Genomic DNA, 41,442 nt, shown 5'->3' with positions numbered 1-41,442 from the left:
CGAGGTGCGCCGCATCGAGCAGCAGGTGGCACACGAGGTGGTCGCCGAGGCCGACGTTCGGCCCCGCAACGTGGTCGTGCTCGAGCCGGGAATGATCCCTAAGACGCCATCAGGCAAGCTGCGGCGCGCCCATACGTTGACGCTCGTCGGCTGAATTCTCGAGAAGCGACGAAGAGTAGATTCGTAGTTCATCACGGTCCACGGGAGGAGGGCACGTTGACCGAGTTCGACGCCCAACCCGGTCGCAAAACGCCGCCACAGTCCGACCTCTCCCCCACCGAACGCGAGGCTGACGAGGCCGAGTTGTATGCCGGACTCAACCGCGTGGCCGGATTGGTGGCGGGCGCTCAAGGGGTGATGGACCTGCTGCAGGACGTCGCGGAGTTCGCCGCGCAGGCGATTCCCGGCGTCGACGGTGCGGGCGTCGCGTTGATCGATCCGCGCCTCGGGATTCCCAGCGCGCAGACCTGGGCGGCGACCCAGTTGCTCGTCCACGAGATCGACACCGTTCAGTACGAAGAGCTGAACGAGGGGCCGTGCATCACCTGCATGCAGTCGCGGCGACCCACAGTCAGCGGATCGCTGGGTAGCGACGGTCGTTGGCCGCATTTCGGCGGACGAGTCGCCCGGATGCGAGTCCACTCCGCCCTGGCGCTGCCGCTCATCGTCGGCGATCAGGTGATCGGCTCGATCAATGCCTACGCCGCCAGCCGCGACGCCTTCGCCGAGCACGCCGTCCGGTTGGGATCTCAGTTCGCCCGTCCAGCGGCGGTGGCGGTACACAACGCGCAGTTGTTGGCCAGCGCACATGAACGGTCGATGCGATTGCAGCGCGCGTTGAACAGCCGCGCAGTGATCGATCAGGCGATCGGCATCATCCGTAGCCGGTCGGGCAGCGACGCCGAAGAGGCCTTCGAACGCCTCTCCCGCATCAGCCAGGTTGAGAACATCAAGCTGCACGCCGTCGCCGAACGGTTGGTTGAGGACGCCGTGCGGCGAGCCCGCGCGCGGCACCGCTGAACCGGTTAATGCGGCCGCCCGACGGCGAGTTCGGCCAGGGCCGCCAGCAGGATCGGGCGAGAATCCCGATCGGTCATCAATCGGCTCGCAACGTCGGTCAGGCGTTGGCGTTGGGCCCGCGCATAGGTGCGCAACAGATGGAACGCCTCCTCGACCGGCACATCCAGCATTTCGTGAAGGAAGCCCTTGGCTTGCTCGATGATGACGCGGCTGGTCAGCGCGGATCGCAGCTGCGGCATGACGGCGGCGGGGGTCGGTGGGTGCTCCTGCAGAATTGCGACGCTCGCAATGTGGGTCAGCGTTTGGCCGACGAGCAGGTCGGCTTTGTTGAGCTCGCCGCTGCGGGTGCCGAATAACCCCAGCGCACCGAACACGATGCCGGCGGCCCGCATCGGCACCGCGTGCACCGAGGCGAAGCCCGCATCGAGCGCGGCCGGAACAAATCGCGGCCACAGCCCCATTGCCCGTTGAATGTCGGCAACCGAGACGGGTTCCCCGGTGGCGTAGCAGTCCACGCATGGGCCTTGGTCGGCCTGCAGCTCGAAGAGTTCGATCGCGCGGGCTTGCTGCGAAGTGGCGGCCAACAGACGGAGCTGACGGAGTGGATCGGCGAGCAGGAACCCAGCGGCCTCAATGTCGAGCAGCTCCGCGCAACGCTCCGTGAGCGCCGTCAGCAATTCGACCACGTCGAAGTCGTAGAGCAGGCTATCGACCATCGAGACGACGGCGTTCAGCACGCGGGTTTCCCGGGGGGTATCAGTCACGACGTGCCTCCTTTCAGAAATCTTGAGTCCGCCAGCCGCGCACTAGTCCGGCTCGAGCCTGATGCGACCGTCGAGGATGTCGCGGGCGACGTCGGTGGCGCTGCGATCGGTGGTATAGGCATGGGCCCTCAGCCGGACCAACGCCTCCGCAGGCTCAATCTCTAACTGGGCGACCAGCACGCCGGTGGCCTGGCTGACCTCCGCGTGGCTCAATACGTTGAGTTCGGCCCACGCATTGCTGTCGGGGTCGCTAACGGCGGCCTGCAAGTCCCCTTCCAACAAATCCAACAGCGGGATGGCGGCGAGCTCCGCGGCGGCGATCGCACCGACTAAGGCCTCGTCCGGCAGCGGGCCCGGCTGCCTCCGAAACAGGTCTAGTGCGCCGACGAATTCGCCGGCCACGACGACGGGTATCGCGTGGACGCCTCTGATTTCGTTCGTCACCATGGCGGTCCTATACGCGGACCAGCGAGTCTCTGCGGGATCGGCGAGGTCGACGACCAGAATCGGAATCCTCCGGTTGACAGCGTCCAGGCACGGTCCCTCCCCGAGGACGAACTGCAGTTCGTCGTACCCGCGTGCAACATTGCCGCTGGCGCCCAGGGTTCCCCCGCTAGCGCCGTCGAAAACGAGCGAAATCGCCGCCGCATCAACGTCGAGCAGAATCACGCAGGCCTCGCACAACCGGTCAGCCGCGTCTACCCCCCGCCGGCCATCGACGGCGGCGACGAGCTGCTCGTGGATCGCCACATTTAGCCGAACGGGGGCCAGCCGGCCGCAGAAGTGCCCGCGGATCTCGGCGAGGACGTCATTCGTCTACCCTTTCACCAATCGCGGCGCTTTACGAACACAACACCACCGTCATGGTCGGCGGCTAGCCTCGGTCCGGCAGTTATGAGATTCGCGTTGACCATCGGCGTCGGCAGGAGAATCGTCAACGTGATCGCCGGGACGATCTCCAATAGGTGGCCACAGCCCGCATACCACGACAGTTCGGGAGAGCAATGAGTTCGGAACATGCGATAGAGAAGGTGCCGCTGTCGGAGATCCGCGAAGGCGACATGCTCCAAGATCCCACGACGGGCAGGTGGATCAAAGTGACGCGCACAGCCGATGACACTGCAAGCGGGCCCCATCGCGTGTACTACGGCGACGGCGGTGAAGAGATCGACTCACGGTATGTTACGGGCCTCGTCAATCGCCAGGTTCGGGAGTGATCGAGAGCGCTCACGTGCCCGCTGGCAGGTGAATTCCAGCCGGGAGTAAAGGTGCTAACCACCTTGTGCTGCCACGAAATTCGGGTGGACAGCTCAGATGAACAAAGCGCTGTGCCGCGCCATGCGTTGGGGCATGACTCAGGCGTGCCCGAACCGTTGACGCGCCCCGGGCCTAGGCTGGTGTTTTGGACGCCTGCGCTTCTTCGGGAGGTAACAACATGCCCGCACCGTCAGCCGAGGTCTTCGACCGCCTGCGCCGGCTCGCCGCGATCAAAGACGCCGCCGCACGCCAGACCAAGACCATCGACGAGGTCTTCACCGGCAGGCCGCTGACCACGATCCCGGTCGGCACGGCCGAAGACGTCGAAGCGGCGTTCGCCGAGGCGCGGGCGGCTCAGGCCGACTGGGCGAACCGCCCGGTCTCCGAGCGCATCGATGTCATCAGCCGCTACCGCGACCTGGTCGTCGAGAACCGTGAGTTCCTGATGGACCTCCTGCAGGCCGAGGCCGGAAAGGCCCGCTGGGCGGCGCAGGAGGAGATCGTCGATCTGATGGCGAACGCGAACTACTACGTGCGCGTCGCCGCCGATCTACTGAAGCCGCGCAAGGTGCAGGCGCTGCTCCCGGCGATCGGCAAGACCACGGTGGTCTACCAGCCCAAGGGCGTGGTCGGGGTGATCTCGCCGTGGAACTACCCCATGACGCTGACGGCGTCCGACTCGGTGCCGGCGCTGCTGGCGGGTAACGCGGTGGTGTTCAAGCCGGACAGCCAGACCCCGTATTGCGCGCTGGCGTGTGCCGAGCTGTTGTACGAGGCCGGCCTGCCGCGAGCCCTCTACGCGATCGTGCCCGGGCCGGGCTCGGTGGTCGGCACCGCAATCATCGACAACTGTGACTACCTGATGTTCACCGGCTCGACCGCCACCGGCAGGCAGCTCGCCGAACACGCGGGCCGTCGGCTGATCGGCTTCTCGGCCGAACTCGGGGGCAAGAACGCGATGATCGTCGCGCGGGGCGCCAACCTCGACAAGGTCGCCAAGGCGGCCACCCGCGCGTGCTTCTCGAACGCCGGCCAGTTGTGCATTTCCATCGAGCGGATTTACGTCGAGAAGGACATCGCCGACGACTTCGTCGGCAAGTTCGGTGCCGCGGTGCGGAACATGAAGCTGGGTACCGCGTACGACTTCTCGGTCGACATGGGGAGCTTGATCTCCGCGGGTCAGCTGGACACGGTGACGGACCACGTAGACGATGCGAAAGCCAAGGGCGCCAAGGTGATTGCGGGCGGTAAGGCGCGACCCGACATCGGGCCGCTGTTCTACGAGCCCACGGTGCTGGCCGACGTCACGCCGGAGATGGAGTGTGCGGCCAACGAGACGTTCGGGCCGGTCGTGTCGATCTACCCCGTCGCCGACGTGGATGAAGCCGTCGAGAAGGCCAACGCCACCGAGTACGGGCTCAACGCCAGCGTGTGGGCGGCCTCCTCCGCGGAGGGCGAGCAAATCGCCGCCCGGTTGCGGTCGGGAACGGTCAATGTGAACGAGGGTTACGCATTCGCATGGGGCAGCCTCAGTGCGCCGATGGGCGGGATGGGTCAGTCCGGCGTCGGCCGCCGACACGGTGCCGAGGGTCTGCTCAAGTACACCGAGTCGCAGACGATCGCAACCGCGCGCGTGTTCAATCTCGATCCGCCGCTTGGCATTTCGGGGACGCTGTGGCAGAAGTCGCTGGTCCCCGTCGTGCGCGCGGTGATGAGGCTTCCCGGGCGGAACTGACCACAGCCGGTCTTTCACAACTACCGCATCCGGTTCTGTCGGCGGGCCGGCCTAAATTGCGTCGCAGTCTTCTGCCCTCTGTATCGCAAATCCGCGTTACGCTCCTCGATGTAGCGTCACATCGCACGTCAGGAGTCCGCCATGAAGGCCGACGCGAAGCAATATGAAGAAGACGCTCGTCGGTTACGCCAGTACGCCACGTTCGATAACTTCTCCGACGCCGACCTGCTGCGTCTCGCCCGAGTAGCTCATCGCACTTCGACGTCGGCCCCGTTGCCGCTGATTCATGAGCAGACGCCGTCGGACTCCTGCTACATCCTGCTCAGCGGGGAGGTCGGCGTGTACATGGGCCGGGACCGCGTCGCCGTGCTGGGTCCGGGCGAGGTGATCGGCGAATCGGCGCTCCACCGTGGGAAGCTGCGTTCTGCGACCGTTACGACGATCGGGCCGGCCGAGGTCTTGCGTATCGAACGTGCGGATCTCGCCACAATGCTCGACGAGATACCGGCACTTCGCGAAATCATTGACGCATCCGTGGCGCGACACGTGCCTGTAGAGCTGCCGCCGAAGCCAAAACCACCGCGCACGAAGTTGGGCGCCTCAGTCCGCACCGAATTGGTTGAGCGGTTTGAGCAGACCGCCGACAGCGCCGGTGTGGACGTCGCGACCGCGGTTGAGGACGCGCTCACTCAGTGGATCGAGCGGAACAGCACAGCGTAGTCATTGCGGTCCAGCCATTGCCTCTGGTCAATTTGGGACCACCTGCGTGTTCAATCTCGTTCCGCCCCTTAGTATTCCGGAGCCAATGGGGCGGAAGTCGCCGCTGGGCGATTGTGTGGACGGTGCTTAAGCGCCCCGGCCGGAACGGACGGCTCGTCCGCCCTCCCCCGTTGACCGCGATCTACTACCGCGCGTAGTATCCGGGTATCCCGCCGTGCACAAGGGGGTGCAACGTGAGGTGGAGTTTCGCCCAGATCGGGCTGCTGATCATCTGCGCCTTTCACGTCGTTCAGGCCGTGATTGGGCTCATTCTCAATCCCAGCTTCGCGACCGGCCCAACCGCGCGGACCGTCCAACTACTCGGGATGGACTACAACGGCTGGCATGCCGTCGCCGGTCTCGCGCTGTTCGCTCCGGGCCTGGTGTTCGCGCTGCGCAAGTCCTGGGCCGTGCTTTATCTACTGCTTGCCGCGATAGCCGGTGCGCTGCCGGGCATTTGGGCCTTCTTCTCACATCAGGTGGCCTTCATCTTCACCTTCCCCAACAACATCACCGACGCGGTGGTGCACCTGGTGACCGCGGGGGTGATGGTCGCCGTGGCGGCCGCGCAGATCCGGCTGGATGGTGGACTGAAAAACTCGCTCGCCGATCTCCGGAAAGCGCGGTAGCCCCCTCCGGCCCGGACACTATTCGGTGAACAGCGCATTCAGCTCGTCGAAGCTCGCGGCTCCGGTTAGTCCCTCGAAGGACCCGCCCTCAATCAGCTTCCGCGCGGCGGCCAGGAACGCACCCCACGCGACCCGACTGAAAGCAGAGCCGACGCTGATCCGTCGCACCCCTAGCTGCGCAAGGTCCGTCACCGTCAGTCCCGTGTCGGAAGACACCAGAACGTTGACCGGATACGGCGCCACAGCGTCAACGAGAGTGGCGATGTCCTCTTTGGTACGGATCCCCGGTGCGAACAGCACCTCGGCTCCCGCCTCGGCGTAAGCCTGCAGCCGCCTGATGGCCTCGGCGAGGGGGTCGGGGTGGCGGTAGAGGAAGCATTCCGCGCGGCCGGTCAGCATGACGTGGGCTCCCGAGGCGTCGATCGCCGAACGCGCAGCGCGGACCCGATCGGTCGCCTCGGCCAGCTCGAAGAGCGGTGTGCCGGCGATGCCGGTGCCGTCTTCGATAGAGAGGCCGGCCACGCCGGTGGCCACGCAGCGCGCCACATTGTGCGCAAGCTCGTTCGCATTTCGGGCATAACCGGCCTGGAAATCGGCATTGACGGGCACACTGACCGCAGCCACTATTTCGGCGATGTTGTTCAGTGCCTCGTCGACGGAGAGCGCGGTCACCGTGTCTGGCAGACCCCGCGCGAAGCACAGTCCGGCGCTCGTAGTGGCCAGTGCAGGGAAGCCGAGCTTTGCAAGCGCGATTGCCGAACCGGCGTCCCACGGATTCGGGATGAGAAAACAACCCTGTTGATGTAGCCGGCGAAAACGGTCTCCAACGGCGTCGCGTGACTCCACGACCCGATTATGCTCGCGCCCACGTGAACTCGCCACGCCGCCGTCCGGTCCAACCTAGACGCGAAATAACCTGTGCACCTTGGTATTCAAACGAGGCCGGGCCGCGATTAACCGGGAACGCCTGGGAACCCGGCGGCGGTCGTCGGCGCGCCGGGAGCGGCGCCCGCCGGCCCGCCGGAAGCCCCGCCGATACGACTGGCCGCAAACGCCGCACCCTGCTCGATCATTGCCGTGTTGGTCGAGTACGTGTCATGTGCGGCGAAATTCATTCCGTCGGAGCAGATCGGGTCCCCCTGGGCGCATACCTGGATGGTCTTGGCCTGATAGAGCGGACCGATGACGACCGGTGGCTCGCCGAAGAAGTTCATCGCCTTTTCGCTTGGCAGGGCGAAGAGCACGACCGACGAGACGTGGTTGGCCACCTCGGGGTCCAACGGTTTGGGCACGGCCGCCGGATCGATTCCAGCCGGTACGGCGGCCGAGGTGACGAAGCCCATCACGGCAGCGCCTTGGGAATAGCCGCCGAGCACCATCTTGGTATTGGGGCAGTCGTGCGCCATCGAAACGACATGCGCGCCCACGTCTCTGATCCCTTCCTCGCCAGCGTTCGTCCAGTCGTGGGTGGCGGGGTAGTTGACCGGATAGACGTCGAGCGATTTTGCGCCAACGCGCGGGCGCAGGGAGTCGATGAACGCCTGTCCGGTCGGGCCAAGACCCGGCGGGTCATCGGTACCGCGGGCGAACAGCACTTGCACGTCCGGACAGGGATCGGCGGAGACAACCGGGAGGGCAGAACCGAGGACCGGAGCGCTGACGCCCGCCACCGCGAGGACCGCGGAGGCAACGAAATGGGGTATGTGACGTGCGGTCATGGCGGTGTGTGCCCAACACGTGCGGTTTTTAAACCACAACTTTTCATGCGCTGACCCGCACTAACTGGGCAATTGCGAGTCAGCCGGCCCGGCTAGCCACCCGTGACAAGGTCCGCGAGGAACGCGGGTAACCGCCCGGCGCCAAAGTCATAGAACCGCGCCCAAAGCGGCTCGATCGAGATACGCACCATCTCCCTATACGTCGACCGCACGTTGCGTTCGAACTCGGCAAGTTGCGGTTCGTCCATTGAGCTCCTCGCCGCCGCGAGGTACTCCTCGGTGACGCCGTCGACGGTTTGCAGTGTGGCGAGCCCGCGTACCAGGAGGGCCTTCGCCTCTTCCGGCGTGGAGCCGGTGTCGATCGTCAGTGCCACTTGCGGACGTGCCGAAAGCGCTCGCGCTTTCGGGGCGGTCGGTGCGGTGGAGACAACGATGCGTTCGCCGGTCCAGTAAAACCCGACCGGGACGACTCGCGGGAAGCCATCGTGTCCGTTGTACGCGAGCCGGGCCATGGAGCCGGAGAGCAGCTTCTGGGCCCCGGGGAGGCCGAGCTCCCGGGCCAACTCCTGGGTATTCATCACACCCGCAGTCCTACCCGGTAGGCCCCGGGCGGGACACCTCAGTGCTACTCGGGCTCACCGATGGCGCCAAGGCGCTCGCCCACCCGAGCCAGTGCCTGGTCGAAGATCTCCACCTTCTCGCCGCGCTTTTCGTTGGCGGGCTGGGCGGAGCCGCGGGCGGCTTCGGCCTCCACCCGAGCCGCACCCCGACGCCGCAGAAGGCTGAAGTTCTTGTCGCGCGCTTGCCTGAGCCGGCTCTGCAAATCCTTCAGCGACTTCTCGTCCATGCGATTGAGAGCCTCGGGATGACTCTCGCCGATCAACGAGCTTTCCTGCTGGGTCAGGTTCACATGGTTGCTCACTCCTAGATTCATAACCGGGACCGGCCACACCGGCGCGTCGAATGTCGGACGTCTCGCCGAACTGTCACGCCTGGGCCATCTCGAGTTCATATCTGGCTTCGGGTCTTCAGATCGTGCCGCGGCGGGTAGTCCTTCCGTCGACGAAGGAGGTTGCATGGGCAGGCATTCGATGAAGGACGACGACGAGCCCAAGGGTGGCCGCCCCGGTCCCGCGGATCACGGGGGCGAGGGTGGAATGGCGACGCGTGAGAACGCGCCGGAGCTCACCGAGCCGGACCGCGAGGACTGAAGGACGAGCTCACCGGAATGGGTCCGTTTCGAGCGGCCGACACGGCGGGTAGCCGAGAGGTCTCACTCACGACGAAAATGGATAGATGCCATTCGAACAGGCGCCGCCCCCGCCCAAATCGGCGCCGGGTTGGTACCCCGATCCCGCGGGGGTAGGCCACGGGCTGCAGCGGTACTTCGACGGCACCAGCTGGACCAGCGAGTGGGCGTTCGCCGCGGAACCGCCGAAGAAAGACACTCCCGGGAAGGCGGCCCTGGCCCTGGCGGCTCTGGGCTTCCTCGTCCTCCTCATCGTCGTCGGCAAGACCTGGGTTTTCGATCCGAAGAAGGACGGCCAATCGACCCCGAGCAGTTCGGCCACGGCGGGACCGCCGACCGAGGCGGCGCCGTCGACGACGGCCGGACCCAAGAAGCCGGACGGCGTCACCTTCACGACCGCTCCGGGCCCGAGCGGCGACGTGGTCGACGCCCGATTCGCCATTCGTGACAACTACACCGAGCAGATGATCAAAGACGGTGCGCGGGCGGACACCATCGACATCCTCAAATACGCGAGGGCGACCTATCCCGACGCTTCCGCGGTGAACGTGCAGGGCACCTTCCCGATGACCGACCCGTACGGCAACACCTCGACTCAGGTCGCCATCGACCTCACGTATTCGCGAGCAACGTTGAACAAGATCAACTTCGACGGGATCACCAAAGCCAGCATCTGGGAGATACGCGATTCCGGCACTATTCTTCCGGCCTTTCAGCCGTAGACCGGTGGGCGGATAATCGCCTCGTGTCCACCGAAGCCCCAAACCGACCACCGGCCGAACCGAAGCCCCCGCGGGTGCGCACCACGCCGGAGGATTTGGAGAGGTACGGCGACGAGGAGCAGATGCGCGCGGCGTCGGACGAGGGCCGGCTCCGCGACGAGCGACCACCGCATCACGGCTGACTCACCGCTTTCCCGACGACGAGCAGTTCAGCCCGTGGCGACGCGGTCGATGTGGGCGAGGAAGTGCGTCAACACCGCATCGGGTGCCTCGAGTTGCGGCCAGTGTCCGATGTCGTCGGCGAGCATCACCACATTCGGTTCGGGTATCACCTCGGCATAGCGACGCGCCATGTGAGCACCGGAGTTGGGGTCGACCGGCCCATCGATCAACCGCATGGGGACCGCGGTCTGCCGCATGGCCCGCACCCACCGGTTTCGGTGCGTGTAGCGATCGTTGATGAAACGGCCGACTTTGTGCAGCACCCGACGGCCATCGTTGTAGTCCAAGATCTGGTTGAACACGTCCATCATGTGCCGGGTCGGCTTGGTGTTCGGGCCGAACATTTCGCGCAGCGTGGGCTCCAGAAGCCGGCGGGATACCGGACTGCCCTGCACGTGACTGAATACGTCACCCAACGGGGTGCCAGACATCAGCTTCTGCGCCGTTCTGGGCTTGTATGCCTCGATGAACATTCCTCCGTTGAGCCAGGTGATGGAGTCGATGCGCAGCGCGCCATAGGCTTGCTGACCGAACTCATGACGAGCCAACATCTCCTGGCCCACCGAATCGCCGATGTCGTGGGCCAGGATGTGCACGTTGCGGATGTTCAAGTGGGCCAACAACCCTTCGTGCATGTCGGCGTGGTCCCCCACCGAGTACTCGTAGGCCACCGGTTTCTCGGAGAACCCCATGCCGATCATGTCCGGTGCGATGACGGTGAACCGTTGCGACAGTGCCGGCCAGATCCGCGCCCAGTCAAAGGAATTGAACGGATAACCGTGGATCAGCAGCAGCGGAGGCCCGCTGCCCTCTACGCGGTAGAAAATGTCGAAGCCGAGGTAGTCGAAGTACTCCCCGGCCGCCAGCCAGCGTTGCAGTTCAGCGTCCATGGGGTCATCATCCCCTCGGCCTCAGCGCATCGCTTGGCTCGGGCTGTGATCTACGGGGGTTCAGGCGGTGCGCCGGCGCGTGCGGTTATGCGTGTCGGTCGACCAGAGATGACCGCAATCCGAGCACTGTAGGTGCACCAGCGTTCCCCTGTTGCTCAGCAGGTACTGCCAGTGCGTATCGCAGTTTCGCCGGTCCCGGCAATCACCACAGTTGGCGCGGTGATCGCAGCGCGGGCAAGGCAGCCATGCGCGGCGGCTACGGTCGGCGGTCGGATCAATCGGTAACACGATCAGCCGTCCGTGAGGGCAGGACGCCGGCGCGGACCAGCTCGTCGTAGACCCGCTGCTGCTCCGCGTCCAGATTCGAATACAGCATGTCGTAGGCCTGCTGTTCCTCGGCGAGCACGGCGACAGGATCCCAGTCCTCGCCTATCGCTTCGAGTACCGCGCTGCGTCGACGCGCCTCGTCGAGGGTCAGGTCATAGGCGAAGTCAAGGTTGGCCATCGCACTCCCAGCCGTTAGATACACAAACGAACGGCGGTTAGGATGCCCTAATTGACGCTGGTCAGGCTATGACGCGCATCACTTTCACCGGTAAGAGTTCGTCACATTGGGCCCCGAGTCAGTGTTGTCGCCCGTTTTGAGCACGGCTCAGGGAGAGTTCCTGAATGGACACGCGGCGGTAGCGAATACCGGAAACCGTCCCGGATGGTCGTTTGCTGAGATTTGCCCCCGATCGGCGAGTGCGGCGCCGAAGCGAGCCGGGCAGTTTAAAACTCCGGGTCAGGGTCAATGCTTGAGGTCTCATACTTCTTGATGGGAGGGCCTTCGATGAGAATTCGTGTTCGCCGCGTGGTGGGCGCCGTCGCGGTGGCGTTAGCGCCCATGACCTACATGGCAGCGGTCTCTCCGGGGATGAGCTCGGCTGAACCCCCGGATTGTGGTCCTGGCAACTGGTGGAACCCGGGAGCCAACGCCTGCCAACCCGTAACGCCGCCGCCACCGCCGGATTGCGGTCCTGGCAACTGGTGGAACCCGGGACCCAACGCGTGCGAACCGGTAGTGCCACCCCCACCGTCGTAAGCCCGGTCAGTCCAAGCGGCTTCGCTCAATTGCGTCGGGGGTAGCAACCACAGCCGCTCTGGGGGCTCGGAACCAAAATGCGCTCTGACCTTTGGTCGGGCTGACAGGATTTGAACCTGCGACCACTTGACCCCCAGTCAAGTGCGCTACCAAACTGCGCCACAGCCCGGATGCCGCCCGCATCGGCGGCAGCAGGTCGAAAGCCTACCGTAGACGACCCGCTACTCCCCTAATCGACCTTCCCCAACCGGGCGGCGACCTCGTCGACCCAGTTCAGCAGCGCCCCGGCGAGTTCGGCCTCGCGGCCGTAGAACCGCTGCGCGGCCGTGCGCACAGTACGATTCGGCGACCATGAGGCGAATCGCAAACGCGATTCGCGGCTGGTGTTATCAAGCTTGAAAGCCGCCGACTGACTCCGATGGAGACCAAAGATCCAAAGCTCAGCGCCGCTTGGTGCCCCGCTTTTCGCGCACCCGCACGTTGATCCGGATAGGGCTGCCCTCGAAACCGAAGGCCTCGCGCAGCCGCCGCTCCAGGAAGCGCCGGTAGCCGGCCTCCAAGAACCCCGTGGTGAACAGCACGAACGTCGGTGGGCGGGCGGTGGCCTGGGTGGCGAACAGGATGCGCGGCTGCTTGCCTCCGCGCACGGGAGGCGGCGTCGCCGCCACCAACTCTTTGAGCCACGCATTCAACGGACCCGTCGGAATACGCATATCCCACGACGCCAACGCGGTCTCCATCGCGGGCACCAGCTTCTGCACCGCGCGGCCCGTCCGGGCGGAGATGTTCACCCGCTGCGCCCAGCGCAGCTGCACCAGCTCGCGGTCGATCTCGCGCTCCAGCAATTCGCGCCGGTCCTCGTCCACCAGATCCCACTTGTTGAAGGCCAGCACCAGCGCCCGGCCGGCCTCGATGACCATCGACAGCACGCGCTGATCCTGTTCGGTCAGCGGCTGCGAGCCGTCGATCAGCACCACCACCACCTCGGCCGAGTCGATCGCCGAGTGGGTGCGCACCGAGGCGTAGAACTCGTGCCCGCTGGCCTGGCCGACCTTGCGTCGCAGGCCCGCGGTGTCGACGAATCGCCACACCTTGCCGCCCAATTCGATCAGCGAGTCCACCGGGTCCACGGTCGTCCCGGCGACATCGTGCACCACCGAACGCTCGTCCCCGGCCAGCTTGTTCAGCAGCGAGCTCTTCCCCACATTGGGTTTGCCGACCAGCGCGACGCGTCGCGGGCCGCCCGGTGCGGGCGCCGCCTCGGACACCTCCGGCAGCGCGGCCAGCACCTCGTCGAGCAGGTCGGCGACGCCACGACCGTGGATCGCGCTGACGGCGTGCGGCTCGCCGAGGCCCAGCGACCACAGCCCCGCCGCATCGGCTTCGCCCTTCTCGCTGTCAACCTTGTTGGCGGCCAAGAAGACTGGTTTGCCCGAGCGCAACAGGATGCGGGCGGCCGCCTCGTCGGCCGCCGTGGCGCCGACCGTGGCGTCGACCACCAGGATCACCGCATCGGCGGTGCGCATGGCCACCGACGCCTGTTCGGCCACCAACTGTTGCAGGCCCTTGGCGTCGGGTTCCCACCCGCCGGTGTCCTGCACGACGAACCGGCGGCCGGTCCAGAGCGCGTCGTAGGACACGCGGTCGCGGGTCACCCCGGGAATGTCCTGCACCACCGCCTCGCGCCGGCCAAGGATCCGGTTGACCAACGTCGACTTGCCGACGTTGGGCCGCCCGACCACCGCCACGACGGGCGCGGGACCGGCCTCGGCCAGCTCATCGAGCCCGGATTCGACCGATTCCCAATCGCTTTCATCGGTCCAGGTGCCATCGGAAGTCACCGCACCGCCCCGCTTCGCTGCTCGACCAGCTCCAGCAGGTGGTCGATCACCTGCGCCTCCGTCATCTCGCTGGTGTCCACCACCACCGCGTCCGCCGCGGCGCGCAGCGGCGACACCGCCCGGGTGGAATCCAGATGATCGCGCCGTCGGACATCGGCCAGCACCGCGTCGTAGTCGCCGGGCAGCCCGGCCGCGACGTTCTGGTCGTTGCGGCGCCGCGCGCGGGTTTCGGCCGACGCGGTCAGGAAGATCTTCACGGGAGCGTCGGGCAGGACAACGGTTCCGATGTCGCGTCCCTCGACGACGACGCTGCCGGACCCCCCGGCCATTTCGCGCTGCAGCCCAACGAGTCGGGCGCGCACGGCAGGGACCGACGACACCGCCGACACCGCGCGGGTGACCTCGTCGCCGCGGATCTCGACCGAAACATCTTCTCCCGCAAGGAAGTAGCGGCCACCCTCGGGGTGGTAGTCCACCGACAGCTGCGCCGTCGACCCGATGCGCCCGACGGCTTCGGCGTCAGTCGGGTCGACGCCCGCGCGCAGTACCGCCAGGGTCACCATCCGGTACATCGCACCGGTGTCCAGGTAGCGGGCTCCCAGCGCGCGCGCCAATCCCCTTGATACCGATGACTTTCCGGTCCCGGCGGGTCCGTCGATGGCAACGACCACATCAGCACTCACAGGCCGACCGCCTTGTAGAGCTGCCCGACCTCGCCCTGGTTCAGCGCACGGAAGCTGCCCGGCCGCTGCTTGCCCAGCGACACCGGTCCGATGTCGGTGCGCACCAGCGCCTCCACCGGAAAGCCGACCGCGGCCAGCAGCCGGCGCACGATGCGATTGCGCCCCTCGTGCAACACCACCCGCACCAGCGTCTTGCCCGGAATGGCGTCCACCACGGCGAATTCGTCGACGCGCGCGGGGCCGTCGTCCAATTCGATTCCCGCCTTGAGTCTTTTGCCCAGCCCGTGCGGCACCGACCCGGTCACCGTCGCCAGGTACGTCTTGGGCACCTCATGGGAGGGATGCATCAGCCGGTGCGCCAGCTCGCCGTCGTTGGTCAGCAGGATCAGGCCCTCGGTGTCGGCGTCCAACCGCCCGACGTGAAAGAGGTTCTTGTTGCCGCGCACCTTGCGTTCCACCAGGTCGCCGATGCATGGCCGGCCGCGATCGTCCGACATGGTCGAGTGCATGCCACGCGGCTTGTTCAGCGCCAGGTACACCAGCGACTCGTCGAGGATCACCCTGGCGCCGTCGACACGGATCACCGAGGCGTCGGGGTCGACCCGGGTGCCCAGCTCGGTCACCACCTGCCCGTCGACCTCGACGCGGCCGTCGATGATCAACTTCTCGGCGGCCCGGCGCGACGCAATTCCGGCTTGGGACAACACCTTTTGCAGGCGGATCCCCTCAGTCTCGACCATCAATCCTGGTCCACGTCGAACGTCAGCGCATGCTCGGGCGCCCGACCGCCCGACAGCTTGATGAAACGCGGCTCACTGTCCAGGGATTCGCTCAGATCCTCGATCGTGTCGACGTCGGGCAGCAGCGGGGCGATGTCGGGAAGGTCGGCGAGCGACGTCAACCCCAACCGCTCCAGGAACAGGTCGGTGGTCGCGAACGTGACCGCGCCCGTGTCGTCGTCGACCCCGGCCTCGGTGATCAAGCCGCGCGCCAACAGCGTGCGCATGACGGCATCCACGTTGACTCCGCGGACCGCGCTCACGCGCGCCCGCGTCACCGGCTGGCGGTAGGCCACCACGGCCAGGGTTTCCAGCGCCGCCCGGGTCAGCTTGGACCGCGCGCCATCCAGCAGCAGCTTCTCCACGTATGGCGCGAATCGCGAGCGGGTGTACATCCGCCAGCCCTCGCTGGTTTGGCGCAAATCGATGCCGCTGCCGCGTTCGGTGAGTTCATCGGCCATCTGCTGCAGCCGGGCGGCGACGCGGTAGACGGGTTGCTGCGTGGCCGAGCCCAGTGCCTCGGCGGTGACCGGGGTGTCGACCACCAGCAGCAGCGCCTCCAGCACGGAGCCGAGTTCCTCGGCGTCCATGGGTGCCGCCTCGGCGATCTCCGGGATACCCGCGTCGAGATCGACGTCGGGCTCGTACTCAGTCATCTATTCGTCCCGCACTTCTACCAAGGCTTCGCTGGCCGGACGTTCCCCGGTCCAAGAAATCTGGAGCACGCCAAGGGGCTCCGACTGGTCGAATGCTACCGCCCGGCTCCGATACAACTCGAGCAGCGCCAGGAAGCGCCCGACGACCTCCATCGGCGCCTCGCAGTCGGCGACCAGCTCGGAAAACGTCGCCCAGTGGCCGCTGCCGCGAGACTCCAGGATCGCCAGCAACTTCTTGGCCTGCTCAGGCACCGATACCTGCACCTCGTGCAGGTGCCCGATGGCCACCGTCGGCGGCGCGGGACGCGGGCTGAACGCGATCGCGGCGATCTGGGCGAACCGTTCGGCGTCGACGCCCAGCATCACCTCCGGCAGCAGCTCGGTGAACCGGTCCTCCAGCGCCACGGCGCGCGGGTAGCTGCGCAGGGCCGTGGCCTCCAGCTCGGCGAACATCTCCGCGACGTGCTTGAACGCGCGGTACTGCAGCAGCCGGGCGAACAGCAGGTCGCGCACCTCCAGCAGCGCCAGGTCCTCTTCGTCGTCGATCTGGCCGGCGGGCAACAACCGGGCGGCCTTGAGGTCGAGCAGAGTCGCGGCGACCACCAGGAACGCGGTCGTCTCCTCCAGGTCGAGCTGGGAGCCGATCGCGCGGGTGTAGGCGATGAAGTCGTCGGTGACCTGATGCAGCGCCACCTCGGTGACGTCGAGGCGGTGGGCGAAGATCAGCTGCAGCAGCAGATCGAACGGCCCCTCGAAGTTGGTCAGGCGGACTTGAAAACCGTTCTTGGGTGGCGCCTCACCGTTCGCGCTGGCCGTCACGCGCCGAATCGGTCGATGAACTCGCGGGCCAGGGCGCGGTAGGCGACGGCACCCGTAGAGCGCGGGGCCCAGGTGGTGATGGGCTCGCCGGCCACGCTGGTCTCCGGGAATCGGACGGTCCGGGTGATGACGGTGTCGAACACCAGGTCACCGAACCGCTCCACCACCCGGGCCATCACCTCACGCGAGTTCACGGTGCGCGGGTCATACCGGGTGAGCAGGATCCCGCTGATTTCCAGCTTGGGGTTGAGCCGGTCGCGCACCTTGTCGACGGTGTCCGTCAGCAGGGCCAGGCCGCGCAGTGAGAAGAACTCGCATTCGGTGGGGATCACCACGCCGTCCGAGCAGGCCAGACCGTTCACGGTGAGCAACCCCAGCGACGGCTGGCAATCGATCAGGACGTAGTCGTAGCGGTCCAGCACCGGATGCAAGGCCCGGCCCAGCGTCTGCTCGCGGCCCACCTCATTGACCAGCTGGATCTCGGCGGCGGACAGGTCGATGTTGCTGGGCACCAGGTCCAAATACTTGATCCGGGTTTGCATCAGCACATCGTCGATCGACACACGCGGCTCGACCAGCACGTTGTGGATGGTCTTCTCCAGCTCGTAGTGCGGGACGCCGAGCCCGGCGGACAGCGCACCCTGCGGGTCCATGTCCACCAGCAGCACCCGCCGGCCGTATTCGGCGAGCGCGGCGCCCAGGTTGATCGTCGACGTGGTCTTCCCGACGCCGCCCTTCTGGTTGCACATCGCGACGACCTTCGCCGGGCCGTGCGAGGTGCGCGGCTGCGGTTCCGGGATCGCCCGCGGCGGCCGCCCGGTCAGACCGAGCTCGACACCGCTGTCCGGCTGCTCGGTCATGGCGGGGGTGTGCGGAAGGTGAACATCGACCGAAAGTCTAACCGGTTGACGCGCCGAAGCCGGGCGACCCGCAGGGCGTTTCACCAGCGAATATGGCCGCTAACCTGCAACGAGTCACATGCGTCCCACCAGCACCAGCAGTTGCCCTCGATGCCGCCTATCGTGGTGCTTCATGGACCTCAAGCGACGAATCCCTCTGCTGCGATGGTCGGTCTGGCGGATGGCGACGGGGGCGCGCAACATCACCACGACGGGTCAGATCGGCGACGGACGCGAAGCCGCCGCGGTGGACTACGTCCTGCGGAACGCCAGGTCCGGCGACATCGACGACGTGCTGGCCACCATCGACAAGTTCGCGTACGAGAAGTCGATGCTGATCAACGTCGGCGACGAGAAGGGGCAACTCCTCGACGCCGCGGTGCGCCGCGCCGACCCGGCGGTGGCGCTGGAGTTGGGCACCTACGTCGGATACGGCGCGTTGCGCATCGCCCGCGCCGCCCCGAACGCCACGGTGTACTCCGTCGAACTCGCCGAGGCCAACGCCGCCAACGCCCGGCGGATCTGGGCCCACGCCGGCGTCGCCGACCGGGTGACGTGTGTCGTCGGCACCATCGGTGACGGCGGGCGCACCCTGGACGCGCTGGCCGACGAGCACGGGTTCGCGCCCGGCGCCCTCGACTTCGCGTTTCTCGACCACGACAAGGACGCCTACCTGAACGACCTGCACAGCATCATGGCGCGCGGCTGGCTGCGCCCGGGCGCGATCGTGGTCGCCGACAACGTGCGGGTGCCGGGCGCCCCGAAGTACCGCGAGTACATGCGCCAGCAGCAGGGCAAGCAATGGAACACCGTCGAGCACAAGGCGCACCTGGAATACCAGTCGCTGGTGTCCGACCTGGTGCTGGAGTCCGAGTACCTGGGCTAGGTCAGCTCGGCCTCACGGGCACATGAATGCGATCGGCGGGCACTGCCGAGGGGTGATGGCCTCCGGCGGCGGATTGTCGCCGTCCCAGACGTCCGACGTCTTGCCGTTGTAGGCGAGCGGGACGTTGCCCATCGCGTAGTTGGTGAAATAAAAGGTGTGGCAGACGTTCCAGTCCCAGACCACATCGCCCGGCCCCGTCCGTGGATCGTGTCGCTGTCCCGGGCACCAGTGGTGCGGACCGAAACCGTTGTCCGCGTGAGCGGTCGCCGCGGAGAATCCCAATCCGGCGATCGCGAGGCCGCCCGATAGCAGCGCCCCGGCGATCTTCTTCTTCATGGCTTGATTGTGTGGCATAGCGATGACCCTGTCGCCCCCGCTTTGCTACCGATCCCAATTACTGCGCGCGCGGATGGGCCCCGGCCCACACCTCACGCAGCGCGTGGACGGTGACCATCGTGTAGATCTGCGTCGTCGTCACCGAGGCATGTCCCAGCAACTCCTGCACCACCCGCACGTCGGCGCCGCCCTCGAGCAGGTGGGTCGCGAACGAGTGCCGCAGCATGTGCGGCGACACGCCCGACGTGATCCCGGCGCGCCCGGCGGCGTCCTGCAGCACCTGCCACGCGCTTTGCCGCGACAGCCGCCCGCCGCGCACATTGAGGAAGATGGCCGGCATGCCGCGGCCGCGACGGGCCAGGTCCGGCCGGCCGCGCACCAGATAGGCGTCCAGCGCGTGCACGGCGGGCCGCCCGATCGGCACCAGCCGCTGCTTGCCGCCCTTGCCGCGCAGCAGTACCGACCTGGCCCGGGTGTCGATGTCGTCGACGTCGAGCCCGACGGCCTCGGAGATGCGCGCCCCGGTCGAATACAGGAGTTCCAGCAGCGTCCGGTTGCGCAGCGTGAGCGGGCCGTCGGAAGCGCTGTCGCCTCCCGTGCCGTCCAGTAGCGCCAGCACCTGGTCGATGGTCAGGCTCTTGGGGAGCCGGCGGCCCGGGGTGGGAGGGCGGACCGCGCGCGCCACGTCCAGGTCGGCGAGGCCTTCGGCCGCGGCGAACCGGTGTAGGCCGCGCACCGCGATCAGGGCCCGCGCCGCCGACACCGCGGACAGCGCCGGGCTTCCCGAGTCGGGGTCGCCGCGACGCAACGCGACCAGGAATTCGCTCACGTCGTCCTCGCCTACCTTGGCGATGTCGTGAATTCCGCGGTCCGACAGGTGCTTGGCGTAGCGGCGCAGGTCGCGACGATAGGAGCTGAGGGTGTTCGCCGCGACGCCCCGTTCGATCGTGAGGTGGTCGAGGTAGTCCTGCACTTGGGTGTCCAGGGCCACCGTTGTCATTGTTTGGCCTTCCGCGCGACGAACGCCGTGGGCTTGTCGGTCCACGGGCTGTCCACCGGCCGCGGTTCGGCGACGCCCTCGGTTACCACGTGGGCGGCCAAAATCCCGGCAATCGCAATGGAATTCACGATCTCACCGCTGAACACCTGGCGGACCGCCTCGGCGACGGGAACCCAGCGCATCGTCATGTCGGCTTCCTCGTGATGCGCCTCCGGCCGCGCCACTTCGGTCAGCTCGGTGGCCAGATACACGCGCACCGATTCGTCACTGAAGCCCGGTGCGGAATTCAGGTCGACCAGCACCTGCCACGTGCCGGCCTGCAGGCCGGCCTCCTCCTGGAGTTCTCGGGCCGCCGTCTGCTGCGGCGGCTCCCCCACCACATCCAGCAACCCGGCCGGAAGCTCCCACAATCGCCGGCCGAACGCGTGGCGGTATTGGTAGACCATCGCGATGTTGTCGTCCTCGTTCAACGCCACGATGGCGACGGCCCCGTAGTGCTCGACGACTTCACGAATCGCGGTGGTACCGCCCGGCATTCGGACCTGGTCACTGCGCAGCGCGAAAATCTTTCCCGTGTACAGCGTTTTGGATGACGCCGTCTCGAAATCGTGTTCAGCCACGGGTCGCGGGCTCAGGTAACGACTGGCTGACGCCGTCCCGCTGCTGGTTGCCGTTGGAGCCGTGCTCGGGGATCTCCACCGGCAGCAGCTCGCCTGACTGGTAGTCGAGGGCCGCCCCGACGAAGGCGACGAACAACGGGTGCGGCCGGGTGGGCCGGCTCTTGAGCTCCGGGTGAGCCTGGGTCCCGACGATGAACGGATGCACCTCCGGTGGGTATTCGACGAACTCCACCAGATGCCCGTCGGGCGAGGTTCCGGAGAACCGCAGGCCGCTCTCGGCGATCTTGTCCCGATAGGAGTTGTTGACCTCGTAGCGGTGCCGGTGCCGCTCCGATACCTGCGTGGTGCCGTACGCCCGGGCGACGATCGAATCCGGCTGCAGGACGGCGGGATAGGCACCCAGCCGCATAGTGCCACCCAGATCGGCCTGGCCCGCCACGGCGTCGACCTGGTCGGCCATCGTGGAGATGACGGGATCCGGCGTCTCGGGGTCGAACTCGGCAGAGTTGGCCTGGTCGAGCCCCGCAGTGCGCGCGGCCTCGATCACGATGCATTGCAGGCCGAGGCACAGGCCCAGCACCGGCAGCCCACGCGACCGTGCGTAGCGGATGGCGCCGATCTTGCCCTCGATCCCGCGGATGCCGAAGCCGCCCGGGATCAGCACGCCGTGCACGTCGCCCAGCGCCGCCGCCGCGCCCGCCGCCGTCTCGCAGTTGTCGGAGGCCACCCATTGCATCTCCACCTTGGCGTGGTGCTTGAACCCACCGGCACGCAGCGCCTCGGTGACCGACAGGTAGGCGTCGGAGAGTTCAACGTACTTGCCCACCAAGGCAATTCGTACGGTCTCGTGCGGCTCGTGCACCCTGCGCAGCAGGTCGTCCCACTCGGTCCAGTCGACGTCGCGGAACGGCAGGTTCAGCCGGCGCACCACGTACGCGTCGAGTTCCTCGCGGTGCAGCCGCTTCGGGATGTCGTAGATCGACGGTGCGTCCGGGGTGGAGATGACGCCGTCGATGTCGACGTCACACATCAGCGCGATCTTGTTCTTCAGCGCTTCGGGGACGTCCCGGTCGCAGCGCAGGATCAGCGCGTCCGGGGTGATACCGATGCTGCGCAGCGCGGCCACCGAGTGCTGGGTGGGCTTGGTCTTGAGTTCGCCCGACGGAGCCAGGTACGGCACCAGCGAGACGTGCAGGAAGAAAACGTTCTCCCGGCCCAGGTCGTGGCGGACCTGGCGCGCCGCCTCCAGGAACGGCTGCGATTCGATATCGCCGACGGTGCCGCCGATTTCGGTGATGACCACGTCCGGGCGGTTGCCCTGGGCGTCCGGCTGGGCCATCGCCATGATCCGGCTCTTGATCTCGTCGGTGATGTGCGGGATCACCTGCACGGTGTCACCGAGGTATTCGCCGCGGCGCTCCTTGGCGATGACCGTCGAATACACTTGGCCCGTCGTGACATTCGCCGAGCCGGATAGGTCGCGATCCAGAAACCGCTCGTAGTGGCCGACATCGAGGTCGGTCTCGGCGCCGTCCTCGGTGACGAACACCTCGCCGTGCTGGAACGGGTTCATGGTGCCCGGGTCGACGTTGAGGTACGGATCGAGCTTTTGCATCGTCACGTACAACCCGCGGGCCGTCAGTAGCTGACCGAGGCTGCTAGCGGTAAGACCTTTACCCAGAGAGGACGCGACGCCCCCGCTGACGAAGAGGTGCTTGGTGGCGGTTTGCGGGTGCTTTCGCACAGGCGGCCTCCGTGAAGACGGGCAGGGCGTCGAAGTTGCTAGCGAATAACTAGTAGGGCCTGCCGACCCACGGAAACCCACCCTAACATCCACGACCGAAGTGTCGCGGCGAACACGCCCGCTACTGAGGCACCGTGATCGATGTCGCGCCGTGACCGGTGCCGTACTGACCGGCGTGGCCGCCGTTCATCAGGTCGTGCAGGCCCAGCACCGCGGTGATGCGGCCTGGTGCGGTGTCGACGTCGTCCACGGTGCTGACCGCGGAGTTCATCCCGGCGTCGGCGCGCATCACGGCGACCGCCGCGCCACCGGTCGCCGAGCCGTCCCGCCCAGCCAGCAGCGTGCCCGAGCCGTGCGGCGCCAGCGCGGCGGCGAACCGGGCGACGCTGACGCCCTGGTTGCCGGCGTCCTGGGGAAGCGCGCCGCCGGTGACGATCAGCGCGGCATTCGCCGCGCCCAGGTGATCGCTCGGCTGATAGGTGATGAAACCCGTGTCGCGCAGCGCCGCCAGCACTGTGTCGCGCTGGGGCTCGTCAACCGGCGGGACCGTCGGGTTGGCGTTGATCAGCAGCGCGATGCCCATCAGGTCGCCGGCCTGCGAGCCCTGGTCGACGAGCTTGGTGCTCAGCTGCTGACCGGCGGGCAGGATCGACGAGTTCACCACGGTCTGCAGCTTCTCCGCGGAATTGGCCTCGACGAACTCGCTCGTCAACGACACGGTTCCGGTCACTGCGCCGCCGGCCTGGCCGATGAACTTCGACACCGCGGCCACGTCGTCGTCTTTGGCGTCCGGGGTGCGGAACACCACGACCGACTTGCCGCCGAGCGCGTCGTGCACGATCCGGCCGACCAGTTGGGTGTCGAAATTGTTTGCCGCGCTGAGCTTTTCGTTAAGCACGTTCTTCTGGTCGTTGAGTCCGTTGATCTGGGTGTGCAGGTCCCGCTTCTCGTCACGCAGGCTGGACAGCAGGGTGTCGGACAGGAAGCCGGAACCGAGCACGACTCCCACGGCCAACGCCAGAAACACGGCGGCCAGCGATAAAGCGTGTTGACGTAGCGAGATCATCTTCGGCCCTAGCTCACCAAGTGCTGAACCCAGAGGGAGAAGTGGTTCCAGTAGTCGGTGACCCAGTGCAGCACCACGCCGTCGGTGCGGGACACCCAGAGGGCGACGATGACCGCGATCAGCATCGTCAGCGCGAGCAGCGCGATGGCGCCCGCCGAGATGTGGTTGCGGTACAGGGTGGCCACGGCCCTGGCGTCCACCACCTTCTCCCCCACCCGAAGCCTGGTCAGGAACGTCGAGGGGTTGCTGTGCGCACGCGTCCGGTCGAAGAACGTCTCGATGTTGGCGGTGTGGCCGGCGGTCACGAGCAGCGCGGCGCCGTGGTGATCGGCCAGCAGCAGGGCCAGGTCGATCGCCGAACCCGCGGCCGGGAAGGTCATCGCCCCGACGCCGAGGTCCTGGATGCGCTCCAGGCCCGGCGCGTGGCCGTCGGCGTCGGCGGGCAGGACGACCTGGGCGCCGCACTTGAGGGCATCGGTACTGATCTGGTCGGGGTCGCCGACGATGACCTGGGGGCGATAACCCGCCTTGCGCAAGACGTCCGCGCCGCTGCCCACGCCGAAGAGCACCGGCTGGTACTCCTTGATGAACGGCTTGAGGGACTTCAGATCCTCCTCGGCGCCGGGCTCGTCGGCGACGATCACCACATGCCGGCGGCGCACGTCGACGTCGATGTCGGGAATGCCGATGCCGTCGATCAACAGCGGGCTTTCGCTCTTGATGAACTCGATTGTGTTGCCCGCGAACGCCTCCAGGTGGGCGGACAGGCCGCTCTTGGCCTCCCGCATCAGGTCGGCGATGTCATGGTCGGTGCGCTCGGTGCCGCGGACCAGCCTGCGGTCACCGGAGTACACCCCGCCTTCGTGCAGCCGGATCTTGGCGCCGTCCTTCACCTTCTTGAAGGTGTCCGGCCCGGTCTCGTCGATCAGGGTGACCCCGTTGTTGACCAGCACCTCCGGTCCCATGTTGGGATAGCGGCCCGAGACCGACGGCGAGGCGTTGACAACCGCGGCGATATCGGCCTCCACCAGGGCGTCCGCCGTGATGCGGTCCAAATCCAGGACGTCGAGCACCACGATGTCGCCGGGGCACACCCTGCGCAGCAATCGGTCGATATTCCGGTCCACCCGGGCGGTGCCGACAAGGCCCGGCCGGGTGGTGTTACGGGTTAGCAGGCCTGACATCTTCATGGGGGCGATTCTGTCGGTGATGCAAGGGGCACGCGTGGAGGCGCGCCGTAACATCAGCCTCAGAAGTTATCTAGAGTCCCATTAGTCACATCTGTATTAAGTGTTCCCGACGGTTAGATCTCATCTTTCTGTGCCGCATCGAGAAGTTCGCGGGCGTGCGCACGGCCGCTGTCGGACTCGCCCAACCCGGCCATCATCCGCGCCAGCTCGGCGACCCGCTCGTCGCCGGCCACCCGCCGCACCACGCTGGTCCCCTTGGGCCCGGCGCTGTGCACCACCAGGTGCACGTCGGCGTACGCCGCGACCTGCGGCAGATGCGTGACCACGATGACCTGATGGGTGCGCGCCAGCCGCGCCAACCGCCGCCCGATCTGCACCGCGGCCCGGCCGCCGACGCCGGCGTCGACCTCGTCGAACACCATGGTGGTGCCCGCCGCCGAAGCGGCCAGCACGACCTCTAATGCCAGCATCACCCGGGACAGCTCGCCGCCGGAGGCGCTCTTGGCCAGCGGCAACTGGTCCATCCCGCGGTGCGCCGCGAAACCGAACTCAACCTGATCGACGCCGTCGGCACCGGCCCGGGCCAGCTCGCCCGACGGCAGCACGAGCGCGGCCGGGTCGTCCTTGTCGGCGGCCACATCATTGCTGACGTCGATGGTGAATTGCGCGTCGGCCATCGCCAGCCCGGCCAGCTCGGCGGTGATCTCCTTGGCGAGCCGCTTGGCGGCTTTGCGCCGGATGCCGCTGAGATCGACTGCGGCTTGGGCTAACTCACGCGCGAGCTCGTCGACCCGCGCGGCCAGCGCCGTCAGACCTTCCTCGGAGACGTCGAGCTGGGCCAGTCGTTGGCGCGACTCCTCGGCCCAGCGGAGCACCCCGTCGACGTCCGCGGCGTACTTGCGGGTGAGCGTGCGCAGTTCGGCCTGCCGAGCCAGCTTGGCTTCCAGCGCGCTGGCGTCGACCGGCAGCTCGTCCAAGAAGCCGCTGAGTTCGCCGGCCGCGTCGGCGACCACCGTGAGCGCCTCACCGACCTGCCCGGCCAGCGCCCGCAGCTTCGCGTCATCGGTCGATTCCAGGGCGGCCCGGGCCCGCCCCAGCCTGTCGGCGGCGCTGTGGCCGGAGGCCTCCGCGTCGTCGGGCGCCCCGGAGAGCGCCGCGTGCGCGGTGATCGCGGCCTCGCGCAACGTGTCCAGTTCGGAGAGCCGCACGATGTCGGCGACCAGCGCATCGTCCTCGCCCGGCTGCGGGTCGACGGTGTCAATCTCGTTGAGCGCGAAGTTGAGTCGGTCTGACTCGAGGGTGAGCTCGCGCATGCGGTTTCGGCGGTCGACCAGGTTATGCCGCGCGGTGAGCCACTCGTCGCGCAGTTTGCGGTAGCGCTCGAGCGCCGGGCCGGATTTCGCGAACCGGTCCAGCGCGCCGCGTTGCTCCTCGGGCCGCATCAGCCGCAGCTGGTCGTTCTGCCCGTGCAGCGTGAGCAACTCGGCGGTGAAGTCGCCCAGCGACTTGGCGGGCACGCTGCGACCGCCGAGATAGGCCCGCGAAGGCCCCTCGCGGCTGACCGAGCGCAACGCGATAACGCTGCCGTCCTCGTCGCGCTCCGCTCCCGACGCGTCCAGCATCTCGTCCAGCTGCGCGACCGCGACGTCCTCGAGATCCGTTGTGATGAAACGGCCTTCGACGACCGCGCGGTCGGCTCCCGACCGCACTCGGGTCGCGTCGGCGCGGGCGCCGCCGAGCAGGTGCAGCCCGGTCACCACCATCGTCTTGCCGGTGCCGGTCTCGCCGGTCAGCACCGTCAGGCCCCGGTCGAACTCCCCGACCGCCGCGCTGATGGCGCCCAGCGACTCGATGCGGATCTCAGTCAGCATCTACTTTCCACGCCACCCGGTGACAGGCAAGCGGAACTTGCGCACCAACCGGTCGGTGAACGGCGCGCTGTCCAGTCGCGCCCATTTCACCGGCGTGTCGCAACGCCTTACCTCGATCCGGCTGCCGGCCGGGATCAGCATTTCGCGGCGGCCGTCGCAGAACACCAGGGCGTCGTGACCATCCGCCTCGATCTCGATCGCGATCGTGGCGTCGGGGCTGGTGACCATCGGCCGGCCGAACAACGCGTGAGCGTTGTTGGGCACCACCAAGATTGCCTCCAGGTCCGGCCATAACACCGGGCCACCCGCGGAGAACGCGTAGGCGGTTGACCCGGTGGGCGTCGACACCAGCACTCCGTCGCACCCGAACGCCGACACCGGCCGGCCGTCGATCTCGACGACCACCCCCAATACGCCCAGTCGCGGGCCCTTCTCCAGGCTGACTTCGTTGAGCGCCCATCCGCGCTCGATTTCGCGGCCGCCCGCCCGCACGACCACGTCCAGCGTCAGGCGGTTCTCGACCCGGTAGTCCTTGGCGACAACGTGATCCAGCACATTGTCGATGGCCTCCGCCTCGGCCTCGGCCAGAAAACCGATTCGGCCCAGGTTGACGCCCAGCACGGGGATCCCGGCGTTGCGGGCCAGTTCGGCCGCGCGCAGGAACGTGCCGTCCCCACCGAGTACCAGCACCAGTTCGCAGCCTTCGGCCGCCTGCGGGTCCGCGTCGACCACCTGTATTTCGACACCCATCGCCCGGATGTCGTCGGGAGCCACCTGCAGCGAACCGCGGTCGACCGCCTCGGCGGACAGGACGCGAAGCCCGATATCGTTGTCCCCCAATACTTTCTGCACACGGGCCGCCGTGTCAGTGGCTTCTTCGCGGCCGGTGTGGACCACCAGCAGCACGGTGCGATGCTCGGGCGTCGGATTCACTGCGGCCCCTCACTCACGGCGCGCTGCACCGCCGCCACCAACTCGTCATCCGCCAATCCCGTCTGGCCGCGCAGCCACAGAAAGTATTCGACATTGCCCGAGGGCCCGGGCAGCGGGCTTGCGGTGACCCCGACGGGGTGCCAGCCCAGTTGGGAGGCGCGCCGTGCCACCGCCAGCACGGCATCGGCACGCAGGGCGGGGTCGTGCACCACACCGCCGGCGCCCACCTGGCCCCGGCCCACCTCAAACTGCGGCTTCACCATGGGAACGATATCCGCAGTGGGGGAAGCACATCCAGCCAGCGCGGGCAACACGGTGGCCAGCGAAATGAACGACAGGTCGGCCACTATCAGGTCGACCGGCCCGCCGATCGCCTCGAGGGACAGGTCACGGGCGTTGGTTCGCTCGACGACGACGACCCGCGGGTCGCAGCGCAGCGACCACGCCAGCTGCCCGTATCCGACATCCACCGCGACCACCTCGGCGGCTCCACGATCCAGCAGGACCTCGGTGAACCCACCCGTCGACGCCCCCGCGTCCAGGCAGCGGCGGCCCGCCACCGGAATTCCGAAGGTGTCCAGGGCGCCGATCAGCTTGTGCGCACCGCGGGAGACCCAGCCCCGCTCGCCGTCGTCGGCGACGGTCAGGGCCGCGGTGACGGCGACGGCCGTGCCGGGCTTGCGGGCCGGCAGGCCGTCGATGCTGACCCGTCCGGCGCCGATCAACTCGGCGGCCTGCTGGCGCGATCGCGCGAGTCCGCGCCGAACCAGCTCGGCGTCGACGCGGGCGCGGCGAGACATGCGCGCACTCAGCCCTTCTCCGCCGACTCCAGCGCGGCAAGCAGCACGTCGTGCGCCTCGGAAAGGCGGCGGGCTATTTCTTCGAGCTCCGTGAGCGACGGGCCCTCCGGGCTTTCCGGGGCCCCGGGCTCGGGCAGCCGGGCCAGCAGGGCGTCGATTTCGGCGCGAATCTGTTCAGGATCGGTAGTCATTGCGCTCTTACGCTAGTCATCCGTCAGTCGCTGCGCACCAAAGACCAGCGTTGCAACGCGGTGCGGGCCCGGTCGTCGGCGGCCTCGATGCAGATCGGCCGTCCGTCCGACGGCGCACCCCAGACCGCGCTGGCGACCGCCCGCACGATCGAGAGCCCGTCGCCGTCGTCGGGCCCGTCGCCGCTGACGGTGACCGCCCGCCCGTCGACGTCGACGCGCCAGCCCGGCTGGGGCCCGACCGCGAGCTGCGCGCCGTCCTGGTGCAGGGCGCGCAAGTCGTGGCCGATGTAGGTGGGCCGGTGCACGGGATCGGCGTACACGGCGTCCCGGGCCGAACTGACGCCGGTGAGCACCATCAGGCTGGGCAGGTCGGCCGCATTGGCGCCCTCGATGTCGGTGTCCAGCCGGTCGCCGACCACCAGGGGGGCGCGAAAGTCGCCCCTGGCCGCCGCGTCGGTGAGCAACCCGGGCGCCGGCTTTCCGGCTACCTGGGGTTCGGCGCCGGTGGCCGCGCGCAGCGCGGCGACCATGGATCCGTTCCCGGGCAGCAGGCCCCGCTCGGTGGGCAGCGTCGGATCGACGTTGGCTGCCACCCACAGCGCGCCGGACCGGATGGCGAGCGCGGCCTCGGCGAGGTCTGGCCAGCCGATGGTCATCGACAGGCCCTGGACGACGGCGGCCGGGTCGTCGTCATACCGGCGCACCGGTAGCAGCCCGACCGTCTTGACCTCATCGGCCAGTGCGTCGGTGCCCACGATCAGCACCGGTGACCCCGCCGGCAGCCGGTCGGCCAGCAGCCGGGCCGCGCTCTGCGCGCTGGTGGCGACGTCGTCCGCGGTAGCGGTGAAACCGAGTTCGGTCAGGTGCGCCGCGACCTCGGCTGCGCTGCGAGACGCGTTGTTGGTGACGAAGAACGCGCGGCTGCGTACCTCGGCCAGCGCCTGCACGGCACCCTCGGTGGGTCGGCGACCGCGAAACAACGTCCCATCCAGGTCGAGCAGCAGGCAATCGTATTGGCGTGCAACGCTGGTCATCTCAGCCCAGCTCGCTGACCCGGTCTTCGGCGTCGGTGACGCCTTCGACGTCGGCGGCGGCCGAGCGCAGGAACCATTGCAGCGCTTCATCATTGCGGCCGAGCACCAGGAGCGTGTCCGCGTAGGCGTAGAACAACCGCGCCGCCGTCGAGCCCCGGCGTCCGGGATCCAGTTGCGGCGTGGACAAGACGGTCAGCGCCTGCTCCAGCTGGCCGAGGTCCGCACGCGCGCCGGCCGCGACGATGCGCAGCTCGTCGGCGTCGTCGCCCTGGAGCTGGGCCGCCTCCGGTCCGCGGGCGAGTTCGATCGCCCGCTCCGGGCGGCCAAGCCCGCGTTCGCAATCCGCGATCAGGGCGAGCAGGTTGGACTTGCTGCCCATCCTGCGGGCGGCACGCAATTCGGCGAGCGCCTGGGCCCAGTCGCCGCAGTGATAGGCGGCGATGCCGACCGCCTCACGAATCGCGGCGATCCTGCTGGACCGGGCGCGCGCCGCGCGGGCGTGACTGAGCGCGGCCTCCGGGTCCTCGTCGAGCAACTCACCCGCGGCGACCAGGTGGCGCGCCACCGCGTCGGCCGTGGCCCGGTCCAAGGTGCTGAGCTCGCCCCGGATTTCGGGCGCCAGCTGCCGGGCCTCCACGCCCGGCGGTATGGGCGGCCCGGGTTCCGGCGTGCGGTGGCCGTCGGGCTGCTGCGGCTGGGCCGGTCGCGCTCGGCCCGGGCCCGACCAGTTGCCGGACGGGCGCGGGCGCCGTTCGCCCCGCTGCCGCTGCCTGTCGTCGACCACGCAGCCGAGGATACGGGGGCCCGCCCGGCTAGTACGCCGTGAGCCGGTTCTGCAGCAGCGGCGCTATCACCGCCGGGCAGTAGTTGGCGACGGCGACGATGGTGAACAGGCCGGCCGACTCGTAGCCCAGGCCACTGCGCTCGGACATTTCGGCGGCGACCGAGTCGAAGGACTGGCCCGGCGTGACGATCATCGGGCAGACCGACTGGCCCAGCGCCAGGGCGCCGGCCGGGTGCGGGTAGGTGATGCCGGCGTTGGTCAGGGCCATCAGGAACGCGTTGCCCCGCATGTCGGCGCTGACGGGCGCGGCCAGCTGGGCTGCCAGGGCCGCCACGCACGCGGCCAGGATCAGCACGCGCAGCAGGGACCGTTCCACACGCCGGGAAGCCGTCATCGTGACCACCCTGGCCTGTGCGGGTCACAACCGCAACACGGTGCGGTAAAGGTTTGCGCAGTAACGCGTTTTGCGGGTGCGGTTTCTAGACCTTTTCGATCCCGGCGACGGTGCGCTTGCCGCGGCGCAGCACCAGCCACCGGCCGTGCAGGAAGTCCGAGGGCTGCGGCGCCCACTCCTCGCTGTCGATCCGGATGTTGTTGACCGACACCCCGCCCTCGCCGATGGTGCGCCGGGCCGCCTTCCTGCTCTCGGACAGGCCGCTGGCCACCAGCAGGTCGACGATCCCGTCGGGGCCACCGGGCTTGAGCTCGGCGACCGAGGCCTCGCGCAATGCCGCCGACAGCGTCGCCTCGTCCAATCGGTCCAGCTCGCCCTGCCCGAACAGCGCCCGGCTGGCGTGCTCGACCGCCTCGGTGGCCGCCTCGCCGTGCACCAGCACGGTCAGTTCCCGGGCCAGCCGGCGCTGGGCCGCGCGCTGCTGGGGGCGCTCTTGGGTGGCCTGTTCCAGTTCGGCCAGCTCGTCGGCCGACAGGAAGGTGAACCAACGCAGATACCGGATCACGTCGGCGTCGGCGGTGTTGAAGAAGTACTGGTACCAGGCGTAGGGGGTGGTCATCGCCGGGTCCAGCCACAGGCTGCCGCCGCCGGTGGACTTGCCGAACTTAGTGCCGTCGGCCGCGGTCACCAGCGGGACGGTGAGCGCGTGCACCGTCGCGCCCAGCTTCTGGCGGACCAGCCGCACGCCGGCGATGATGTTGCCCCACTGGTCGGAGCCGCCGATCTGCAGCGCGCAGCCGTACCGGCGGTGCAGTTCGACGTAGTCGTTGGCCTGCAACAGCATGTAGCTGAACTCCGTGTAGGAGATGCCCTCGCCCTCCAGCCGCCGCCGGACGGTGTCGCGATCCAGCATGACGTTGACCGAGAAATGCTTGCCGAGGTCACGCAGGAACTCGATGGCCGACAGCGGGGCCGTCCAGTCCAGGTTGTTCACCACCACCGCGCCCGTCGGCGATTCGTCGAAGTCGACGAAGCGCTCCAGCTGCCCGCGGATGCGCTCGGTCCAGTCGGCGACGACGTCCGCCTCGTTGAGGGTGCGCTCCCCGACGTCGCGCGGGTCACCGATCATGCCGGTGGCGCCGCCGGCGAGCACGATCGGACGGTGGCCGGCGCGCTGGAAACGCCGCAGGGCCAGCAGCGGCACCAGGTGCCCCGCGTGCAGGCTGGCCGCGGTCGGGTCGAAGCCGGCGTACACCGTCAACGGCCCGCGCTGCGCCTCGGTGGCCAACGCGTCGAGGTCGGTGGACTGCGCGATCAGCCCACGCCAGTCCAGCTCGTCAAGGATCCCGGAAGACATCGCCGCCGACTTTAGTCGGTCCCGCGGCCACGATTCGCTCCTGCGCTGCTCGATAAGGCAAGCTAACGGCGCGGCGCATCGTCGCACCATCACCTTTCCCCTCAGCGCACCAAACAACGCGGAGCGTCATGGACAACCGATATTGGCCGTTGGTGGTCGTGATCATCATGCTCGCGCTCGGGTTGACGCTCACGGTCGACGACTTCAAGCGGGCCGCCACGCTTCGCAAACCACTGGTCGTCGCGCTCGTCTGCCAGTCGCTGCTGCTCCCGACGCTGTGCCTGGCCATCGCCCAGGCCTTCCACCTCGAGCCCCACCTGGCCGTCGGGTTGATGCTGATGGCCGCCACCCCCGGCGGGACGATGTCCAGCATCCTCAGCCACCTCTTCAACGGCGACCTGGCGCTCAACCTCACGCTGACCGCGATCAACGCCGTGCTGTCCATCGTTGCGTTGCCCGCGATTCTGGCGGTGTCGATGACGTGGTTCCTCGGCGAAGGGCGGTTTCTCCCGCTGCAGCCGGACAAGTTTTTCGCGGTGATCGGCCTGGTCATCGTTCCCATCGCGATCGGGGTGGCAGTCCGCCACCGCTTCCCCGAACTGGCCCGGCGACTGCAGAAGCCGGTGCGAATCGTCGCGCTCACGCTGCTCGTCCTCGCCGTGCTCGGGGCCATCGCAGGGGGACGAACGACGCTGTGGCACAACCTCGGCCTGCTGAGCGGAGCCGTCGTGGCCTTCTGCGCGGTGAGCCTGACGGTCGGCTATCTGGCGCCGCGCCTGATGCGGCTGGCTCCGCGACAGGCCGTCGCGGTCAGCCTGGAGGTCGGTATGCACAACGCCGTGGTGGCGATGGGCGTCGCGTTGAGTCCGCAGCTACTGAACAGCGCCGAGATGGCCACGCCCGCCGCGATATACAGTGCCGTCGCGCCGCTCCTGGCCGTGGCGTTCGTGTTCCTGGCGCGGCGGGTGGATCCCGCGTTTCGCGCGGTCGCCCAACCCGACGTGCCCGCTCCGGCCTAGTCCGATGGTGGCGACCCGCTACGCCCGGCTGGGATGTTGCTGCCGCGTCCGCGGCAGCGCCACTAGTCGCTGGTGCCGGGGGCGGACGCCCGTGGGCTGCGCCTGTATGCCGACACTTCCGGGCGGCCGGGGAGCCAGAATCGCCACGGCCGGTCGGCGGCCTGGCTGACCCCGACACGCGGGCCCGACACGGGGGTCAGCGGCTCGTTGAGTTTCAGGGCCACCGGGTTGGCGGGGTCGAACAGGTCAATCCCGTTGTCGTCCATGGTGATTCCCAGGGCCGAACACAGATTGCCGGGACCGCGCGCCAGCGCGGCCGCGCGAACGAGCTCGCCGCGCCGGGTGCGCGCCGTGTCGGTGCCGTCCTCGAGGGCGGCGGCCCGCAACAGGACGGCTGCGGCGGTCCCATCCGGCCCGCAGGAAACGTTGGCGCAGACGTGGATCCCGTGGCTGCGATAGGTGTAGAGCCGGCCGGGAGGTCCGAACATCACCGCGTTGCGGCCGCTGATGCCGCGATAGGAGTGGGCCGCGGCGTCCGGCCATGGACCGTCCGGAACGCCGCCGTACGCCTCGACTTCGACGATGACGGCGCTGACGCCCCGCCCGGTGAGGGTGGCGCCGAGTAGCCGATGCGCGGCCGCGACGGGGTCGACGAGCAGCTGGCTTGCGGCCACCCACCGAACCTACCGGCAGCGCTTCCATGGCAGTATCCCGGTGTCTTGGGACCTGTGAAGGAGCACGCATCATGCATCCGATCGACCCCGCCGCCACCGCGTGGCTGCTGGCCAGCACCGCGCTGGTCCTCCTGATGACGCCCGGCCTGGCGATCTTCTACGGCGGCATGGTCCGCACCACGGGCGTGCTCAACATGATCATGATGAGCTTCATCTCCATCCCGCTGGTCACGGTGGCGTGGCTGTTGCTCGGCTACACCATCGCGTTCTCCGAGGACGGGGCGAGCGGGTTCCTCGGCAATCTCAGGCATGTCGGGATGCTGGGTATTACCCCGGACACCGCGCACGGCGCGGTTCCCGAACTCCTGTACGCCACGTTCCAGGTCACGTTCGCGATCATCACGGCCGCCCTGGTCAGCGGCGCGATCGCCGACCGCGCGAAGTTCGCCGCGTGGATGGTGTTCGTACCGGTATGGACGGTCGTCGTGTATTCGGTTGTGGCGCACTGGGTGTGGGGGCCAGGCGGCTGGCTGGCCAAGTTGGGCGTGCTGGACTACGCGGGCGGACTCGTCGTCGAGATCGTGTCCGGCTGCTCGGCGCTGGCCCTGGCGCTGGTGCTGGGGCCCCGCATCGGCTTCAAGAAGGAAGCCATGCGGCCGCACAATCTGCCGCTCGTGCTGCTCGGCGTCGGTCTGCTGTGGTTCGGCTGGTTCGGGTTCAACGCCGGCTCCGCGCTGGCGGCCAACGGCACCGCAGCGGCCATCTTCCTCAACACCCTCGTCGCCGGTTGCCTCGGCATGCTCGGCTGGCTTTCGGTCGAACAGGTCCGCGACGGCCGGCCCACGACGTTCGGCGCGGCGTCCGGGGTGGTGGCGGGGCTGGTCGCCATCACGCCGTCGTGCGGGACCGTCAACACGCTCGGGGCGGCGGTCGTGGGCCTCGCGGCGGGCATCGTGTGTTCGTTCGCGATCAGCGCGAAATTCCGGTTCAACTACGACGATTCGCTGGACGTGGTCGGCGTGCACTTCGTCGGTGGGGTCGTCGGTGTGTCGTTGATCGGGCTGCTCGCCACGGCGGTCATGACGTCGGGCCCGCGGGGCCTTTTCTATGGGGGCGGCTTCACCCAGCTGGGCAAGCAGGCGCTGGCGATCGTCGTCGTCGCGCTGTATGCGTTCACGGTGTCCTTCGTGCTTGCGAAGGTGATCGACCGGGTGATGGGTTTCCGGCTCAGCGCGGAGGACGAGACCACCGGCGTGGACCTCACCCAGCATGCCGAGACCGCCTACGCCGAGGGCGTGCACGGGCACCTGCCCCAGCGCCGCCCGGGTTCGCCCGAACGCTCCCCATAGACCCTTGACAGCGCCTCGCTAGAGGACGATATTCATCATATGATGACTTCATCACGTGATGAATTAATCGGGGACCAAGCCGTCCGGATCGATCACCTGCGGGTGATACGTGGCAAGCGCCCCGCCCTGCACGATCTCTCGGTGCAAATCGGGCGCGGCAGCATCACCGGCCTGCTCGGCCCGTCCGGCTGCGGCAAGACGACGCTGATGCGGTGCATCGTCGGCACCCAGATCGTCACCGCGGGAACCGTCACCGTGCTCGGCCATCCGGCCGGGTCGGCCTTGCTGCACCGACGGGTCGGATACCTGCCGCAGGACCCGACCATCTACAACGACCTGCGAGTCGTCGACAACGTTCGCTACTTCGCCTCGCTGTACGGTTTCGACGGCCAGGCCGCCGATGCCGCGATCGAGCGGGTCGGGCTGGATGATCACCGAACCGCCTTCTGCGGCAACCTTTCCGGCGGCCAACGCACCCGGGTATCGCTGGCGTGCGCGCTGGTTTGCCAGCCCGACCTGCTGGTGCTCGACGAGCCCACGGTGGGCTTGGATCCCGTACTGCGCGCGGATCTCTGGGACCAGTTCACCGACCTTGCCCGCACCGGCACCACCCTGCTGGTGTCCAGCCACGTCATGGACGAAGCCGACCACTGCGGCGACCTAATGCTGATGCGCGACGGTCACCTGCTCGCGCATACCACCCCGGACCGACTACGAGAGGACACCGGATGCACGTCACTGGAGGACGCGTTTCTGTCCATCATCAAGCGCAACACCATGCGCGAAGCCGGTTAGGGCTCAAGGGGTTCACGGCGACCACGACGCGGATCCTGCGGCAGCTGGCGGCCGACCACCGCAGCGTGGCGATGATCCTGTTCGTGCCGATCTTGGTTATCACGTTGATGTATTACATGTTTCAAAACGCGCCGCACCGGCCCGGCATGCCGGCGCCGTTCAACAACGCCTGCCTGATCCTGCTCGGCCTTTTCCCGCTGTTCGTGATGTTCATCATCACGGCGATCACGATGCAACGCGAACGGGCGTCGGGGACGCTGGAGCGCATCCTGACCACTCCCCTGCGCCGGTTCGACCTGCTGATCGCCTATGGCAGCGCCTTCTCGGTGGCCGCTGCGGCACAGGCCATATTGGCGTGCATCGTGTCGTTTTGGCTGCTCGGCTTCGACACCGCCGGCAGCCCGGCGTGGGTGTTTGTGATCGCGATTGTCAACGCCGTACTGGGTGTAGGCCTGGGCCTGCTGTGTAGCGCCTTCGCGCGCACCGAGTTTCAGGCCGTGCAGTTCATCCCGCTTGTGATGGTGCCGCAGCTGTTGTTGGCCGGCATCATCGTGCCGCGCGCACTCATGCCGCACTGGCTGCAGTGGGTCAGCAACGTGATGCCGGCCAGCTACGCCCTGGAGGCGCTGCAGCAGGTGGGTGCGCACCCGCAGCTGACCTACATCGCGGGGCGCGACATCGTCGTCGTGCTCGGCTCCGCGCTCATCGCGCTGTGCCTGGCCGCGGCGACGCTGCGTCGGCGGACCGCGTAGTGGCGATCGCAAGCGCGGCGAAGCCGGGCGCGGCGGGCCGCCACGGAGGGTCCTAGTGGCGACCGCCAACACCGGGCGGAGGCGGCCCGGGCGGCCGGCCGGCGGCTCCGACACCCGCAACCGCATCCTGGCCAGCGCCCGAGAGTTGTTCGCCACCAACGGAATTGGCAATACATCGATCCGTGCGGTGGCGGCCGCGGCGGGTGTGGATTCGGCACTGGTGCATCACTACTTCGGCACCAAGGAGAAGCTGTTCGCCGCCGCCGTCCACATCCCGATCGACCCGATGGACATCATCGGCCCGCTGCGCGACGTGCCGATCGAGGAAGTGGGCTACCGGCTGCCGTCGATGTTGTTGCCGCTGTGGGATTCCGACCTGGGCACGGGCTTCATCGCGACGCTGCGGTCCATCCTGGCCGGCTCGGAGGTCAACCTTTTCCGCACGTTCATCGAGGACGTGATCGGGGTGGAAGTGGGTCCGCGCGTTGACAATCCGCCCGGGAGTGGACTGATCCGCGTCCAGTTCGTCGCGTCGCAACTCGTCGGCGTGGTGATGGCGCGCTACATCCTGCGATTGGAGCCGTTCGCGTCGCTACCGGCCGAGCAGGTCGCGCAAACCATCGCGCCGAACCTGCAGCGCTACCTCACCGGGGATCTGCCGGACGGCCTTGTGTCATAAGCCGGGCGTGTTCGTCCTCGTCGACGTCGCGGGCCTCGTCGATGAGCAGCACCGGGATGCCGTCCTCGATGCGGTAGGCGCGCCGCAGCCGCGGGTTGTACAGCAACTCGTCGTCCACGAGCAGCAGCGGTCCCCGGTCGGCCGGGCACACCAGGATTTCCAGCAGCGAGTCGTCAACCATCGGAGCGCCCACTCAGCTCGGCCCGCACGCTCGGGGTCAGCTTCCGGAAGAAGTTGCCGTCGGCGTCGAAGTACCACACCTGGCGCCCTGCCTTGGGAATTCCCGCCGCGCGCAGGGCGCTGACGGTCGGGCGATAGGTCGCGCTCAATGTCATCTCCGGACACACTTGGACGATGTCGGGACCCACGCCGAGGGGGATCTTGGCCACGGCGTCGGTCAGGTCGGCCGCGGTGATGCTGGCCCCCGGAAGCAGCGTAACCGCCGCGACCGCCACCTCCCGGTCGCCCACCGGCACGTTGTAGGTCACCGCGAGGTCGACGCCGTTGATGCACCCCAGCGCGTCGGTGACCCGCTCGGGATACACCAGGCCACGCGCGGTGTGGACCACCGAGCCGCGCCTGCCCGCCAACCAGTAATCGCCGTCGTCGTCGCGGTAAAACAGGTACTCGGTCGAGATCCAGGTGTCGCCGGCGGCGAAGACTCCCCGTTTGACCGACGCCGTCGGATCGATCGGGCCGTTGGATGCGGCGAGCAGCACCCCGACCTGTTTGGGCTCGGCGATCTGGACGAAGCCACGGTCGTTCTCCAGGATCAGGTCCTGCTCGGCGTCGTAGGCGGCCAGCTCGATGCGCCCAGCGCCCGGCAGCGGGCGGCCCTTGCTGCCGACCTTGGCGCCGGACACGTTGGCCAGCACCGCTTGCCCGTCGGTGGTGGCGAAGAACTCGACGACGTGGGCGGGCGCAAACGCGTCGACGACCCGCTCCCACAGTCCCGTCGGCATGCCGGACCCGATGAACAGCCGCACCGGGTGGTTGCCGTGCAGCACGAACGCGGGATCATCGACGATCTCGCGGAGCATGGCCCAGGTGTAGGACACCACCGTCACGCCGTACTGCCGCACCTCTTGAATGAACCGGTCGCGGTCCAGGCCGCGGGACAGCGCGATGCGGGTGCCGCCGACCACCGCGCCGCCCAGGCTGACCAGCAGCGCCGACTCGTGGTGCAGTGGGGTCAGGCAGTACACGGTGTCCCGGCGGTCCAGCGCGGCGGTCGAGGCGGTCCCGAACGCCGACACCGCCCACCGGTAGTTGGTGATCTGCTTTGCGACCAGCTCGCCGCCGGCCGCGCTGAACGCGATGAACGCCAAGTCCCGAGCCAGCCCCGGGTTGGGCCGGTACCAGCCGGGCAGCTCGACGGCGTCCGGGTCGATCCGTTCCATGTCGATGACGTCGCTGTCGTCGGGCAGGTGCAGGTCCCGCGACTCACCGCCGCCGAGCACCAGCACCTGCCGCAGCCCATCGCGGCCCGACGCCAGCACCGCCTCCAGGTTGGTGGGGTCGGTCAGCAGCTCGGTCACTCCCCCGAGCCGGACCGACGCAGCCAGGTCGGCGTCCGGCCGCATCACGACGGCGACCGCGCCCAGCCGGGACAGCGCGGCGATGGCGACCAGCGCGCTGGGCCGCGTCTCCATCAGCACGCCGACCCGGTCGCCCTGCCGCACCCCGACCTCGATCAGGCCGCGGACGACATTGTTGATGCGCCGGTTGACGGCCTCGTAGGTGTGCACGCGCCCGTCGAACAGCAGGAACTCGCCCTGCGGGTCGTGCGCCTGTTCGTCGATGATGCGGCCCAGCGAGATTCGGGTGTGGTCGTTGATCTGTCCCAGCCGGACCAGCCGCGGCAGCGTGCGGGCCGTTTCGACGGCGAGGGTGCGCATCGACTTGTTGGCCGCGACCACGGTGTTGGCGGCGCCGCGCACCATGCCCAGCGCCGCCTCGGAGACCTCCCCGATGCCGTGCACGAGGCGGGAGCTCAGGGCGACGCCGCTGTCCGTGTGCTCCTCGGGCTGGTCGGCCATCAGGTCGATGCCGTCCGGCTTGTCCCCGCCGGTGGAGAGCCATTGCACCCATTCGGCGACGGTCGGCCAGCTCTGCTGCGCCGCCTTAGAGCCGACGACCAAGCCGAAATGCCCTGTGCGGATGGTGCTTTCGTAGACCTCGGCGTCCGGGGCCGCCCGCCGGATGCCGCGCACCGAGGCCGGCTGCCCGATGTCGTCGACCTCGCCGACGAAGGCCAGCACCGGGCAGGTGATGTCGGTGAGCGTGACCATCTGCCCGTTGACGGCGAAGCCGCCGGTCATCATCCGGTTGTGGGCGATGAATTGTTTGAGCAGTTCGGAGATCGCCGGACCGGACCAGGCGATCCAGCCTTCGCGCTCGAGGAACCGGCGCTGCTGTTCGCGCGGCAGTAGCGCCTCGCGGTCGTGCAACTGGCGTACGAAGTCCACCCGGGCCTTGGCGGTCTTGAGCGGGTCGAGCATCTGAAAGCCGGTGCGCGCCATCCAGCTGGGGATGTCCAGCCGGCTGAAGACGTGGTCGGCCATGAAGTTGGCGGCCGGCGCGGCGAAGTTCGCCGGGATGCCCATCGGCAGGGCGGCCAGAGTGTCCACCGGCGAACCGAAGGTGACGATGCTGGCCAGGCTTTTCGAACGCCGGTACGCGGCGACCTGGTAGCACCACATGCCACCCTGGGAATACCCGACGAGATGGATGTCGCTTCCGGTGACATCCCTCACGGTGTCGATCGCCTGGCTGAGCGCGACGATGTGGTCGGCCAGGGTGCGGCGCATGCCGCCTTCGACCTTGTCGGGTTCGCCGAAGTCGATGACCCAGGGATCCAGCCCGTTGGCGTGCAGGATGCCGACCGCGCCGTCCTCGCGCGTGACGTCCCACATGTCCGCCGACATCATCATCGGGTGCACCATCAGCACCGGCGGGCCGACCCGCGGCTTGTCTGGCCGGCTGTCGGGCGGGAAATAGCGTCGGAGCTTGTACATCGGTACGCTCTCGACGATCTGGGACGGCGACGGCACGGTGCCGGTTTCCAAGCCCCCCAGTCGCAAGACCTCGATCCCGTTCTGCGCCGTAGCTATCAGGCGCTCGACCGGTCGCGTGACAATCGACAAGTTGAGATCCACGGCCGCTCCCTAATGTCTTGACAGCTCCGACATCATGGCACACCCGCGGTCTCGGTCGTCCTGGCCAGGCGATTTACCCGGGGGCGGCCGCCGCGTCGGCCGCGTCCCGTGTGATCGCGACTCGCCCCGCTAAGGCTTGCCCATCGGCCCGCGGTGGCAGGACACGGTCCGAATCCGCCCGGGGCCGCTGCCGGCCGGCAACGAAGTTCGTGCGGCATTGCAACCCAAACTTCCGCGGCCATATCCCATAACGGTTACGAACGCACAACGACTTTGGCGAGTCGACCGGCAAATTTCGCCAGCGGAATCGGGCCGTACATACGGTGTCGCATGTGTGGCCGATAGCCGTGGTCGTTCGTCGCGCTGCGATGGTCGCGTTGTGCGTCGTCATGTCAGCGGTGACGGCGCCTCCAACGGCCGCCGACCCCGACGCCGAAAACGCCGCCGCGGTGACGCCTGACGACGGGCGGGTGCCCTCGTCCGAACCGGTGACCTACACAACGCCCGAAGGCTGGACCCTGACCCTCGGGGCGAGGGACGAGTCGCAAGTTCCCATAGCGCCGTTAACCACCGCGGTCTCGTCTCGCGAATACCTCGCGCGCGGAACGTTCGCCGCCTCACTGGACGGGCTCGAACAGCCTCGCGGCGTCCTCGAGGTGGGTTACGAGATCGGCTGTGGAATCGACATGAGCACGTCCAACGGCGTCACCCTCGGGGGCAACGCCGGCGTAACCCCAGGCTTGGGCTTGGCGGGCGTGTTTGCCGGTACGCCGACGCCGGTGCCGTTGATCACCACCCCGATGGGCGGCTTGATCACCGTGGGCCTCAAGCCCGGTGTCGTAGTCGAAGTGCCGGTGGCCAAGAAAGAGTTCAAGGGCCCCAATCCGCGGGTCATCGTCACCGGATTCCACGTCAAAATCGATGGATGCGTGGGGCAGTCGTTCATCCGGTCCTACGCGACGCTGACCCAAGTGACCGACGAATCCGACGTGGTGCTGTCCTACGTCGGCGTCACCAAATCCGTCTGAACCAATCAGAAGGGTGGCTGTCTCTTATACACATCTGACGCTGCCGACGATCGCAT

At 67.9% G+C, this 41,442-nt stretch carries 46 protein-coding genes, 1 tRNA gene and 1 pseudogene; 15 read left to right on the top strand and 33 right to left on the bottom strand.

Annotated features, from left to right (window positions below):
- Both A5781_RS25000 and A5781_RS12810 read left to right on the top strand, forming a co-directional pair.
- The coding region (locus tag A5781_RS25000) for a hypothetical protein (RefSeq protein ID WP_197503818.1) at positions 1-154 on the top strand (154 nt) is incomplete at its 5' end.
- Positions 155-216: 62 nt separating this feature from the next.
- Positions 217-1,020, top strand: coding sequence for a GAF and ANTAR domain-containing protein (locus A5781_RS12810; RefSeq protein ID WP_067206056.1), 804 nt, complete (start codon positions 217-219; stop codon positions 1,018-1,020).
- 5 nt (positions 1,021-1,025) lie between these two features.
- On the opposite strand, the gene A5781_RS12805 is transcribed toward A5781_RS12810, so the two are convergent.
- The gene (locus A5781_RS12805; RefSeq protein ID WP_067206055.1) at positions 1,026-1,784 is read right to left on the bottom strand and encodes a GAF and ANTAR domain-containing protein; all 759 of its coding nucleotides are present in this window, start codon (positions 1,782-1,784) and stop codon (positions 1,026-1,028) included.
- 42 nt (positions 1,785-1,826) lie between these two features.
- Complete coding sequence (locus A5781_RS12800) at positions 1,827-2,534, bottom strand: GAF and ANTAR domain-containing protein (protein ID WP_067206052.1); 708 nt, start codon at positions 2,532-2,534, stop codon at positions 1,827-1,829.
- 685 nt (positions 2,535-3,219) lie between these two features.
- Between A5781_RS12800 and A5781_RS12790 the strand changes: the two genes are divergently transcribed.
- The 3 genes from A5781_RS12790 (at position 3,220) to A5781_RS12780 (ending at position 6,164) form a co-directional block, all read left to right on the top strand.
- Entirely contained in the window at positions 3,220-4,776 is a 1,557-nt protein-coding gene (locus A5781_RS12790) for a succinic semialdehyde dehydrogenase (protein ID WP_067206045.1), read from the top strand.
- A 141-nt stretch (positions 4,777-4,917) separates the two neighbouring features.
- Positions 4,918-5,496 (top strand): cyclic nucleotide-binding domain-containing protein, encoded by a 579-nt coding sequence (locus tag A5781_RS12785; protein WP_067206042.1) that lies wholly within the window; start codon positions 4,918-4,920, stop codon positions 5,494-5,496.
- A 233-nt stretch (positions 5,497-5,729) separates the two neighbouring features.
- Positions 5,730-6,164 carry a DUF4383 domain-containing protein gene (locus tag A5781_RS12780; protein ID WP_067206039.1) on the top strand — a complete coding sequence of 145 codons (435 nt, stop codon included), beginning with the start codon at positions 5,730-5,732 and terminating at the stop codon, positions 6,162-6,164.
- Between the two features lie 18 nt (positions 6,165-6,182).
- Here the strand turns inward: A5781_RS12780 and A5781_RS12775 are convergent, their stop codons facing one another.
- The 4 genes from A5781_RS12775 to A5781_RS12760 form a co-directional block, all read right to left on the bottom strand.
- Positions 6,183-7,010: an isocitrate lyase/phosphoenolpyruvate mutase family protein gene (locus A5781_RS12775; RefSeq protein ID WP_067206035.1), complete on the bottom strand. Its 828-nt coding sequence runs from the start codon at positions 7,008-7,010 to the stop codon at positions 6,183-6,185.
- 107 nt (positions 7,011-7,117) lie between these two features.
- The gene (locus A5781_RS12770) at positions 7,118-7,882 is read right to left on the bottom strand and encodes a cutinase family protein (protein WP_067206032.1); all 765 of its coding nucleotides are present in this window, start codon (positions 7,880-7,882) and stop codon (positions 7,118-7,120) included.
- A 92-nt stretch (positions 7,883-7,974) separates the two neighbouring features.
- Complete coding sequence (locus A5781_RS12765) at positions 7,975-8,460, bottom strand: pyridoxamine 5'-phosphate oxidase family protein (RefSeq protein ID WP_067206029.1); 486 nt, start codon at positions 8,458-8,460, stop codon at positions 7,975-7,977.
- A 47-nt stretch (positions 8,461-8,507) separates the two neighbouring features.
- On the bottom strand, positions 8,508-8,792 hold the full coding sequence (locus A5781_RS12760; RefSeq protein ID WP_231990697.1) for a hypothetical protein: 285 nt from the start codon (positions 8,790-8,792) through the stop codon (positions 8,508-8,510).
- A 166-nt stretch (positions 8,793-8,958) separates the two neighbouring features.
- Between A5781_RS12760 and A5781_RS26435 the strand changes: the two genes are divergently transcribed.
- The 3 genes from A5781_RS26435 to A5781_RS25875 all read left to right on the top strand — a co-directional run bounded on the left by A5781_RS26435 (position 8,959) and on the right by A5781_RS25875 (position 10,035).
- Entirely contained in the window at positions 8,959-9,093 is a 135-nt protein-coding gene (locus A5781_RS26435; RefSeq protein WP_255360818.1) for a hypothetical protein, read from the top strand.
- A gap of 85 nt (positions 9,094-9,178) precedes the next feature.
- Complete coding sequence (locus A5781_RS12755) at positions 9,179-9,853, top strand: DUF2510 domain-containing protein (protein ID WP_067206025.1); 675 nt, start codon at positions 9,179-9,181, stop codon at positions 9,851-9,853.
- Between the two features lie 23 nt (positions 9,854-9,876).
- Complete coding sequence (locus A5781_RS25875) at positions 9,877-10,035, top strand: hypothetical protein (RefSeq protein ID WP_197503817.1); 159 nt, start codon at positions 9,877-9,879, stop codon at positions 10,033-10,035.
- 27 nt (positions 10,036-10,062) lie between these two features.
- Here A5781_RS25875 and A5781_RS12750 read toward each other — a convergent pair whose 3' ends face one another.
- The 10 genes and pseudogenes from A5781_RS12750 to A5781_RS12710 all read right to left on the bottom strand — a co-directional run bounded on the left by A5781_RS12750 (position 10,063) and on the right by A5781_RS12710 (position 17,687).
- On the bottom strand, positions 10,063-10,965 hold the full coding sequence (locus A5781_RS12750; RefSeq protein ID WP_067206022.1) for an alpha/beta fold hydrolase: 903 nt from the start codon (positions 10,963-10,965) through the stop codon (positions 10,063-10,065).
- Positions 10,966-11,239: 274 nt separating this feature from the next.
- Positions 11,240-11,470, bottom strand: a complete 231-nt coding sequence (locus A5781_RS12745) for a DUF6400 family protein (protein ID WP_067206018.1) — start codon at positions 11,468-11,470, stop codon at positions 11,240-11,242.
- Between the two features lie 671 nt (positions 11,471-12,141).
- Positions 12,142-12,218 (bottom strand) — tRNA-Pro (locus tag A5781_RS12740).
- 60 nt (positions 12,219-12,278) lie between these two features.
- Positions 12,279-12,386 (bottom strand): annotated as a pseudogene (locus A5781_RS26200) (hypothetical protein); the annotation flags it as partial.
- Positions 12,387-12,489: 103 nt separating this feature from the next.
- A complete protein-coding gene (der, locus tag A5781_RS12735; protein WP_067206015.1) occupies positions 12,490-13,890 on the bottom strand; it encodes a ribosome biogenesis GTPase Der in 1,401 nt (466 codons plus the stop codon).
- A complete protein-coding gene (gene cmk / locus A5781_RS12730; RefSeq protein ID WP_067206012.1) occupies positions 13,887-14,573 on the bottom strand; it encodes a (d)CMP kinase in 687 nt (228 codons plus the stop codon). Before cmk ends, der begins: the two co-directional genes overlap by 4 nt.
- Positions 14,570-15,313 carry a pseudouridine synthase gene (locus A5781_RS12725; protein WP_067206010.1) on the bottom strand — a complete coding sequence of 248 codons (744 nt, stop codon included), beginning with the start codon at positions 15,311-15,313 and terminating at the stop codon, positions 14,570-14,572. Before A5781_RS12725 ends, cmk begins: the two co-directional genes overlap by 4 nt.
- On the bottom strand, positions 15,313-16,008 hold the full coding sequence (gene scpB, locus A5781_RS12720) for an SMC-Scp complex subunit ScpB (RefSeq protein WP_067206008.1): 696 nt from the start codon (positions 16,006-16,008) through the stop codon (positions 15,313-15,315). Before scpB ends, A5781_RS12725 begins: the two co-directional genes overlap by 1 nt.
- Positions 16,009-16,827, bottom strand: a complete 819-nt coding sequence (locus A5781_RS12715) for a segregation/condensation protein A (RefSeq protein WP_067206004.1) — start codon at positions 16,825-16,827, stop codon at positions 16,009-16,011. It lies immediately after the preceding gene.
- Entirely contained in the window at positions 16,824-17,687 is an 864-nt protein-coding gene (locus A5781_RS12710; RefSeq protein ID WP_067206001.1) for a ParA family protein, read from the bottom strand. The genes A5781_RS12715 and A5781_RS12710 overlap by 4 nt, the downstream gene beginning before the upstream one ends.
- 172 nt (positions 17,688-17,859) lie before the next feature.
- Here A5781_RS12710 and A5781_RS12705 point away from each other — a divergent pair, with 172 nt between their 5' ends.
- Complete coding sequence (locus tag A5781_RS12705; RefSeq protein WP_067205997.1) at positions 17,860-18,612, top strand: O-methyltransferase; 753 nt, start codon at positions 17,860-17,862, stop codon at positions 18,610-18,612.
- A 12-nt stretch (positions 18,613-18,624) separates the two neighbouring features.
- On the opposite strand, the gene A5781_RS12700 is transcribed toward A5781_RS12705, so the two are convergent.
- From A5781_RS12700 to tyrS, 14 genes are all read right to left on the bottom strand, one after another.
- Positions 18,625-18,948: a hypothetical protein gene (locus tag A5781_RS12700; protein WP_067205994.1), complete on the bottom strand. Its 324-nt coding sequence runs from the start codon at positions 18,946-18,948 to the stop codon at positions 18,625-18,627.
- A 58-nt stretch (positions 18,949-19,006) separates the two neighbouring features.
- Complete coding sequence (gene xerD, locus A5781_RS12695; protein WP_067205991.1) at positions 19,007-19,948, bottom strand: site-specific tyrosine recombinase XerD; 942 nt, start codon at positions 19,946-19,948, stop codon at positions 19,007-19,009.
- Positions 19,945-20,568: an NUDIX hydrolase gene (locus A5781_RS12690; protein ID WP_067205988.1), complete on the bottom strand. Its 624-nt coding sequence runs from the start codon at positions 20,566-20,568 to the stop codon at positions 19,945-19,947. The genes xerD and A5781_RS12690 overlap by 4 nt, the downstream gene beginning before the upstream one ends.
- On the bottom strand, positions 20,561-22,312 hold the full coding sequence (locus A5781_RS12685; protein ID WP_067205984.1) for a CTP synthase: 1,752 nt from the start codon (positions 22,310-22,312) through the stop codon (positions 20,561-20,563). Before A5781_RS12685 ends, A5781_RS12690 begins: the two co-directional genes overlap by 8 nt.
- Before the next feature lie 121 nt (positions 22,313-22,433).
- Positions 22,434-23,378 (bottom strand): copper transporter, encoded by a 945-nt coding sequence (locus tag A5781_RS12680; RefSeq protein WP_067205981.1) that lies wholly within the window; start codon positions 23,376-23,378, stop codon positions 22,434-22,436.
- Between the two features lie 8 nt (positions 23,379-23,386).
- On the bottom strand, positions 23,387-24,568 hold the full coding sequence (steA, locus tag A5781_RS12675) for a putative cytokinetic ring protein SteA (protein WP_067205978.1): 1,182 nt from the start codon (positions 24,566-24,568) through the stop codon (positions 23,387-23,389).
- Between the two features lie 113 nt (positions 24,569-24,681).
- Complete coding sequence (gene recN / locus A5781_RS12670; RefSeq protein ID WP_067205975.1) at positions 24,682-26,439, bottom strand: DNA repair protein RecN; 1,758 nt, start codon at positions 26,437-26,439, stop codon at positions 24,682-24,684.
- Complete coding sequence (locus A5781_RS12665) at positions 26,440-27,372, bottom strand: NAD kinase (protein ID WP_067205972.1); 933 nt, start codon at positions 27,370-27,372, stop codon at positions 26,440-26,442.
- Complete coding sequence (locus tag A5781_RS12660) at positions 27,369-28,172, bottom strand: TlyA family RNA methyltransferase (RefSeq protein WP_067205969.1); 804 nt, start codon at positions 28,170-28,172, stop codon at positions 27,369-27,371. The genes A5781_RS12665 and A5781_RS12660 overlap by 4 nt, the downstream gene beginning before the upstream one ends.
- Before the next feature lie 8 nt (positions 28,173-28,180).
- On the bottom strand, positions 28,181-28,363 hold the full coding sequence (locus A5781_RS12655; RefSeq protein ID WP_067205965.1) for a hypothetical protein: 183 nt from the start codon (positions 28,361-28,363) through the stop codon (positions 28,181-28,183).
- A 23-nt stretch (positions 28,364-28,386) separates the two neighbouring features.
- Positions 28,387-29,397, bottom strand: coding sequence for an HAD-IIA family hydrolase (locus tag A5781_RS12650; RefSeq protein WP_067205962.1), 1,011 nt, complete (start codon positions 29,395-29,397; stop codon positions 28,387-28,389).
- 1 nt (position 29,398) lies between these two features.
- Complete coding sequence (locus A5781_RS12645) at positions 29,399-30,181, bottom strand: hypothetical protein (protein ID WP_082939319.1); 783 nt, start codon at positions 30,179-30,181, stop codon at positions 29,399-29,401.
- Positions 30,182-30,209: 28 nt separating this feature from the next.
- Positions 30,210-30,584, bottom strand: a complete 375-nt coding sequence (locus tag A5781_RS12640) for a DUF732 domain-containing protein (protein WP_231987317.1) — start codon at positions 30,582-30,584, stop codon at positions 30,210-30,212.
- Positions 30,585-30,660: 76 nt separating this feature from the next.
- A complete protein-coding gene (gene tyrS, locus A5781_RS12635; protein WP_067205959.1) occupies positions 30,661-31,932 on the bottom strand; it encodes a tyrosine--tRNA ligase in 1,272 nt (423 codons plus the stop codon).
- Positions 31,933-32,009: 77 nt separating this feature from the next.
- Between tyrS and A5781_RS12630 the strand changes: the two genes are divergently transcribed.
- A complete protein-coding gene (locus A5781_RS12630) occupies positions 32,010-32,951 on the top strand; it encodes a bile acid:sodium symporter family protein (protein WP_369817719.1) in 942 nt (313 codons plus the stop codon).
- Between the two features lie 62 nt (positions 32,952-33,013).
- On the opposite strand, the gene A5781_RS12625 is transcribed toward A5781_RS12630, so the two are convergent.
- Entirely contained in the window at positions 33,014-33,625 is a 612-nt protein-coding gene (locus A5781_RS12625; protein WP_067205952.1) for a DNA-3-methyladenine glycosylase, read from the bottom strand.
- A gap of 71 nt (positions 33,626-33,696) precedes the next feature.
- Here A5781_RS12625 and A5781_RS12620 point away from each other — a divergent pair, with 71 nt between their 5' ends.
- The 4 genes from A5781_RS12620 to A5781_RS12605 are packed head-to-tail and all read left to right on the top strand — an operon-like array spanning position 33,697 to position 37,200.
- Positions 33,697-34,974: an ammonium transporter gene (locus A5781_RS12620; protein ID WP_067205949.1), complete on the top strand. Its 1,278-nt coding sequence runs from the start codon at positions 33,697-33,699 to the stop codon at positions 34,972-34,974.
- Positions 34,975-35,013: 39 nt separating this feature from the next.
- Positions 35,014-35,769, top strand: a complete 756-nt coding sequence (locus tag A5781_RS12615; RefSeq protein WP_067205947.1) for an ABC transporter ATP-binding protein — start codon at positions 35,014-35,016, stop codon at positions 35,767-35,769.
- The gene (locus tag A5781_RS12610) at positions 35,703-36,521 is read left to right on the top strand and encodes an ABC transporter permease (protein ID WP_156624599.1); all 819 of its coding nucleotides are present in this window, start codon (positions 35,703-35,705) and stop codon (positions 36,519-36,521) included. The genes A5781_RS12615 and A5781_RS12610 overlap by 67 nt, the downstream gene beginning before the upstream one ends.
- A gap of 55 nt (positions 36,522-36,576) precedes the next feature.
- Positions 36,577-37,200 carry a TetR/AcrR family transcriptional regulator gene (locus tag A5781_RS12605; RefSeq protein ID WP_067205941.1) on the top strand — a complete coding sequence of 208 codons (624 nt, stop codon included), beginning with the start codon at positions 36,577-36,579 and terminating at the stop codon, positions 37,198-37,200.
- Here A5781_RS12605 and A5781_RS12600 read toward each other — a convergent pair.
- Positions 37,166-37,381: a Trm112 family protein gene (locus A5781_RS12600; protein WP_067206062.1), complete on the bottom strand. Its 216-nt coding sequence runs from the start codon at positions 37,379-37,381 to the stop codon at positions 37,166-37,168. The two genes, A5781_RS12605 and A5781_RS12600, sit on opposite strands and share 35 nt — an antisense overlap.
- Entirely contained in the window at positions 37,374-40,358 is a 2,985-nt protein-coding gene (locus A5781_RS12595; RefSeq protein WP_067205939.1) for an acyl-CoA synthetase, read from the bottom strand. The genes A5781_RS12600 and A5781_RS12595 overlap by 8 nt, the downstream gene beginning before the upstream one ends.
- Before the next feature lie 347 nt (positions 40,359-40,705).
- On the opposite strand from A5781_RS12595, the gene A5781_RS12590 reads away from it, so the two are divergent.
- On the top strand, positions 40,706-41,386 hold the full coding sequence (locus A5781_RS12590) for an MspA family porin (RefSeq protein WP_197503819.1): 681 nt from the start codon (positions 40,706-40,708) through the stop codon (positions 41,384-41,386).
- Positions 41,387-41,442: the final 56 nt, after the last annotated feature.

It is taken from the genome of Mycobacterium sp. 852002-30065_SCH5024008, assembly GCF_001665645.1.
Taxonomy (GTDB): Bacteria; Actinomycetota; Actinomycetes; order Mycobacteriales; family Mycobacteriaceae; genus Mycobacterium; species Mycobacterium paraffinicum.
This window is presented reverse-complemented; position numbering and strand designations above follow the sequence as displayed.

What these genes read in the sequence shown, in the direction of transcription:
- A5781_RS12790 (WP_067206045.1), top strand. Translation starts at nt 3,220, where the DNA reads ATGCCCGCACCGTCAGCCGAGGTCTTCGACCGCCTGCGCCGGCTCGCC.
- A5781_RS12785 (WP_067206042.1), top strand. Translation starts at nt 4,918, where the DNA reads ATGAAGGCCGACGCGAAGCAATATGAAGAAGACGCTCGTCGGTTACGC.
- A5781_RS12770 (WP_067206032.1), bottom strand. Translation starts at nt 7,882, where the DNA reads ATGACCGCACGTCACATACCCCATTTCGTTGCCTCCGCGGTCCTCGCG.
- A5781_RS12765 (WP_067206029.1), bottom strand. Translation starts at nt 8,460, where the DNA reads ATGAATACCCAGGAGTTGGCCCGGGAGCTCGGCCTCCCCGGGGCCCAG.
- A5781_RS26435 (WP_255360818.1), top strand. Translation starts at nt 8,959, where the DNA reads ATGGGCAGGCATTCGATGAAGGACGACGACGAGCCCAAGGGTGGCCGC.
- A5781_RS12755 (WP_067206025.1), top strand. Translation starts at nt 9,179, where the DNA reads ATGCCATTCGAACAGGCGCCGCCCCCGCCCAAATCGGCGCCGGGTTGG.
- A5781_RS12750 (WP_067206022.1), bottom strand. Translation starts at nt 10,965, where the DNA reads ATGGACGCTGAACTGCAACGCTGGCTGGCGGCCGGGGAGTACTTCGAC.
- A5781_RS12745 (WP_067206018.1), bottom strand. Translation starts at nt 11,470, where the DNA reads ATGGCCAACCTTGACTTCGCCTATGACCTGACCCTCGACGAGGCGCGT.
- A5781_RS12725 (WP_067206010.1), bottom strand. Translation starts at nt 15,313, where the DNA reads ATGGTCGAGACTGAGGGGATCCGCCTGCAAAAGGTGTTGTCCCAAGCC.
- scpB (WP_067206008.1), bottom strand. Translation starts at nt 16,008, where the DNA reads ATGACTGAGTACGAGCCCGACGTCGATCTCGACGCGGGTATCCCGGAG.
- A5781_RS12710 (WP_067206001.1), bottom strand. Translation starts at nt 17,687, where the DNA reads ATGACCGAGCAGCCGGACAGCGGTGTCGAGCTCGGTCTGACCGGGCGG.
- A5781_RS12705 (WP_067205997.1), top strand. Translation starts at nt 17,860, where the DNA reads ATGGACCTCAAGCGACGAATCCCTCTGCTGCGATGGTCGGTCTGGCGG.
- A5781_RS12700 (WP_067205994.1), bottom strand. Translation starts at nt 18,948, where the DNA reads ATGAAGAAGAAGATCGCCGGGGCGCTGCTATCGGGCGGCCTCGCGATC.
- xerD (WP_067205991.1), bottom strand. Translation starts at nt 19,948, where the DNA reads ATGACAACGGTGGCCCTGGACACCCAAGTGCAGGACTACCTCGACCAC.
- A5781_RS12680 (WP_067205981.1), bottom strand. Translation starts at nt 23,378, where the DNA reads ATGATCTCGCTACGTCAACACGCTTTATCGCTGGCCGCCGTGTTTCTG.
- steA (WP_067205978.1), bottom strand. Translation starts at nt 24,568, where the DNA reads ATGAAGATGTCAGGCCTGCTAACCCGTAACACCACCCGGCCGGGCCTT.
- recN (WP_067205975.1), bottom strand. Translation starts at nt 26,439, where the DNA reads ATGCTGACTGAGATCCGCATCGAGTCGCTGGGCGCCATCAGCGCGGCG.
- A5781_RS12660 (WP_067205969.1), bottom strand. Translation starts at nt 28,172, where the DNA reads ATGTCTCGCCGCGCCCGCGTCGACGCCGAGCTGGTTCGGCGCGGACTC.
- A5781_RS12655 (WP_067205965.1), bottom strand. Translation starts at nt 28,363, where the DNA reads ATGACTACCGATCCTGAACAGATTCGCGCCGAAATCGACGCCCTGCTG.
- A5781_RS12650 (WP_067205962.1), bottom strand. Translation starts at nt 29,397, where the DNA reads ATGACCAGCGTTGCACGCCAATACGATTGCCTGCTGCTCGACCTGGAT.
- tyrS (WP_067205959.1), bottom strand. Translation starts at nt 31,932, where the DNA reads ATGTCTTCCGGGATCCTTGACGAGCTGGACTGGCGTGGGCTGATCGCG.
- A5781_RS12620 (WP_067205949.1), top strand. Translation starts at nt 33,697, where the DNA reads ATGCATCCGATCGACCCCGCCGCCACCGCGTGGCTGCTGGCCAGCACC.
- A5781_RS12615 (WP_067205947.1), top strand. Translation starts at nt 35,014, where the DNA reads ATGATGACTTCATCACGTGATGAATTAATCGGGGACCAAGCCGTCCGG.
- A5781_RS12610 (WP_156624599.1), top strand. Translation starts at nt 35,703, where the DNA reads ATGCACGTCACTGGAGGACGCGTTTCTGTCCATCATCAAGCGCAACAC.
- A5781_RS12600 (WP_067206062.1), bottom strand. Translation starts at nt 37,381, where the DNA reads ATGGTTGACGACTCGCTGCTGGAAATCCTGGTGTGCCCGGCCGACCGG.